This window comes from Romboutsia sp., assembly GCF_035470145.1.
Classification (GTDB): Bacteria; Bacillota; Clostridia; order Peptostreptococcales; family Peptostreptococcaceae; genus Romboutsia_D.
In genome coordinates this window covers 1-46,489 of sequence record NZ_DATIRC010000122.1, presented here as the reverse complement: position 1 = coordinate 46,489, position 46,489 = coordinate 1, and the positions used below count along the sequence as shown (strand labels likewise).

Annotated in this window: 50 protein-coding genes, 1 other RNA gene and 1 riboswitch; of the genes, 10 read left to right on the top strand and 41 right to left on the bottom strand. The window is 27.9% G+C overall.

Features of this window, described 5'->3' with window-relative positions; translation table 11 throughout:
• From VLM92_RS05020 to VLM92_RS05010, 3 genes are all read right to left on the bottom strand, one after another.
• Positions 1-532 (bottom strand): hypothetical protein (locus VLM92_RS05020; RefSeq protein WP_325275259.1); only part of this gene is annotated, 532 nt, incomplete at its 3' end.
• 478 nt (positions 533-1,010) lie between these two features.
• Positions 1,011-1,193 (bottom strand): hypothetical protein, encoded by a 183-nt coding sequence (locus tag VLM92_RS05015; RefSeq protein ID WP_325275258.1) that lies wholly within the window; start codon positions 1,191-1,193, stop codon positions 1,011-1,013.
• A 161-nt stretch (positions 1,194-1,354) separates the two neighbouring features.
• Positions 1,355-2,083: a hypothetical protein gene (locus tag VLM92_RS05010; RefSeq protein WP_325275257.1), complete on the bottom strand. Its 729-nt coding sequence runs from the start codon at positions 2,081-2,083 to the stop codon at positions 1,355-1,357.
• Positions 2,084-2,438: 355 nt separating this feature from the next.
• Between VLM92_RS05010 and VLM92_RS05005 the strand changes: the two genes are divergently transcribed.
• Entirely contained in the window at positions 2,439-3,344 is a 906-nt protein-coding gene (locus tag VLM92_RS05005) for a selenium metabolism-associated LysR family transcriptional regulator (protein ID WP_325275256.1), read from the top strand.
• A 45-nt stretch (positions 3,345-3,389) separates the two neighbouring features.
• Here the strand turns inward: VLM92_RS05005 and VLM92_RS05000 are convergent, their stop codons facing one another.
• The 3 genes from VLM92_RS05000 to VLM92_RS04990 all read right to left on the bottom strand — a co-directional run bounded on the left by VLM92_RS05000 (position 3,390) and on the right by VLM92_RS04990 (position 6,563).
• A complete protein-coding gene (locus VLM92_RS05000; RefSeq protein ID WP_325275255.1) occupies positions 3,390-4,784 on the bottom strand; it encodes an aminopeptidase in 1,395 nt (464 codons plus the stop codon).
• Positions 4,785-4,856: 72 nt separating this feature from the next.
• On the bottom strand, positions 4,857-5,075 hold the full coding sequence (locus tag VLM92_RS04995) for a DUF896 domain-containing protein (protein ID WP_325275254.1): 219 nt from the start codon (positions 5,073-5,075) through the stop codon (positions 4,857-4,859).
• Between the two features lie 66 nt (positions 5,076-5,141).
• Positions 5,142-6,563 (bottom strand): PLP-dependent aminotransferase family protein, encoded by a 1,422-nt coding sequence (locus VLM92_RS04990; RefSeq protein WP_325275253.1) that lies wholly within the window; start codon positions 6,561-6,563, stop codon positions 5,142-5,144.
• A gap of 109 nt (positions 6,564-6,672) precedes the next feature.
• Here VLM92_RS04990 and VLM92_RS04985 point away from each other — a divergent pair, with 109 nt between their 5' ends.
• The 3 genes from VLM92_RS04985 to VLM92_RS04975 are packed head-to-tail and all read left to right on the top strand — an operon-like array spanning position 6,673 to position 9,509.
• Complete coding sequence (locus VLM92_RS04985; protein WP_325275252.1) at positions 6,673-7,467, top strand: histidinol-phosphatase HisJ family protein; 795 nt, start codon at positions 6,673-6,675, stop codon at positions 7,465-7,467.
• Between the two features lie 50 nt (positions 7,468-7,517).
• The gene (locus VLM92_RS04980) at positions 7,518-8,843 is read left to right on the top strand and encodes a polysaccharide biosynthesis protein (RefSeq protein WP_325275251.1); all 1,326 of its coding nucleotides are present in this window, start codon (positions 7,518-7,520) and stop codon (positions 8,841-8,843) included.
• A 12-nt stretch (positions 8,844-8,855) separates the two neighbouring features.
• Complete coding sequence (locus VLM92_RS04975; RefSeq protein ID WP_325275250.1) at positions 8,856-9,509, top strand: hypothetical protein; 654 nt, start codon at positions 8,856-8,858, stop codon at positions 9,507-9,509.
• A 65-nt stretch (positions 9,510-9,574) separates the two neighbouring features.
• On the opposite strand, the gene VLM92_RS04970 is transcribed toward VLM92_RS04975, so the two are convergent.
• Positions 9,575-10,765, bottom strand: a complete 1,191-nt coding sequence (locus VLM92_RS04970) for a hypothetical protein (protein ID WP_325275249.1) — start codon at positions 10,763-10,765, stop codon at positions 9,575-9,577.
• A gap of 180 nt (positions 10,766-10,945) precedes the next feature.
• On the opposite strand from VLM92_RS04970, the gene VLM92_RS04965 reads away from it, so the two are divergent.
• Entirely contained in the window at positions 10,946-11,956 is a 1,011-nt protein-coding gene (locus VLM92_RS04965) for a hypothetical protein (protein WP_325275248.1), read from the top strand.
• A 43-nt stretch (positions 11,957-11,999) separates the two neighbouring features.
• On the opposite strand, the gene ssrS is transcribed toward VLM92_RS04965, so the two are convergent.
• Both ssrS and VLM92_RS04955 read right to left on the bottom strand, forming a co-directional pair.
• A non-coding RNA gene (gene ssrS / locus VLM92_RS04960) (6S RNA) lies at positions 12,000-12,186 on the bottom strand.
• A gap of 84 nt (positions 12,187-12,270) precedes the next feature.
• On the bottom strand, positions 12,271-13,053 hold the full coding sequence (locus VLM92_RS04955) for a hypothetical protein (protein WP_325275262.1): 783 nt from the start codon (positions 13,051-13,053) through the stop codon (positions 12,271-12,273).
• A gap of 236 nt (positions 13,054-13,289) precedes the next feature.
• On the opposite strand from VLM92_RS04955, the gene VLM92_RS04950 reads away from it, so the two are divergent.
• Entirely contained in the window at positions 13,290-13,751 is a 462-nt protein-coding gene (locus VLM92_RS04950; RefSeq protein ID WP_325275247.1) for a hypothetical protein, read from the top strand.
• Between the two features lie 158 nt (positions 13,752-13,909).
• On the opposite strand, the gene VLM92_RS04945 is transcribed toward VLM92_RS04950, so the two are convergent.
• The 12 genes from VLM92_RS04945 to VLM92_RS04890 form a co-directional block, all read right to left on the bottom strand.
• Entirely contained in the window at positions 13,910-14,554 is a 645-nt protein-coding gene (locus tag VLM92_RS04945) for a cyclodeaminase/cyclohydrolase family protein (protein WP_325275246.1), read from the bottom strand.
• A 26-nt stretch (positions 14,555-14,580) separates the two neighbouring features.
• On the bottom strand, positions 14,581-15,855 hold the full coding sequence (gene hutI, locus VLM92_RS04940) for an imidazolonepropionase (RefSeq protein ID WP_325275245.1): 1,275 nt from the start codon (positions 15,853-15,855) through the stop codon (positions 14,581-14,583).
• Positions 15,856-15,860: 5 nt separating this feature from the next.
• On the bottom strand, positions 15,861-16,754 hold the full coding sequence (gene ftcD, locus VLM92_RS04935; RefSeq protein ID WP_325275244.1) for a glutamate formimidoyltransferase: 894 nt from the start codon (positions 16,752-16,754) through the stop codon (positions 15,861-15,863).
• A gap of 94 nt (positions 16,755-16,848) precedes the next feature.
• Positions 16,849-18,888, bottom strand: a complete 2,040-nt coding sequence (locus VLM92_RS04930) for a urocanate hydratase (RefSeq protein WP_325275243.1) — start codon at positions 18,886-18,888, stop codon at positions 16,849-16,851.
• 21 nt (positions 18,889-18,909) lie between these two features.
• Entirely contained in the window at positions 18,910-20,478 is a 1,569-nt protein-coding gene (hutH, locus tag VLM92_RS04925; protein ID WP_325275242.1) for a histidine ammonia-lyase, read from the bottom strand.
• A gap of 240 nt (positions 20,479-20,718) precedes the next feature.
• Complete coding sequence (locus tag VLM92_RS04920) at positions 20,719-21,732, bottom strand: LacI family DNA-binding transcriptional regulator (RefSeq protein ID WP_325275241.1); 1,014 nt, start codon at positions 21,730-21,732, stop codon at positions 20,719-20,721.
• A gap of 270 nt (positions 21,733-22,002) precedes the next feature.
• Positions 22,003-22,200 carry a hypothetical protein gene (locus VLM92_RS04915; RefSeq protein WP_325275240.1) on the bottom strand — a complete coding sequence of 66 codons (198 nt, stop codon included), beginning with the start codon at positions 22,198-22,200 and terminating at the stop codon, positions 22,003-22,005.
• Between the two features lie 130 nt (positions 22,201-22,330).
• Positions 22,331-22,507 carry a hypothetical protein gene (locus VLM92_RS04910; protein WP_325275239.1) on the bottom strand — a complete coding sequence of 59 codons (177 nt, stop codon included), beginning with the start codon at positions 22,505-22,507 and terminating at the stop codon, positions 22,331-22,333.
• Between the two features lie 240 nt (positions 22,508-22,747).
• Positions 22,748-22,969 (bottom strand): hypothetical protein, encoded by a 222-nt coding sequence (locus VLM92_RS04905; protein ID WP_325275238.1) that lies wholly within the window; start codon positions 22,967-22,969, stop codon positions 22,748-22,750.
• Between the two features lie 212 nt (positions 22,970-23,181).
• Positions 23,182-23,394, bottom strand: a complete 213-nt coding sequence (locus VLM92_RS04900) for a hypothetical protein (protein ID WP_325275237.1) — start codon at positions 23,392-23,394, stop codon at positions 23,182-23,184.
• Positions 23,395-23,589: 195 nt separating this feature from the next.
• Positions 23,590-23,793, bottom strand: a complete 204-nt coding sequence (locus VLM92_RS04895; RefSeq protein WP_325275236.1) for a hypothetical protein — start codon at positions 23,791-23,793, stop codon at positions 23,590-23,592.
• Between the two features lie 66 nt (positions 23,794-23,859).
• On the bottom strand, positions 23,860-24,261 hold the full coding sequence (locus VLM92_RS04890) for a hypothetical protein (RefSeq protein ID WP_325275235.1): 402 nt from the start codon (positions 24,259-24,261) through the stop codon (positions 23,860-23,862).
• Positions 24,262-24,409: 148 nt separating this feature from the next.
• Between VLM92_RS04890 and acpP the strand changes: the two genes are divergently transcribed.
• Positions 24,410-24,637 carry an acyl carrier protein gene (gene acpP, locus VLM92_RS04885; protein ID WP_325275234.1) on the top strand — a complete coding sequence of 76 codons (228 nt, stop codon included), beginning with the start codon at positions 24,410-24,412 and terminating at the stop codon, positions 24,635-24,637.
• A 51-nt stretch (positions 24,638-24,688) separates the two neighbouring features.
• Here acpP and VLM92_RS04880 read toward each other — a convergent pair whose 3' ends face one another.
• From VLM92_RS04880 to VLM92_RS04850, 7 genes are all read right to left on the bottom strand, one after another.
• Positions 24,689-24,913, bottom strand: a complete 225-nt coding sequence (locus tag VLM92_RS04880; protein ID WP_325275233.1) for a hypothetical protein — start codon at positions 24,911-24,913, stop codon at positions 24,689-24,691.
• Between the two features lie 154 nt (positions 24,914-25,067).
• Positions 25,068-25,529, bottom strand: coding sequence for a 6,7-dimethyl-8-ribityllumazine synthase (gene ribE, locus VLM92_RS04875; protein WP_325275232.1), 462 nt, complete (start codon positions 25,527-25,529; stop codon positions 25,068-25,070).
• Positions 25,530-25,576: 47 nt separating this feature from the next.
• Positions 25,577-26,776 (bottom strand): bifunctional 3,4-dihydroxy-2-butanone-4-phosphate synthase/GTP cyclohydrolase II, encoded by a 1,200-nt coding sequence (locus VLM92_RS04870; RefSeq protein WP_325275231.1) that lies wholly within the window; start codon positions 26,774-26,776, stop codon positions 25,577-25,579.
• Positions 26,777-26,802: 26 nt separating this feature from the next.
• Positions 26,803-27,459, bottom strand: a complete 657-nt coding sequence (locus tag VLM92_RS04865; RefSeq protein ID WP_325275230.1) for a riboflavin synthase — start codon at positions 27,457-27,459, stop codon at positions 26,803-26,805.
• Positions 27,460-27,461: 2 nt separating this feature from the next.
• On the bottom strand, positions 27,462-28,556 hold the full coding sequence (gene ribD, locus VLM92_RS04860) for a bifunctional diaminohydroxyphosphoribosylaminopyrimidine deaminase/5-amino-6-(5-phosphoribosylamino)uracil reductase RibD (protein WP_325275229.1): 1,095 nt from the start codon (positions 28,554-28,556) through the stop codon (positions 27,462-27,464).
• Positions 28,557-28,757: 201 nt separating this feature from the next.
• Positions 28,758-28,873: riboswitch (FMN riboswitch) on the bottom strand.
• Positions 28,874-29,065: 192 nt separating this feature from the next.
• Positions 29,066-30,070, bottom strand: coding sequence for a nucleoid-associated protein (locus VLM92_RS04855; RefSeq protein ID WP_325275228.1), 1,005 nt, complete (start codon positions 30,068-30,070; stop codon positions 29,066-29,068).
• A gap of 19 nt (positions 30,071-30,089) precedes the next feature.
• Complete coding sequence (locus VLM92_RS04850; RefSeq protein ID WP_325275261.1) at positions 30,090-30,992, bottom strand: RluA family pseudouridine synthase; 903 nt, start codon at positions 30,990-30,992, stop codon at positions 30,090-30,092.
• Between the two features lie 209 nt (positions 30,993-31,201).
• On the opposite strand from VLM92_RS04850, the gene VLM92_RS04845 reads away from it, so the two are divergent.
• Together VLM92_RS04845 and yfcE are read left to right on the top strand one after the other, a co-directional pair.
• Entirely contained in the window at positions 31,202-32,002 is an 801-nt protein-coding gene (locus tag VLM92_RS04845; RefSeq protein WP_325275227.1) for an NAD(+)/NADH kinase, read from the top strand.
• 24 nt (positions 32,003-32,026) lie between these two features.
• Positions 32,027-32,596 carry a phosphodiesterase gene (gene yfcE, locus VLM92_RS04840; protein WP_325275226.1) on the top strand — a complete coding sequence of 190 codons (570 nt, stop codon included), beginning with the start codon at positions 32,027-32,029 and terminating at the stop codon, positions 32,594-32,596.
• Between the two features lie 228 nt (positions 32,597-32,824).
• Here the strand turns inward: yfcE and pepT are convergent, their stop codons facing one another.
• The 4 genes from pepT to VLM92_RS04820 form a co-directional block, all read right to left on the bottom strand.
• The gene (pepT, locus tag VLM92_RS04835; RefSeq protein ID WP_325275225.1) at positions 32,825-34,048 is read right to left on the bottom strand and encodes a peptidase T; all 1,224 of its coding nucleotides are present in this window, start codon (positions 34,046-34,048) and stop codon (positions 32,825-32,827) included.
• An 82-nt stretch (positions 34,049-34,130) separates the two neighbouring features.
• On the bottom strand, positions 34,131-34,448 hold the full coding sequence (locus VLM92_RS04830; RefSeq protein WP_325275260.1) for an AI-2E family transporter: 318 nt from the start codon (positions 34,446-34,448) through the stop codon (positions 34,131-34,133).
• A 17-nt stretch (positions 34,449-34,465) separates the two neighbouring features.
• Positions 34,466-34,627, bottom strand: coding sequence for a hypothetical protein (locus VLM92_RS04825; RefSeq protein ID WP_325275224.1), 162 nt, complete (start codon positions 34,625-34,627; stop codon positions 34,466-34,468).
• Positions 34,628-34,707: 80 nt separating this feature from the next.
• Entirely contained in the window at positions 34,708-35,958 is a 1,251-nt protein-coding gene (locus VLM92_RS04820) for a hemolysin family protein (RefSeq protein ID WP_325275223.1), read from the bottom strand.
• Between the two features lie 277 nt (positions 35,959-36,235).
• On the opposite strand from VLM92_RS04820, the gene VLM92_RS04815 reads away from it, so the two are divergent.
• Positions 36,236-36,907, top strand: a complete 672-nt coding sequence (locus VLM92_RS04815) for an NAD(P)/FAD-dependent oxidoreductase (protein WP_325275222.1) — start codon at positions 36,236-36,238, stop codon at positions 36,905-36,907.
• Between the two features lie 506 nt (positions 36,908-37,413).
• On the opposite strand, the gene VLM92_RS04810 is transcribed toward VLM92_RS04815, so the two are convergent.
• The 9 genes from VLM92_RS04810 to VLM92_RS04770 form a co-directional block, all read right to left on the bottom strand.
• Positions 37,414-40,941, bottom strand: coding sequence for an AAA family ATPase (locus tag VLM92_RS04810; RefSeq protein WP_325275221.1), 3,528 nt, complete (start codon positions 40,939-40,941; stop codon positions 37,414-37,416).
• A complete protein-coding gene (locus VLM92_RS04805; RefSeq protein ID WP_325275220.1) occupies positions 40,928-42,142 on the bottom strand; it encodes a metallophosphoesterase family protein in 1,215 nt (404 codons plus the stop codon). Before VLM92_RS04805 ends, VLM92_RS04810 begins: the two co-directional genes overlap by 14 nt.
• Before the next feature lie 212 nt (positions 42,143-42,354).
• On the bottom strand, positions 42,355-42,480 hold the full coding sequence (locus VLM92_RS04800; RefSeq protein WP_325275219.1) for a hypothetical protein: 126 nt from the start codon (positions 42,478-42,480) through the stop codon (positions 42,355-42,357).
• Between the two features lie 175 nt (positions 42,481-42,655).
• Complete coding sequence (locus VLM92_RS04795) at positions 42,656-42,916, bottom strand: YgjV family protein (protein WP_325275218.1); 261 nt, start codon at positions 42,914-42,916, stop codon at positions 42,656-42,658.
• A gap of 58 nt (positions 42,917-42,974) precedes the next feature.
• Positions 42,975-43,613 (bottom strand): fructose-6-phosphate aldolase, encoded by a 639-nt coding sequence (fsa, locus tag VLM92_RS04790; RefSeq protein WP_325275217.1) that lies wholly within the window; start codon positions 43,611-43,613, stop codon positions 42,975-42,977.
• 14 nt (positions 43,614-43,627) lie between these two features.
• The gene (locus VLM92_RS04785; protein ID WP_325275216.1) at positions 43,628-44,029 is read right to left on the bottom strand and encodes a cytidine deaminase; all 402 of its coding nucleotides are present in this window, start codon (positions 44,027-44,029) and stop codon (positions 43,628-43,630) included.
• A gap of 51 nt (positions 44,030-44,080) precedes the next feature.
• The gene (locus tag VLM92_RS04780) at positions 44,081-45,013 is read right to left on the bottom strand and encodes a transketolase family protein (RefSeq protein ID WP_334309494.1); all 933 of its coding nucleotides are present in this window, start codon (positions 45,011-45,013) and stop codon (positions 44,081-44,083) included.
• Positions 45,010-45,837: a transketolase gene (locus VLM92_RS04775; RefSeq protein ID WP_325275214.1), complete on the bottom strand. Its 828-nt coding sequence runs from the start codon at positions 45,835-45,837 to the stop codon at positions 45,010-45,012. Before VLM92_RS04775 ends, VLM92_RS04780 begins: the two co-directional genes overlap by 4 nt.
• Positions 45,838-45,980: 143 nt before the next feature.
• A partial coding sequence (locus VLM92_RS04770) for a nucleoside transporter C-terminal domain-containing protein (protein WP_325275213.1) occupies positions 45,981-46,489 on the bottom strand: 509 nt, incomplete at its 5' end.

Sequence of the window (46,489 nt, the reverse complement as noted above, 5' to 3'; positions counted from 1 at the left end):
AGTCTGCATCTGCATCTGAGTCTGCGTCTGCATCTGAATCTGCGTCGGCATCTGCGTCTGCGTCTGCGTCTGAGTCTGCGTCTGCGTCTGCATCTGCGTCTGCATCTGCGTCTGCGTCTGCGTCTGAGTCGGCTTCTGACTCTGCTTCTGACTCTGCTTCTGACTCTGCTTCTGCATCTGCTTCTGCTTCTGCGTTTGCTTCTGCTTCTGCGTTTGCTTCTGCTTCTTCTTCTGCTTCTGCTTCTGCGTTTGCTTCTGCTTCTGCGTTTGCTTCTGCTTCTGCTTCTGCTTGTCTTTGTTTCCTTTTCTCTTTTTCTTCTAACCTATCTGCTTTTGCTTGTTCTCGTTGTTGTTGTTGTTTTCTCTTCTCTTTTTCTTCTAACCTATCTGCTTTTGCTTTTGCTCGTTCTGCTTTTGTTTTTTCTCGTTCTGCTTTTTTATTCTCTTGATTTTCTAATCTATTCTCTTGATTTTCTGATCTATTAAATTTATTTAATTTTCTCGTTTTAATTATCGGTCTATTATTACACATTATTATTATCCTCCTATACATATTAGGTAGATGGTTATCCACCTGGTATATATATATTCTTATTGATATTAAATTGTTACATATAAATGTATAAAAACTTTTTTTAGAATAAAAAACGCCCTATAAATTCATAGGACATCTTATTTTTATCATTTTCGACGTTTTGTCACTTTTTCATTTTATAAATGCATTAATATAACTTTAATTCGTATATTATACAAATTATTATATCTATTGTAATATCCTAATAAGTAAAAAAATTATAACAATCCGTTGGTAATTTATCTATATCATATATACCAAAATTATATTTAGGAAGAAACTGTCTATTTGGTAAAAGTAAATTATCTATACTTTCGGAGAATCTATTATTTATAAAATAATATTCACCTTAAATTTTCCATGCAACTTTTAATGAAAAAAAGATGATTAACTGTATATCATTACCAGCTGATCATCTTTTTTATTAATCATCTATTTAATCTTTTTTCTTAACTTTGTGATATAATTTCTGTGTTTTAGTTTTATTAGATCCAGAATCTTTAGCTCCAACATGTAGACCATCTTCTATTCCTAGCTCTGATCCATGCTCAGAATACATGTTTCTCATTTCTGCTTTAGATTTTGGTCTGTCTTTTAGTCTGTTCTTATTATTGTTCATTGAAATTAATCCTCCTACAAATACTTTTGCATCTAAGATTAATTTATCCAAAAAAATATTAAATATAATATTTTTATATGAGTATTTACTAATTTTTATAGAGCCTACTATACACTCTGCTTTTTTCAAAAGCTATAACAATTGTTATAACTTTATATATATCAATATTTATATAAATATTTTTGTACTAAATTCATAATCTCATCTTTGTGAACTACTTTAATTTCTTCGATATTATTTTCATTCCCAAAAACAGTTAATGTTTTAGTTGAATTTTTATTTTCATCTTTTAAAAAGTATGCTTTAACATTTTGGTTTCTAGTTTTGTCATACGCTTCTATGTTAGCTACATTTTCTCCAACTATGTTGTATAATTCATCTTCACTCTTACCAATGTAATCATTAAGATCAATATTTTCTACCTTTTTTAGTAACATCCCTGATTCTTCATTATATTTATCTATGATTATATCTACGTTATTACTTACAGCTTCTATTTCAATATTATAATCAGAAAATTCATAAGTTTGAACTTCTGTAACCTTATTATTACTTAATTCTATATATAAAGCACTTCCCTCTAATTCGTTATCTGATGTATATTTAGGATATATTAATCTCATATTACTTGTTTCATCAAGTTTACCTAATGTGCCTCCATTTTCCATATCTACATAATATGTAGTGCAGTAAGGAGTACCCATATTTTTCAGAATATATTCATAATCTTTGTTCATTATTTCATTAACATCATTTTGAACTTTTGTCATAGTTTTTTGTTGAGTTGCTTCATCTGCTATAGTTGACTCTTCTCTTGTAGACTGTTTACTACAACCTGTAATAAATATACTCAATACAACAACACTAACTAATGCTCTCTTTAAATTCATTGATTAGTCCTCCTTCCGTTAATTTCAATATTTTTTACAATTATATCAAAAAACACCTTATTTTAAATAATATTTATTTATTGACCTGTAGAAATTATATACTATTTATTCAACTTTAATAATAGATAGTTTCATTTTGTAATATTTTTGTAACAGGATATATTTTCTAAGTTTAAATTGACATAAGATTAAATTTAGAAATTAAAAGTTAAATTATTTTAGTATTATATCAGATTAATGTTAAATAGGCAAAATTACATCGCATATATTAAAAGTTTATATTAAAATGGCTAAATGGTTTTAATTTTTATATATGCTATAATATATATATAATAATTAAAGGGAGCGATTAATAATGGATTTTAAGCAACTAGAGGTTTTCGTCGCAGTTTCTAAACATCAAAGTTTTTCTAAGGCTGCAAGAGAATTGTTTCTGACTCAACCTACTGTAAGTTCTCATATTCAAAATCTAGAAAGAGAATTAGATACTATACTAGTAAATAGAAATAATAAAAATATAACTTTAACTAAATCTGGTGAAATTCTTTATGACCATGCTATATATATACTGAATAATTGTAAAAAAGCAATTTATGATATAAAGGAGTATGCTGGCAAAATAGAAGGAATTATTGATATAGCTTGTAGCTCTATACCTGAAACTTATATACTTCCTGATTTTTTAAAAAGTTTTTCTAATAATTTTCCAGATGTTAGATTTAGCATTAGTCATTATGACTCTCAATATGCAATATCTGAAATTTTGAATGAAAGAATAAGTTTTGGACTAGTCGGATCAAAGGTCAATAACCCTCAAGTAGAGTATATAGATTTAATTGATGATGAATTAGTTCTTATAACTCCTTATAATTTAACTATACCTAATAAAAATAATTTTATAGATATAAATGAGTTACACAACCTAAAATTCATTATGAGAAAAGAAGGTTCTGGCACTAGAAATTTAATATTAAATACACTTAAAAAAAATAAATTTTCTATTGATAAGTTAAACATACTAGCTCATGTAGAATCTAATGAGTCTATAAAAGAAATGGTTAGACTAGGCTTCGGTGTTTCTTTTGTCTCTTATGCATCTTGTATTGATTACTTAAACTCTAATAAAATTAATTTCTATAGAATAAAGAATATTAATTTTACAAGAAAATTTTATTTTATATATTCTAAAAAGAAAATTTTCAACCCACTAGAGGACAGATTCTTAAAAAATCTATGTGATTATTTTGATGTAAAAAGATAGACCTTGTATGTAAATACAGGTCTATCTTTTTATTATATACTACGGTTATACATTTAAATTAAAAAATGCTTTATATCCTTTATACATTTCATATATATCAACTTTTGAAACTATTTCATGTGGAGCATGCATGTTTAGTACTCCTACGCCACAGTCTATAACCTCTGCTCCATAGTTAGCTAAAATATAGGCAATGGTTCCTCCACCGCCTTGATCTACTTTTCCAAGTTCAGCAGTTTGCCATACTACGCCTGCAGTATTGAATGTTCTTCTTACTTCTGCCATAAATTCAGCATTAGCATCATTACATCCACCTTTTCCTCTAACTCCAGTATATTTACTTAATACTAACCCATGTCCCATATATGCAGAATTTCTTTTTTCATAAACATCTGGGAAATTAGGATCATACCCTGCAGAAACATCAGCAGATAAAACCTTAGTGTTAGCCATTGCTCTTCTTACTTTTAATTCGCAATATTCTCCTTCTAATGCTATAAGCTCTGCTACAGTATTTTCAAAGAACTTTGAATGCATACCTGTATTTCCTTGAGAACCAACTTCTTCTTTATCAACGCATAAAGCGACTGCACAATACTCTGGCTCATTAGTTTCAATTATTGCCTTTACTGCACCATAAGAACATACTCTGTCATCATGACCATACGCTAATATCATTGACCTATCAAATCCTAAATCACGGGCACGTCCAGCTGGAATAACTTCTATTTCAGCACTTAAGAAATCTTCTTCTACCATACCATATTTATCATTTAGTATTTTTAATATATTTTGTTTTATAGCTTCTTTTTCTTCACCTTCTATGGGCATATGACCAATTAATATGTTTAGACCTTCACCAGTTATTCCATCTGCAAGTTTTTTTTGCATTTGGTCACCTGCAAGATGTACTAATAAATCAGTTATACAAAACACCGGATCTGCTTCATCTTCTCCAATACAAATATCTACTTTTTTACCATCATTTAAAATAACTACTCCATGTATAGCAAGTGGTGTTGCTGTCCATTGATATTTTTTTATACCACCATAGTAATGAGTTTTGAAAAATCCTAAATTAGCTTCTTGATATAATGGATTAGGTTTTAAATCTATTCTAGGAACATCTATATGTCCACCTATAACTTTCATTCCTCTTTCTAATGGATTTTTACCTATTACAAACAAAGCTACTGCTTTATCCTTATTTACTGCATAAATCTTATCTCCATTTACTACATTACCTTTTCTTATTGCTTCTTCTATTGATATGTATCCATTTGATTTAGCTATCTTTACTATTTCCCTAGCAGAAGTTCTTTCAGTCTTACCATTATCTAAAAAATTCATATATTCTTTAGAGTATGACATTACTTCATCTAATTTATTATTTTCTCTTTCTACTTCCCATGCATTTTTAAATTCATGTTTTAGGTCCATGGTATGCCTCCCAAATTTATATTATATTTTATATTAATTAGATTAACGTATAATTTTAGGTATGTAAAATGCTTAGTTATTATTTTTCTTATTATTTTTCATATACTCATCATATTCTTCTGGAGATACTACTTTAACATTATCTAACCTAGATCTAAAGTGAGCTCTAAAATTCTCTAAGTATTCTTTTCTTAACCCTTCTCTTTCTTTTATTTCTGCTTCAGTTAATCCCTCAGTTTTATTTTTCTTAGCTAATTCGTTTATTCTATCTAATTTCTTTTGATCAAACATTTTGTCATCATACTTAAAATATATATCTGTCTATTTTAAGTATTCTCCTTTCTTATTTTTTATAATTTAATAAAATATTTTATTACTTTTTAATGCTAATGTATTTTTATATTGCCTGAAAAATTCGTCTAAATTATCACTTATTATAGATATTCCCTTTTCTAAATCTTGTATACTTGACTTTGCTATATTTATCCTAAAAAATCTATCGTCAAGTAAGTTATCAAAGAAATAAGTTCCAGGAACAACGGATACACCCTTATCTAATAAAAAATCAGTAAAGTCTTGTGAGGAATATCCTCTTGGTAACTCTAGAAAAAAGTTAATTCCGCCATTACTATTTCTTACTTTTAGTCTATCGCTTAATTTTTCATTAATCAATTTTTTTGCTAATATATATTTTTGATTATATACCTTTTCTACCGAATCTAAATAGTTATTCCAATTAAAATACTCCATATAATAATACATTGATTTTTGAATAAGCCCTGGTGTTGATATATCTGATGAATGCTTTGCCCATAATACTTTTTTTAGTAGTTCATTAGGTATATCTACAATACCTATTCTAAGACCTGGCATTAGGATTTTCGAAAAACTTTTTATGTATATTACCCTGTTCTTATCGTCATAACTTTTTAACGGTTTATTATCCTCTGACTCAAATTTAAAATCACTTATAAAATCATCTTCTACTATATAAAAATCATATTGTTCAGCTAATTCTATTAGCTTTTTCTTCTTATACGGAGAATACGATATTCCTGTTGGATTTTGAAAATTTGGCATTGTATATATCAATTTAGGTTTTATTTTTTCAAGCTTTAGTTTTAATATTCCTATATCAATCCCATCATCCAGCATAGGTATTGATATTATTTTTGCACCTCTACTTTTAAACACTTGTATAGCACCACTATACGTTGGTTCTTCTACAAATACTACATCTGAATAGTTTATAAGACCCTTACAAACAATATCAATTCCTTGTTGTGCTCCAGATATTACTTGAACATTTTCTTTTGTAGTTCTTATTCCTTTATCTTCTAAATATCCTACTATCTTTTGTCTTAAATCATCAAATCCAAGACCCTCATCATATTCAAATATAGAACTTCCTTCTTCTGATAATGCCATATTTACTGCACTTTTAAAATCTTGTATAGGAAACATATTTGTTGACGGGTTCCCACTATCAAAATGAATAACCCCTTCTTTTTTTACCATAACTTCTTCTTTGTCTTTTTTAAGTACAGATACGAAAGTTCCACTTCCTACTGTTTTATATACGTATCGTTCATTTTCTAATAACTCATATACTTTTACAATTGTAGTATTGTTTACTCCTATATATTGAGCTAGTTTTCTTATTGGTGGTAGTTTTTCATGTTCTTTTATTTCTTTATCAACTATCATCTTTTTTATATGATTATATATTTGTAGGTATTTTGCAGTGTCTTGCTCTAATTTTATATTGTATTTTTCCATTTTATCACCACTTATATTTTTGATTAATTCCTTGATGGTTGTATTTATATTTGCTAATATGTAGTATGTATATATAATACCAAAATTTTAATAAAAAGGGGAACTTTTTATGTTTTATGATTACCACATGCACTCTAATTTCTCTAATGACAGTAAAACTGATATGGAGGATATGATAAAAAAATCTATAGATTTAGGTCTTAAGGAAATTTGTTTTACCGACCACGTTGATTATGACCTTGATACTGATTTTGATTGGGGTATTGATTACAATGAATACTTTAATAAACTTAACTTCTTCCAAGATAAATATCGTGACAAAATATCAATTAAAAAAGGAATTGAACTAGGTCTTCAAAAACAAATAACAGATAGATGTAGTGAAGATTCAAATAAATATCCATTCGATTTTATAATATGTTCTATTCATGCTATAAATAAATTAGATTTATACTTTGGTGAATTCTTCAAAGACAAAACTCAGCGTGAAGCATACGAAGCTTATTTTAATGAGCTTTATACTGTTATCAAAAAATATAAAGATTATTCTGTTTTAGGTCACTTAGACTTAATTAAACGTTATGGTGCCTATGACAAAATCTTAGAAGATAGTTTATTTTCAGATATTATAGAAACTATATTAAAACAAGTTATTTATGATGGTAAGGGTATTGAATTGAATACGTCTTGCTATAGATATAACCTTCCAGATTTAACTCCATCTAGGAATATAATTAATATATATAAAGATTTAGGAGGAGAAATAATAACTACTGGATCTGATTCTCATAATACAACTCAAATTGCCTATAAATTTGATTACATATACTCCTATCTAAAAGACTCTGGATTTAATTATGTATGTAAATTTAATCAAATGAAACCAGAATTTATAAAGATATAATTATTTTTTCACCTCCTTATGAATATATTTAAACATAAGGGGGTGATTTATTGAAGATTCCCAATCTTGTATTCTCAACTATTATTTTATTTTTATCTAATATAATAGTTAGAGTCCTTGGTTTTTTATATAAAATATTTTTATCTAAAGCTATAGGAGAAGCTGGCCTTGGAATATATCATATTCTTTTTAATTTTTTAATGATTTGTCTAGCTTTTACTACAACTGGAATACCTACTACCCTTAGTTGCCTTGTAGCAAATAAAAAGGCTTTGGGTGATAAACATAGGAGTAATGTTCTTTTTATTTCTACTTTATATGTAGCTTTTTTTATTTCTTTAGTTATATCATTATTTATTTCTTTTAATTCAAGTTATATATCGCTTAAGTTATTAAAAAATGCTAATTTAAGTTTATTTATATTATCAATATGTCCAGCTATAGTTGTCATAACTATATCTAATGTTTTAAGAGGATACTACTATGGCCTAAAAAATGTGACTGTTCCTGCTATAGGTCAAGTTTTAGAACAAATAAGTAGAATAGTATTTGTATTTTTACTTATTATGTATATAAATAATAAGGCTATGAATTGCTATATTGCCCTTTTAGGTATTTCTATTGGAGAAACTATAAATATACTATTTATAACAACCTGTTTATGTAGAAATTCTAATTTATATAATAAATATACTATACAAGTAAAAGATTTTTATAGTGCATCTATAGAAACCATAAAAATGTCTATTCCTATAACTTGTAATCGTATGTCTAATATATCACTTCATGCAATTAGCTCCATGATAGTTCCATCTAGACTCGTTCTATCAGGTATTAGCTACAGTCAAGCATTGAGTATGTATGGTGTTATAAGTGGAATGGTAATGCCATTTGTTTATCTTCCTTTTACTTTAGGTTCAGCTTTAGTAGTTAATTTAATACCTAGCATTTCTCAAGAAATGTCCTTGGGTAAATACAAAATTGTTATAAAAAAAATCAACTATGCTTTATTACTTACTATTATTGTTGGAATTATATCTTCTACATTTTTTTATATTTTTGGAAATAAGTTATGCTTAATTATATTTAATAATGCTTTAGCTGGCACTTATTTAAAAGCAATGTTTTTAGTTCCTTTATTTATGTCTTTAAATCAAACTCTATCAGGAATTTTACATTCTATAAGAAAAGAAGTGGCCTCTAGTGTAATTACCATTATTAGTATGATAATTCAATTAATAGCAATATATATACTACTTCCAGTTCCAAGTATAAATATTTACGCTTACATATATACAATGACGATAGTTTCACTTTTCACATGTTTACTACATATTATAGTTCTTATTAGAGCTTTAAAAAATCTTAAACATTAGGAGGCTAAATTTATGAATAATACAGATATAAAACCTTTTTATATATACACAGATAAAAATTCTCTATATATAAAAAATATAAATGAACAAACTGAAAAGTTAGCTAATAACATATATGCTTATTCTGCAAATATTGATGATAATAAGAATATCCATATTTGTGGATTAGATACCCGTGGTAAATTGACTCATTTTTTTACTAATAATGGTCATTGGAAAAAAAGAGTTGTTCTTAAAGTCTTTAATAGTACTAAAAATGTTAAAGATATAAGATTATACATTATTAATAACTTCTTAAATATATTTGTTGTTGAGAAGTATCCTATATCTGATAATCTATATAAAGTTTCTCATTTCAATTTTAATCCATCTAATTATAAGGTTTCTAGATATACAATAAATAATATTTATAAAGAAAATGAATATATTTATAAATTAAATATTGATGAATTATCAAATGTAACCTTTAGATATAAACGTTCAAATACTAGCAATAGAAATATAGTTGAAAATACTATAATTTTTAATAGTTTATCTAGACAATGGATAAATTCAAATTCTCTTATTAGAGGATGTGATAGTACTACTCAAACTAATCCTGAATGTGATTCTAATATAAAAAACGATATATTTGAATACTGCTATAGCATAAAATATAAACTATAAAATATAAATTATTTTATATGTAAAAAAGCTATCAAAAATCTTGATAGCTTTTTAATTTAAATTAATTATCTCTTACATCCACAATGTCCATTTTTATCTTCTAATGGATTAACTTCAGGTCCACATTTTTTAAAATCACATACTTTATTAAAAGTGTCAACTATTCTTGGTTGTATAGCATTTGGTGCTCCTAAAACTACTAATTGCTCATTAATTATTGTGCTAACTGTGCATTGTAAGCATAATATTAAATCTATATCATTTGGTATACATAAGTGATAATGACCTTCATGACAACCATCATGGTCTACATGTTTTAAGAATGCTTTGCCTATACAATCTACTGTTAGATTAGTTTGATAATCTTGTCTTAATGTAACATTTCTTCCATCTGATGGTACACATATAGGAGAAGATAGCGTGTTAAATATAAATTCAACATCTCCACATTTTCTTTTTTGCCCTCCTGCTCCTTTAACTGATGGATATGCTAATGCTATAATTTCTGTACACCCACATTTTCCTTTTAATTCTAATACTAGGTCTTCTACAATTATACTTAATCCTCTTTGTTTATACACTACATTCGTTCCTTTTCCTTGTTGACAACATGTAGCATTTCTTTCTCCACATACTGCATATTCAAATTTAGTTTCGCACGGTCTACCAGTTGTTGGCTCTAGTGGTTGTAAATCATAGTCTTCTAATGTTGTATTCCCTGTATCTATTACTATTCCACTATAGTTAATGCATATTTCTTCTATAGTTACATTTACTTGACCTACTTTTGGCACAGGCCCATTTACTTCAATTACATCATAGTCAAAATCTAATGCTTCTCCATTTGGAGCTACTGCATCTGTAAATGTTTGGAATACCATAGTATCGTATATTCTATTTGCTTCTATTGCATACGGTACACTATTTGCTGTTGAGAATTTTTGTGGTAATATAGGATTGCAACACTCAGGTCCACAATTATCATTATTGTCTATACACTCTTTTGTATCAATTTCACATGGTTCACATTCTGGTTTTGTATTGCATCCGCATGTGCATCCACAATCACAGTGATGATGATTTGTATTACATCCATGTTCATGGTGATGTTGTGGCTTTGATTTACCTCCACATGCTCTACTTAATTCTTCAGTTAATTCTTCTTCTATATATTTTTCTTCTGAATTAACTTTATTAGCCATCGGTTGCATTTGCTTGTTCATCATTTTTCTTTTATTTCTTTTAAGATCTTGCATGCCTCATTGTCCTCCCCTTAAATGAATTATTATAAGTGTCTTAGCTTTCTTAGCTTAATTAATACTATGCATTTAACTTGTTATTTGTTACTTACTTGTACTTTACTTTGTATAAAGTAGAATAAATATTTTTTTTGATAATATATATTTACTATAAACACTTTTGTAGGGAGGATATATATGAGTTTTATTAATAAGTGTTCCACAATTATTAGACGTTCAAGTAAAGATATGTTTAATTTTTATTTAGATGAAAAACTTGTCTATGACTACTTTGACAAAGAAAGTAATTTAATTTATTCTACTCCTCTAATTGATTCTTATATTGATTTTACTAATTCTTATTTTACATTAGATAAAGATGATTCTTTATATGGGATATACATAGACAATGCATTAAAACTATTTGAAATCCCTAAAAATAGCAATAACTTCACTAAAAGAGATATTCTTACTTATAATTATAAAAAGTTTAATGTTTTATTTCCTTATATAAAAAAATTTAATGATGATATTCATATTTTGTACTATGTTCATAATAATAACGCTAATAATACTTGTGCTTTATTTCATCATTATAATCATAATGGCGTATGGACAGAAAATAAGATTGATTTTATAAATCATATTGTTTTAAATGATTTCGTTGTACTATGGGTCCAACAGTCTCCCATTGTATTTTATTTTAATTTAGTTGATGGATATGAAGAAGTGTTTTTATCTAGATTTAATTATAATACTTTAACTTGGTCTAATCCTACACAAATTACTAACTCAAAGAAAAATAAAATTTATCTCTCAGTACTCAAAGATAGTATGAATTTTTATCATTTAACATTTTGTGAAAACATAGATAATGGGTATGCCGTAAAATATATAAATGGGTATTTAATGGATAATAAATTAGATGTTAATATATCAACATATATAACTAGCCCTTCTACCTGTATGTATCCTAGCTTAATAAAAAATAAATCTTACTTATATTTAATGTGGGTCAACTATGGTAAGTTAAATACTTCTTTATCTACCGACTTAGGAAAAACATGGAGTGAACATGAGGTAGATGAATTTAGCATAGAAGAAGATTTTACTAGAGCAAGATTTATATCTAATTATAAAGATGACTTATCTTATAATGTTACTTCTGTATTTACAACTTGTGATGATGTAGGTATTCTAGGATTTTAATAAAAAAAGTGTTGCTAAATTTAGCAACACTTTTTTTATTAAATAAAATCCCAAAACACCGGTGGCCTCAATAAATTCATACCCGAGATACTCCCAGGTGGGTGACCTGCTAATAACTTTTAACTTCCTATAAAAAATGTATAGGCATGTTATCTATTATTAGACTCAGTCTCCCGAACAACATTTGTCGGTTGAATTTAAATAAGCCTTGTCGTATGCTTTAGGATTTCATATTCTTATTATATAATAAAATTAAATATTTTTAAAGTGGTTTTATATAGTAATTATTACAAATATTAAGATCTTTTTCTACATTAATCCTCATCTTTATGTATGTAATCGCTAATTTCACTATTTTCTTCTTCGTGATCATATTCATATTCATAATCTTCGTATTCTTCATCATCGTTATTATTATTGTCATCTACTCTTAAGAGACTTCCCAATAGTTTTAAATTATTCATACTTCCTAAATTATTTATATTTGCTAATGAACTTAAACTAAATCCACCCTCTCCAAAATCATCTGGTAAAAATAATTCTGCAAATAAATCTATTTTCTTTTTCATGTCTATAGCTTTTTCAATTGACTCTTTTCTCTTTTCAGGAAATACTTCTAATATTTCTTTTATCATCATATTTTTTTTATCTTCTTCGTCCATGCTCCTAAAAAAATTTGTCTCATCTTCTTCTATATCATCTATATTACTAAGTTTTTTGATGCCTCTAACTAAATCTAATACGCTTTCAACTTTTACTAAAACCTTTTTTTCATCTGTAGACATATATTTTTTAGTTCTAGTTATTATTTCCATTCCACGCTCTAGATCTTCATCACTTAAATCCATAAGCTTCATTCCCTTGTTTATATCATCCATATTAAATCCAAACATATTTTCACTTCTCTTTGTCTCCTTTTTCTTTTTAACTTTCTTAGAAATTTTGGGTTTTACAGAATTTTCTTTATTTGGTGCTTGCCTTTTACTTGATAAAACGCTTGTCGTATCGTCTGCTGTCTTCTTTGATTTTGATTTATTTTTATTATCAAATAGCGATAGGTCACCTAGCGATATATTTCCGTTACTTAATGCAATCATTCCAAGTATCAACAGTATATTATTCAATCATCGTCACCCCTTAAAATATACTTCTCCCTCATATATAAAGTATGTTTTCTTTGTTATTAGTGTTACTTTTTTTAGTTTTTTTGCATATACATTACTTATAAGAAATTTTATTTATCTCAATCTATATCTTTCACAAGTTATAAATTATTTCTATATATAAATAATATGAGGTAAATTCAATATATATTATAGAAAGGAGCATTTTTATGAAAAAACTAAATACAGACGCTTTAGAAAAAATGGCTAAAGAAAAAAATATAGACAAAGATAAAATCGAAAAAATTGCTGATAATTATATGGGAAAATCAGAAAATGAACTTATGGAGGAATTAATAAAAATAGGGCAAACTTTACAAGGAAGAGATGAGGTTGTATCTAAATTTAAAACCTTTTTAGATGAAAATCAGCGCAAAAAATTAGATACAATAATGAATAAAATATCTGATGCTGAAATGCAAAATAAATTAGACAGTAAAAAATCCAAACAAAAAAAATCTAATTTAGATTCTAAACCATCTAAAGAATCAAATCCAACTAAAAAAAATAACAAAAAATCCAGTTCTAATAATAATAATTCTCAATCAAATGAAAAAGTATCCGATTCTAAACCTAGTAAAAAGACAAAGAAGGTTGTAAAAAAAATTAAAAAGCCAAGTCAAGGAGAATAATTAGTCCTTATAAATTAGGTATATAAAATAGAATGTCTCTCCTTCCAAAAAAGATGATAATTAAAGTAGTAAATATAATTATCAAAAATAGATAATCTATAATTTCTTAGTATTATAAAAAATATAGCTAGAGTTAAATTTAACTCTAGCTATATTTTTTAGTTCTCTAATTTAACATGAATGCCTTGCATTAAATTATCTTTTATAACCTTTGCATTTGATAAAATCTCTTTACAACTATTGCTATAGCTATCATGTAGTTCTTTATTATCAAGTCCCATTAAGTTTACTTTTACATTAAGTATTGCTCCTTCTAATCCTGTATATAACATTAATGTTCCTACACCTATATCTGTTATTGCATTTTGGTTTCCATATTCAACTAAGTATTCTAATAATTCTAATGCTTTAAGGGATAATTTAGCTGTTTTAAATGGTACATCTATAGAAAATAAAGTTGCATCTTGAATAGTACTGTTTCTAAATTTGATTTGCTCTTCTGTTTCCTTTGGCATTTTTATAGCTTTCATGACTTCATTGAAAGATTCTGTATCTTTATCTATAAGTTCCACTAACTCTTTTCTTATATCTGCCATCTTATTAAATCTATCAACAAACTCTAACCTTATGCTTTCATCTAAAGCTTCATATTTTTTCTTTCCAAAACTTAAATGAGCCATCATTCTGGCAAGTCCGATCCCTATATTGCTGGCTAAAGCAGCTACAGACCCTCCCCCTGGTGCTGGTGAATTAGAATCTACTTCATCTGAAAATTCAACCACACTCATATCTATTAATTTCATAGTTTGATTCTCCCTCTTTAATTGATTTATATATTATCATAAATAGCTTGTCTATTCTCTACTACTAATACCCCCGCTTTGTACACTCTATCTACATGATTTATTCCAAAATGATACATAAGATATTCTACATTAGGTGCATCAAATACTACTAAATCAGCTTTTTTTCCTATCTCTATTGATCCTATCTCATTTTGCCTATCTATAGCATAGGCTGCATTTATAGTAACTGCATTTAATACTTCATTAGGTGTCATTTTTAGTCCTAAACATCCTAATTGCATTACAAACTGTAAGTTCTCACTTGGACAACTTCCCGGATTATAATCACTAGATAATGATACTGGCACTCCTAAATCTATCATCTTTCTTGCATCTGCATATGCTTTATTTAAATTAAACGATGTTCCTGGAAGTATATTAGCTATTACATTATTTTGAGCCATCATTTTTAAACCTTCTTCACTTGCTGCCATTAAATGGTCTGATGATGTGCACTTCAGTTTTGCTGATAATTCAGCTCCTCCTAGCGATACTATCTCATCTGCATGAATTTTTAATTTATATCCCATTTCTCGTGCTTTAGATAATATATACTCTGTTTCCTCTATCGTGAATACTCCATCCTCACAGAATACATCACAAAACTCCGCCAATCCTAATTCTTTAACCTTAGGCATCATTTCATCAACTATTATATCTATAAATGGCTTATGATTTTCTTTATATTCTATCGGAATTGCATGAGCCCCTAAAAAAGTATGAACTAAATCTACGGGATGATTTTTTTCTAAATCTTTTCCTACTTTTAGTTGCTTTATTTCTGTATCTAACTCTAATCCATACCCACTTTTTGATTCTACAGTTGTAACTCCAAATTCTAACATTCTATCTAAACTTTTTTTTGCCTTACTATACAACTCTTCACAGCTTGCTTCTTTAGTGCATTTTACAGTACTTAATATCCCTCCACCTTGCTTTAGTATCTCTATATAAGGTACTCCGGATAATTTTTGAGAAAATTCATTTTCCCTAGAGCCTCCATGCACTAAATGCGTATGAGAATCTATTAAACCAGGTGTTACTAAAAGTCCTTTTGCATCTTCTATCTTTGTATAATCGTTTATTATATTTTTATAATCATTTTTACTGCCTATATCTATAATTTTACCGTCTTTTATAGCTATATATGCATCCTCAATAATATCTAATTTATTCATTTCTTGGCCTATTTTAGGTCTTCCTGAGTCCTTACCTGTAACAAGCTTTCCTATATTCTTTATAACTAAATCAACTCTCATATTATCTACTCCATTAAGCTAGTTTCTAGTACTTTATCTAAGCTAAAATTTTCTAATCCTAAGTAATATCCTGCTACATCTATAAGAGCTTCCATAGGACATAATCCTACAACTTCACTACCTGTAACATTAACTCCATATCTTTTGGCTTCCATTTTTACAGCTTCAAAAGCTCTATACATACTAGTTTTAGTATAGTCAGTTAAGTTCATAGTTACTTGAGTTATTTTTCTTTCTGGTATTTCTACTGGTCCTGCTTTTATATATCTATATCCACCACTTGAAAATCTTATAGTCTTAGCAATATTACTTGCTATACTTATATCTTGAGTATCAAGATTTATATTATAAGCTATAAGAGGTCTTCTAGCACCTATTGCTATTGCTCCTGCAGTTGGATGTTTTTTAGATTGTCCATAATCAGGTGCCCAATTAGAATCTTCAAACTTAGTATCTAGTCCTTCATATTCACCTTTTCTAACTGTAGCTAAGTTTTCTCTTTCAGGTTTACTAGCAGCTTTTTCATATAAAAATACTGGTATTTCATATTTCTCAGCTACTTCTTGTCCTAATTTGTTTGCTATATTTATAGCATCTTCCATAGTCATATCTTTTATAGGTATAAATGGGCATACATCCGTAGCACCAAATCTAGAGTGTTGTCCTTTATGAACATTCATATCTATAACGTCTTTTGCAACTCCTATTGATTCTAGTACTGCATTTTTTACTTTTTCTGGTTCCCCTATTACTGTAACTACTAATCTGTTATAGTTTTTGTCTGCTTCATAGTTAAGTAATTTGACCCCTTCTTTTCCTCTTAAAGGATTTACTATTTTCTCTATTTTTTCTAAATCTCTACCTTCACTAAAATTTGGTACACATTGTACTATAGCCATTTTTAGCCCCCCTCTATGATTTATAAATATTAGTAATAAATAGTAAATAATTAATTATTTACTATTTATTAAGTGTATAAATTTAATTTCTTTTTTATAAAATATTTTTTTCTATAACTTTATTTATTAAGTCTTCATCAACTATATATGGAAGTGTTATATGATCTTTACCTTCACACATCTTGTTATATTCAATAACAGTAGTTATAGAGTTTTCATTTCTAGCCCAAGCACGTCTCGCAACTCCATTCATAACATCCCATGGCATAGATGACCTTAATATATCATCAACTCTTTGAGATCCATCAAGAACCATTCCAAATCCACCATTGATAGATTTACCTATTCCGACTCCTCCACCATTATGCAATGCTACTAAACTCATTCCTCTTGCACAGTTTCCTGCAAAGCAATGAGTAGCCATATCAGCCATTATGTTACTTCCATCTTTTATATTAGATGTTTCTCTAAATGGAGAGTCTGTTCCAGACACGTCATGATGATCTCTACCTAACATTACTGGTCCTATTTCTCCTTTTCTTACCATATCATTAAATTTAAGTGCTATATTTGTTCTTCCCATAGCATCTTGATAAAGTATTCTTGCTTGTGTACCAACTACTAATGCATTTTTCTTTGCATCTCTTATCCAAGCCCAATTGTCTCTATCTTGATATCTTCTATTAGGATCTATTATATCCATAGCAGCTTTATCTGTTTTTTCTAAATCTTCTTCTTTACCAGTTAAACAAACCCATCTAAATGGACCATACCCATAATCAAATAATTGAGGACCTAATATATCTTCAACATATGATGGGAATATAAATCCATCTTTTTCATCTACACCATTTTTAGAAATTTCACTACATCCTGCATCATAAACAGCCTTCATAAAACTATTTCCATAATCAAAGAAATAAACTCCTCTGTCATGTAATTTTTTTATTACATTAAAATGGTTTATTAACGTTTCATCCACTAATTTCATAAATGTTTCTTTATCTTGTGCTAATAATCTAGTTCTTTCTTCAAAAGTAATTCCTTGTGGACAATAACCTCCATCATAAACAGCATGACAAGATGTTTGATCAGAAAGTAAATCTATATGTATATTATTTTCTACTGCATATTCTAGTAAGTCTACTATGTTACCATGGTATGCAATTGCACAAGGCTTTTTACCTTCAATACACTCTTGAGCCATTTCAAATGCTTCACTGCAAGTATTTGCAACTTTACTTACCCATCCTTGAGTGTACCTAGTTTCTATTCTAGAGTAATCAACTTCAGCAATTATTCCAACTCCACCTGCTATTTCTACAGCTTTACCTTGTGCTCCACTCATTCCACCTAGTCCCGAAGTTACAAATAACTTTCCTGCTAAATCAGAATGTTGATCTACTCCTAATACTAATCTACCTGCATTTAAAAGTGTAGAGTATGTTCCATGTACTATTCCTTGAGGACCTATATACATCCATCCGCCTGCAGTCATTTGTCCATAGTTGGACACTCCTATTGCAGCTGCTCTTTTCCATTCTTCTTGATTATCAAACATTCCTATCATAAGTCCGTTAGTTAATATCACTCTTGGAGAATCTGGTTTTGATTTAAATAATCCCAATGGATGCCCTGATTGAAGTACTAAAGTTTGATCCTGTGTTAAAACTTTTAAATATTCCATAACTACTACATATTGCATCCAGTTTTGAAACACTTGACCTGTTTCCCCATAAGTAACAAGTTCATAAGGATAAAGAGCTATATCAAAATCTAAATTATTATCTATCATAACTTGGAATGATTTTCCCTCAATACATTTTCCCTCATATTCATCTATAGATTTTCCTTTTAAGTTGCCTTCTGGTCTAAATCTATAACCATAAATTCTTCCCATTGTCATCAATTCATTTAAAAACTCAGGTGCTAGTTCTTCATGATATTCTTCTGGTATATATCTTAATGCATTTTTTAACGCTAACTTAATATCACTCTCTGATAACTTCGCTTCTCTTTTTGGAGCTCTTCTTATTCCTTCTATAAACATTGGCGTTTTCTCTGGAATATATTTTATCTTTATACTCATAGATTCTTCTATATCTTTATTTAAAATATTTAATATTTTTTCCATATTTATACCTCCTAAATTATACTAAACTGTACTTTTAGCTAAAGTATCTTCATCTATTAATAAACTATCTTCTAATGCATTCTCTACAGCTTCAACTAATAAATTTTTCTTAATTATTTCCTCGCTAATATTAATATCTTTATACATTACTCTATCTTTATCTACAAAAGAAGTATGTTCTCTTACTACTTTATAGGCTGCTTCTGTTCCTACACCTAAGTTTTTCTTACCTCTTAAGTCTATTGCTTGAACTGCTCCTAAAATTTCCATAGATAATACTTTTCTTGCATTTTCCATTATTTCTTTTGCTTTTCTTGCTGCTATTGTTCCCATAGATACATGGTCTTCTTGATTTGCTGATGACGGTATTGAGTCTACACTTGCTGGATGTGCTAAAACTTTATTTTCTGATACTAATGATGCCGCACTATATTGAACTATCATAAAACCTGAATTTAATCCTCCATGATTTACTAAAAATGCTGGTAATCCATGACTTATTGCTGGGTTAACTAATTTTTCTAATCTTCTTTCTGATATATTCGCAATTTCTGCTAAAGCAATTCCTAAAAAGTCAAAGCTTAATGCCATTGGTTGACCATGGAAATTGCCTCCTGATATAACTTCTTCTAATTCTGGGAATATTATTGGATTGTCTGTTACTGAGTTGATTTCTATATTTATTTTATTTTTTACATATTCTAATGCATCTTTACTTGCTCCATGAATTTGTGGAGAACATCTTAGAGAATATGCATCTTGAACTCTCATATCACCTTGTTTAGTGGTCATTTCACTATTTTTTATTATTTCTAATACATTTTTTGCTGTATTTATTTGACCTTTATGCGGTCTTACATTATGTACTTTTTCATCTAGAGAACATGTTATTCCATTTAAAGCTTCTATAGTCAGACCTAATGCTATGTCTGCTGTTTTTAATAGGTTAATTGAATCATATACTGTTAACAAACCAACCGCTGTCATTACTTGAGTTCCATTTATAAGTGCTAATCCTTCTTTTGAGGATAGATACTCTAAAACTTTTATACCTGCTTTTTCCATAGCATCTTTAGAGCTTAATCTCTCTCCCTTATATATTGCTTCTCCTTCTCCCAACATAGTTAGTACCATGTGAGACAGTGGAGCTAAATCTCCAGATGCTCCTAAAGACCCTTTTTCTGGTATTATTGGATGAACACCTTTATTTATCATTTCTACTAAAGTTTGTAATGTCTCTATTCTTATACCTGAGTGACCCTTAGAAAGTGCATTTACCCTAAGTAACATAATAGATCTTACTATATCTTCACTTAAAGGATTGCCCACTCCACAAGCATGGCTTATTATTAAGTTTCTTTGGAGTTGTTTTGCGTCTTCTTTTGATATTGCCACGTCTGAAAACTTTCCAAAACCAGTTGTTATACCATATGATATTTTCTCTTCATCAACTAGCTTATCCACTAAGTCTCTAGCTATCTTTACTTTATTTAAGGCTTCTTCAGTTAATTCAACTTCATAATTTTTTCTAGAAACATTAACTACCTCTTCTATAGTTAAACTATTTCCATCAATTAATACTTTATTCATAGTTTATCCCCCTTAGTATTATTAATCTACTTATATTAAAAGTAAGTAATTTTTAAATAAGTAGATTTATAAATGATATATTTATAATATCATCCTATAATAGTTCTCTATATATATTACAATAAATAGTTCTCTATATATTTTTACAATCCTTCTCTCTTTTTAGATATTTAATTTTATATATCAAAAAAAGCATATTATCTAATTAGATAATATGCTTCCTTTAAGGAAAAATTATATTTATTTTCTATCTATAACACTTTCTCTTTCTACTATTCTATATGGTAGTTCTATCTTTTTATTTTCTAATGCCTCTTTATTTATCATTTTTATTACCATTCTCATAGCAACTGCACCCATATCATATAATGGTTGGTTTACTGTCGTTAATTTAGGTCTATACATTTTAGCTATTTTAACATCATTAAATCCTGCTACAGATATGTCTTCTGGTACTTTATATCCAGCATCACATATCGCATTTATAGCTCCTATGGCAGCTTCATCACCTGTTACAAATGCTACATGAGGAATTATGCCTTCATCTAATAATTCTTTCATACTTTCATAACCTGTTTCATAAGTAGTTCCACCATTTTTTATTAGACTCTTATCTAATTTTATATTGTTTTCACTTAAAGCCTCTTCATATCCTGATAATCTTTCCATTTCAAGAACAGTATCATCTTTGCTTGTCATTATAAATGCTATTTTTTCATGTCCTTTGTTTATAAGATACTTAGTCATGTCATAAGTAGCTTCTTTATTACTCGTGCTTACTGTGTGTATATCATAATTTCTAGCTGTTTTACTTATATATGTTGCTGGCATTCCACAACTTTGAATATAGTTTATATGCTCTTCTTCTACTTTCCAAGAAATCATTACTATACCTTCTACTTGCTTAGCTCTTAATAAGTTTATACTCTTTAGTTCTTGTTCTTTATTAGAATAAGTATTTGCTAAAAGAATATCATAGTCATACATTTTAGCCACTTCTTCAATTCCGTTTAATATTTCATTTACAAAAGAATCCGATAACTCAGGCACTATTACTCCTATTAATTGACTTTTTTTAGTCACTAAGCTTCTTGCAAGCGGATTTGGAATATATCCTGTCTCCTTTATAACATCTAAAACTTTTTGCTTTACTTCGTCCGTTACTGGTTTTGAATCATTTATAACTCTAGATACAGTAGATATAGAAACACCTGCTTGCTTTGCTACATCTTTTATAGTTATGTTATTTTTCATGTCAAATCCCTCCTTGCCTTTATTTTTATTTATTTGAAGTTGCTTTGCTTTATCATTAAAATTCTATTTTATCATATCTTTTCAATTATATAAATAGATTCTTAAATATTATGTAAATCTTTCTTATTTTAATTATGTATTTATTTTATATTTTTATTCAAAATAATATACTTACTTATTATTTATTTATATAATTAATTATTTTTATGTTAAGTTTTTATAAAAAAACGTCGATATTAAAATACCGACGTTTTTTTATAAATTATTTTATTAGCAACAGCATCCTCCGTCCTCAAATAATCCTGCACAAGAACATGCTATTAATAATAATATTAAGAAAGGTATCCATGACATTATATCTATATCACACCAGCCTTCTCCGAATGCTAAGAATAAGAAGAATAATACTATTATCCACCAAGCGCCTCCATCAAAACATCCACCTTCTCCAAAGAATCTACTTAACATAATAAAGTCCTCCCATTAAAATATTTAACTTCTAATATACGTTTTCTGTATATTTACTTCTTAGTCAACTATATATTTTCATGCTGACTTTTTACATATTATATACTATAGAATTATTTAAGATTTGTTACTAAAAAACGTCTCCACAGCTACAAAGTATTAATAATAAAATTAAGAACGGAATCCAATCTGTTATACATATTTCATCCCATGCTTCTCCGAATGCTAAGAATAAGAAAAATAATATTATTATCCACCAAGCGCCTCCTCCAAAACATCCGCCTTCTCCAAAAAATCTATCTAACATTTTGCTACCTCCTGTTGATATTTAATTTATTGAGCTTTCACTCTTAACATATAATATGCAACACTTATAATTTGTGATAGTAATTTCCATTTAATTTTTTTATTATATATCATCATATTTTCACAATATTAGTTATATTATTTTATTTTTATAATATTGATTCTAGATTAAATAATTTGTATAACTGTCAACAAAAAAGGTGCAAATTGCACCTTTTTTTATTGATACTAGCTCAGCTCATTAACATCCACATTCAAAATCATTATCAAGACATCCCAAACCTTCTTCTGCAAGTCCTCCGCATGCACATAGAATTAATAATAATATTAAAAATGGTATCCAATCAGTTATACATATTTCACTCCAGCTCTCTTGGAAAGCCATGAATAAGAAGAACAGTACTATTATCCACCATCCTCCTCCTCCAAAACAATCAAACACTCTCGTTAATTTACTACTCACACAAATCCCCTCCTAAATATACATATACTTATTTATGCAAGTACTTAGCTGTCTTTAGGGCCTTTACCCTCTCATTAATATAGTATGTAATTATCTAGAAAGTGTTATTATTTTTATATAATTTTTTTATTTTTATTTTTAATTTTATTAATTTTGCAACATTTTAGTTTTATATAATTGAAAAGAGGCTCAAACTAGAGCCCCCTATGTTATTAACAACAACATCCACCATCAAAATCAAAATTAGTTAAAAGTAAGATTAATAATACTATCCATATCAATGACATCTCGTCACAGAATATCCATTCAAGTAAATCTTCTCCTAATAAAAGAATAACTCCTAATATTATTAATATTATTAATCCTCCCCCTTCGCAACATAAACCTTTTCCAAAGAAACGTGATAAGCCTTGCTCATTTGACATTTTTATACCCCCTTTTTGATTTATAGGTATATATTGTTAATACCTATTTAATAAATATTATGTAATAATGTGTAAAATTGTTACTTTTTATTAATTTATAGTTTATATTTTTACTTGTACAAAATTTAATCAAAAAGGTTATTTATCATTTAAACAAAAAAAAAGAAATCCAAAAGATTTCTTTAATCTAATTTATTAGCAACAACTATCATCAAAATTAAATAATAAAAGCATCACTAATATAATCCATATCCAAGCATTATCATTTTCTAAAAAATTATCTAATATATCTGTACACAATACAAGAAATACTAACACTATTATTATTAGCATTCCGTTACTAAAAAGGCCATTATTGCCCCCAAAAAAACGGGATAACGTATCTTCTAATTTTGCCATGACCTTCCCTCCTTAAACTTGAAGTGCTTTTTATTAATTATATATGCTTTTAAATAAATAAGTTACCTATATAAAACTCTTATTAATTATTAATTTATCTACTTCTTCATCGCATAACTCATTATATTTGTTTACTTCTTCTAAGTGTATTTTGTTATTTTCACATTCTGATATACTTTGCATTAAGCTATCTATTGATTTTATTTTATACTCTTTATAGTCACTTATTAAAAATGTAGTTTTTGAATTATTTATTCCTTTTTTTAATGTTATTAATCTTGATATGTACTCATCTTTCTTTTCAATTACATGTTCTTCTTTTTTAACTACATCCTCTAATATAATATTGCTTTCAACTACATAATCCCTAATCTTTTGCATATCTAGTGTTACTGAATTATAGTAAAAATTTGCTAATATTACTAAAAATACTCCTATAGATGATACTAGTAAACCCACATACTTCATAACAATTCCTCCTATGTTTAAACTTCTATACTAATTTATATTCATTACATAAAACTTTATTACTTTTTCTTAAATCTATATTGAAAAATTTTTAATATTATATTAAACTACAATTAAATTTATAAAATCGTTTTAGGAGGGTGCAATAATGTTTGAAAAAATGAAATCAATCATCGCAGATCAATTAGGAATAGATAATGTAGATAAGATAACTATGAATATATCTTTAATAGATGATTTAGAAGCAGATTCTTTAGATGCTGTTGAAATTATAATGGCTCTTGAAGATGAATTTGGTATAGAAATACCCGATGAAGAAGCTGAACATTTTAAGACAATTGGAGATATTTATAAATTTATAGAAGAAAGTAAATAATTTTTTAAAATGAAGAACCGAGCCTATTTAGCTCGGTTTTTATTGATTAAATTAACAACAACAATCATCATAACAATCGTTATTGTTATTAAACATAAATAATAAAAATACTATAAGAATTATCCAAATTAATGAATTATTTTGTTCAAAGAAGCATTCTAAACCACCATTGCTACTCATAAATAACAATACTACTGCTCCTATTATTAAAAATAACATCATTGGGTTATCATCTATAAAATCAGATCCTCTAAAAAGCCTCTGTAATGGTTCCATTTCATATCCTCCTTAATATGTAATAGACTTTAACATTCCTCTTATTTAGTTATATGATTCTATATAAATTATAGTGCATGTCTATATTATTAATAATAATATAGACATGCACTAATAAACTACACTATTTCATTAAATATCATCACATTTCTATCTAGAATTGCTTTAACAAACTAGACATTTCTATAGCTGTCATAGCTGCATCATAACCTTTATTACCTGCTTTAGTTCCAGCCCTTTCAATAGCTTGTTCTATTGTATCTGTTGTTAATACTCCAAATATAACTGGTATTTCTAAATCCATTGATACAGATGCAACTCCTTTTGAAACTTCTGCACATACATAATCAAAGTGTGGAGTTGAACCTTTGATAACTGCACCTAAACATATAACTGCATCATACTTTTGACTTTTTGCCATTTTCTTTGCTACTAATGGAATTTCAAAAGCTCCTGGTACCCAAGCTAATTCTATATTTCCTTCTTCTATTCCATGTCTTTTTAATCCATCTAATGCTCCACCTACTAATTTTGAAACTATAAATTCGTTAAATCTTCCCGCTACAATACCTATTTTTAAATCTTGTTGTACTAAATTTCCTTCTATTATTTTCATGTTTTAATCCTCCCTGTATTTTTATTTACTATATATAATTTTTTAATTTAATACTCTAATATATGCTCTAGTTTTTCTTTTTTAGTTCTTAGATAAAATTCATTTACTTCATTGTGATTCATCTGAATTGGAACCCTCTCTACAACCTCAATACCACATTCTTCTAACTCGCTTATCTTTCTTGGATTATTTGTCATTAGTCTAAGCTTATTAACATTTAAATCTTTTAATATTTCTGCAGCCACATCATATTTCCTCATATCAGCTTCAAATCCTAGTTTAAGATTAGCTTCTACTGTATCTAATCCTTGATCTTGAAGTGCATAGGCTTTTAATTTATTTATAAGACCTATTCCTCTTCCTTCTTGCCTCATATATAAAAGTATTCCTTTGCCTTCTTTTGCTATATATTTCATAGCTTCATCATATTGTTCTCCACAATCACACCTTTTAGAGCCTAATGCATCTCCTGTTAAGCACTCTGAATGAATTCTTGTTAGTACTTCATCTTCTTCATTTATATCACCCTTAACTAAAGCTAGGTGATGTTCACCATTAAATTTATTAACAAATCCATACATTTTAAAATCACCATACTTAGTTGGCATATTTATTTCTACAACTCTATCAACTACTTTTTCTTTTTGTTTTATATACTCAACTAAATCATCTATAGTTATTATTTTTAAGTTGTGTAATTTTGCAAATTCCATTAACTGAGGAGTTCTTGCCATTGTTCCATCATCATTCATTATCTCACATATAACTCCACCTGGTTTTAACCCTGCCAGTTTAGACAAATCAACTGCTGCTTCAGTATGTCCTCTTCTTACTAATACTCCACCTTCTTTAGCTACTAATGGAAATATATGTCCTGGTCTTCTAAAGTCTTGAGGATTTTGAGTATCATCTAAAACCTTTTGTATAGTTAAGGCTCTTTCATATGCTGAAATACCTGTTGTAGTGTCAATATGGTCAATTGATACTGTAAAAGCTGTTTCGTGATTATCTGTATTGTTTTTTACCATTGCATGTATATCTAATTTCTTTAATCTTTCTGCATCTACAGGCATACATATAAGTCCTCTTGCATATTTAGCCATAAAGTTTATACTTTCAGGAGTTACTTTCTCAGCTGCCATTAGTAAATCTCCTTCGTTTTCTCTATCAGCATCATCTATTACAATAATCATTTTTCCTTCTTTTAAATCTTTAATTGCATCTTCTATATTATTAAATTTAAACATTTTCTAAACCTCCATTTTAATATATATTAAAAGAATCCATTATCTTTAAGAAAATCTATACTTATAGAACTTTTATCACTTTCTTGATTTTTTTTATTAAATCCTAAAAGTTTTTCGACATACTTACCTATTAAATCACATTCAAGATTTACACTCTCTCCAATTTTTTTAAAAAGTAAAGTAGTTTCTTCTCCTGTATGTGGGATTATAGAAACCTTAAAAATTTCTTCATCAACATAAGCTACTGTCAAACTTATTCCATCTATTGTAATAGATCCTTTGTAGACAATATATTTTAATATATCAGATGGTGCTTTTATACTTACCCATACTGCATTGTCTTCTTTAACTAATGAAGTTATTTCTCCTACTCCATCAATATGACCACTTACTATATGCCCTCCTAGCCTAGTCTGAAGACTTAATGCTCTTTCTAAATTAACTTTACTTTTTGTTTTTAATTTTCCTAAATTACTTAACCTTAAAGTTTCTGCCATAACATCTGCTTCAAATGTGTCTTTATATATATTAGTAACTGTAAGACATACACCATTGGTACAAATACTATCTCCAATTTTTGTATCTTTTAAAACTTTATTAGCTTTAATAACAAGTTTTGAAGATTTCTCTCCATTTTTTATATTTTCAATAAAGCCTATTTCTTCTACTATTCCAGTAAACACCCCTAATCATCTCCTTTTATGTATCCTTCAATTAATATATCTTCTCCTATAGTTTTTGAAGTTATGTCTTTTAATTTAAAAGCATCTTTTAAATGCCTTATTCCTTCTCCACCTACAGGAGTTTTTGAATCTGTACCTCCAATTATCTTAGGTGCTATATAAACTTGTATTTTATCTACTATCTTTTCATTAAGTGCTGAAAAATTCAGTGTAGAACCTCCCTCTAACAATATACTATCTATATTTAATTTGCCTAATTTGTCTATCATATCTTTAAGGTCTACTCTACCTTCTTTTTCATTTACAATTAAAACTTCTACTCCTTTATTTTCTAAGGTTTTAACTTTATCTTTGATAGCTTTATTTGTAGTTACAACAATACTTCTAGCTTCTTTTATATTTTGTATAACATTTGAATCAATTGGAATTCTCAAATTACTATCTACTATTATTCTTATTGGATTTTTACCATTTTCCAACCTAGCAGTTAACTTAGGATTATCTTTTATAACTGTATCTACTCCAACTAAAATCCCCATAACTATATTTCTTAGTTTGTGTACTTCTTTTCTAGACTCTTCACAACTTATCCATTTTGACTCACCTGAACTTGTAGCTATTTTACCATCTAAAGACATTGCAACTTTCATAATTACAAAAGGCTTTTTGTCTACTATATATTTCATAAATACTTCATTTAACTTTTTATTTTCATCATCTAAAACTCCAGTAACAACTTCAATCCCCGCATCTATAAGTTTTTTCACTCCATTTCCAGAAACTAATGGATTTGGGTCAAGTGATGCTATTACTACTTTTGATACATTACTTTCTATAATTTTCTCCACACATGGAGGCGTTTTTCCATAATGAGAACACGGTTCTAAAGTTACGTACATAGTTGAGCCTGATATATCTTCAGTTGCACTATTTATGGCATTCACCTCTGCATGATTTTGTCCATATTCTTGATGATAACCTTTACCAATAACCTTATTATCTTTTACAATAACCGCACCCACCATAGGGTTTGGGTTGACTTTACCATTTCCAATTTTCGCTAGTTCGAGTGCTAATTTCATATATGTTTTTTCCATATTAAACCTCTCCCATTTATCATCTTCTATTGGCAAAATATACAAAAATACCCTAAGTTTTTACTCAGGGCCTTTTATATTAAAATAAATTAGATAGTCTTAATAAATTATTAATTAAAAAAGCTCTGAAATATAAAAATATTTCAGAGCACATTAACTAAATTAATATATAAAAAATTATATAATTCATTTAAACGTTTATACTATCTTCTTCCTTCCAGACTTTACTGTCGGCTTCGGAATTTCACCGAATCATGCCATTAAGGCTCGCGGGCTTTACCGCCGGTAGGGAATTTCACCCTGCCCTGAAGATTTATTTGATTTTATATGTAAATAATATGCTATATATTTTCAATTGTCAATATATTAATTTATATTTCATTAATTCTCTTCTTTACAATGAGTATTTATAAGCATAATTAAATTTAAATTAAGTTTATCATATATGCTTTTTTTAGTTTTAAGCATCAAAAATGCACAAGAAATCAATTTATTCTTGTGCATTTTTATTATTTTTCTTCGTAAAATCTTACGTTCTTAATAGTTATATCTATAGTTCCATCAGGATTTTGTTTTACACTATACTTCATAGGATCTTCAAAATCATCTAAGTTTCCTTTTACATCAAATCCGTTGTCTGTTTTTATACTTCTTTTCTTAAGCTTCTTTTCTACCCACTTTTTATCTATATTAAATCCCTCATCTAACCCCTTATCTTCCATATGCTCTTTGAAACTTTCCTTTAAATTCTCATCTTTTATAGAGCTTTCAACAAAGTCATGTATATCTATTTCATGCTTTTCTTTTAATGTATAGTTTAATATACTTCTAACATCTTCAGCTTGTTTTATATCATCACTTAATGCATTAGTTATCCAATTTTCAGCAGAGTTTTTAAATACTTTAGTTTTATATTTATCATCATCTATTTTTTGCGCATTTAAAAACTCTGTTATAAATTTAGATTCACTTTCTTCTTTTTCTGCATCTTTATCTAAAAGTCTTAAATGGAACTCATCATTTATACCACTTATTCCTACTATCGCACATTGCTTTTGTCTTCCTGTTTCTGGTATACCTATTTCATTAGCAATCATTTGTATATTGAATTTATCATCTATAAATTCAATTGAATGAGTATATAATTTTTTGTAGTCTAATTTTAGTATAGCTACATATTTTTCATCTTTAACAGTATATAAACAAATAGCTAAATCACAAGAATCTATTTCTGCATTTATTTTCATAATTTCAAATAAATATGCTGCTATTTCCTTAGAGTTTTCTAAAAAAGTACTTTCATCGTATATCATTTGTTCGCAACAATTTTTTATTGTATTCTCATTATAGTTCTTAAAAACACCTTTTCTTAAATCATCATCTTTAGCAACTCTTTTTATAATTTTTTGGAAGAATTTATCCACTTCTGGATTTATTTTACCTTCATAATCATTTAATATTGGTACATCACTATTCTTATCTAGTACATGTATTATAAACTTATGCATTATCATAAACTTCACCTCTAATTAATTATTTTAATTTTTCTATTAAATCTTGTATATCCTTTGGCAAATTAGCTTTAAATTCTAATTTTTCTTTAGTTCTAGGCTGTTCAAAGGATAAACTATATGCATGAAGAGCTTGTCTATTTATAAGATTTTCATCAACATATCCATATAACTCATCACCTATTATACCATGACCTATATAATCCATATGAACTCTTATCTGATGCGTTCTTCCTGTTTCAAGTTTTACTTCTAAAACTGTTGCATCATTTAATCGCTCTAATACCTTATAGTGAGTTACTGAAGCTTGACCTCTTTCATCAACAACTCTTTTTATACTATCTTCAGTAGGTCTGTATATCGGTTGATTTATAGTACCATAATCATCCTTAACAATTCCTTTAACTACTGTTATATATTTCTTTTCTACCTTATCTTCACTCATATCTCTCGATAAAGTATGATGAGCATAAGCATTCTTTGCTATTATGACAAGACCTGATGTATTCATATCTAATCTATTTACAAATCTAACCTTGACCTTTTCATTTTTTTTAATAATATAATCCGTTATTCCATTGGCTATTGTATTATCACTGTGACTTTTAGTTGGATGAACTACCATAAATGGAGGTTTATTTACCATTATTATATCGAAATCATCATATAATACTTCTAGATTTAAACTTTGTGGTTCAAAGTTAGCCATATCTTCTTCTATTTTAACTTCTATTAAGTCTCCATCTTTTATTTTAGTACTAGGCTTTTTAAATTCTCCATTAACTAACACACTTTGCTCTCTTTTCATCTTTGATAAAGATCTTACTGAGAAATTTAATTTATCTAATAGTATTTCTTTTAATGTTGAATCCTCATCACTTGTATATGATATAAGGTTATATTTTTGACTTTCTTTTTTAAACAAGTCTGCACCTACTTTCTTCTGCAATATTAACATTATCTATTTTATACTATTTTTTAATAATAGATAAGGATTTTTTATATTTAACTAATGATTAATCATAGTATTTACTGTTTTATCTATAAATTCTACATTTAGTGCGTTTACTTTTAATTAAATATCAATAGTTTTGCTAAATTATGCTATAATACAAAGTATAAAGGGGTGGAAAAATGAGAAGAATTATAACTATAAATTCAAACCAAGTAAGTAAGTCTATTGAGACTAAAAAACTACTAACTGAGAAACTAATAAATATGGGATTTGAAGTAAGCTATGATTTCCATCCAGATACAGAACTTGTTATATCAATAGGTGGCGATGGTTCTTTTTTAAAGACTATTCACGATTTTGATTTTCCTGAAGTACCTGTTGTTGGAATAAATACAGGACACCTTGGTTTTTTCCCAGAAATTTCTCCCGATAATATAGATAAGTTTATTGATACTTATCTAAAAAAAGATTATTTTATTCAAGATATCTCTCTTGTGCAAGCTAGTGTTTGTACTAATAAACACTGCTTTGACATGTTTGCTATAAATGAAGTAGTAATAAAAGGTGATAAATCTAGAACTATACATATTAATTTAAAGGTAAATGATAAACATATTCAAAATTTTTGTGGTGATGGCATGCTAGTATCTACACCTACAGGTTCCACAGCTTATAATTATGCAGCTGGAGGAAGTATTGTTGATCCAAGTTTAAATCTTATGCAACTTACTCCTCTTCACCCTATAAACACAAATGCTTATAGAAGTTTTACTTCTAGTATAATTTTTTCTAATGATTCAATAATAAAGATTACACCTGAATATAGATTTGAAGATTCTATATTAGTAGTTATCGATGGAGTTGAACATAGATATAGTCAAATATCTTATATTAAAATATTTGTATCTGACGTTAAAATAAAATTACTTAGAATGGCAGACCACGAATTTTGGAGTAGAGTTTCTGAAAAATTTTTATAATACATACTTAGGAGGAATTGAAATATGAAAATAGGTGTAATGAGTGATACTCATGGAAGTTTACTTTATTTTGAAAAAGCATTAAATATATTATCTGAGTGTGATGTTATTTTACATGGTGGAGATGTACTATACCATGGACCTAGAAATGATATACCTAAAGGATACAATCCAAAGGGTCTTATTTCAAAAATAAATGAAGTTCATAATATACTTATAGCTAGAGGTAATTGTGATGCTGATGTAGACCAGATGGTTATAAACCATCCAATTCAAAGTCCTTATGTTATGAGCCAGTTTGGTGAAGTTAGAATCGTTATGACTCATGGATATGCTGATTCTAAGGATGACACTGTAAGAAATGCTAAAAATATGGGTGCTGATATACTTATACTTGGTCATACTCATGTTAAAGAATTATATTGTGATGAAAATTTAGTAGTTTTAAATCCAGGAAGTACTTCTATTCCAAAGGATGGAACTCACTCTGTAGCTATTGTCAATGTAGTTCAATCTGAAGATGAACTTGACATGAACTTTGATTTAATAGATATAAATACTGGGGAAATTATATCTATTAATAGCGAAGATTAATAATACAGTTTAGTTATAATAGTTCTTTATTATTAACTATATTAAATTTTATTGCTTATAGTAAAAGCACTATGTAATTGTCTACATAGTGCTTTTTATTATTGCAAATTTTTATATATATTTTTTTAAGTATTTTAGTTGCTAATATTAATTCATATATTCCTAATTCTCAAACAGATATAAATATAGCATCTATACTAATACCATTCTTTTGTGTTATATCACAATTTATCTTTGTGCATATTTTTCTGCTATTTTAACTATAAGTTGAGTACATTTTTCCATAGCTACTACTGGTATACATTCATTTTTACTGTGGAAGTTAAGCCCTCCAGTAAATATGTTTGGACAAGGTAATCCCATAAATGATAATCTAGCTCCATCAGTCCCACCTCTTATAGGTATTATTAATGGATTTATATCTAAGTCTTTCATAGCTTCTTCAGCTATGTCAACTACAAATTTAACTGGCTCTACTTGTTCTCTCATATTGTAGTATTGATCTTTTAAATCTAAAGTTATTCTTCCATCATATTTTTCATTCATTTTAGCTATAGTAGCTTGCATAAATTCTTTTCTTTCTTCAAACTTAGCTTTATCATGGTCTCTTATTATATAAACCATACTTGCACTTTCGACATTTCCATTTATATCATTTAAATGATAGAAACCTTCATATTCTTCAGTAGTTTCAGGTCTTTCGCTAGCAGGTAACATTTCTGATACCTCTGCTGCTATATGTAGGGCATTAACTAATTTATTTTTAGCGCTACCTGGGTGTACATTTCTTCCTTGTATAGTTATAGTAGCTGCAGCTGCATTGAAGTTTTCATATTGAAGTTCACCCATTATACCGCCATCTATAGTGTATGCATATTTAGCTCCAAAATTATCAACCTTAAATAAGTCTGCTCCTCTTCCTATTTCTTCATCTGGAGTAAATCCTATTTTTATATCACCATGCTTTATTTCTGGATGATTTATTAAATATTCCATAGCTGTAACGATTTCCGCAATACCAGCTTTATCATCTGCTCCTAATAATGTAGTACCATCTGTAACTATTAAATCTTCACCTGCAAATTTTGCAAGTTCAGGATAATCTGTTACCTTAGTAACTATATTTAATTCTTCATTTAATACAATATCTTTTCCATCATAATTTTCAACTATTCTAGGCTTAACATCTTTCCCTGTAACATCTGGTGCTGTATCTAAGTGAGCTATAAATCCTATTGTTTCTACTCCCTCAGTATTTCCTTTTAATGTAGCCATAACATAGCTATTTTCATCTACATTTGCATCACTTAATCCTAGTCCTTTTAATTCTTCTACTAGATAATTAGCAAATACTCTTTGACCTTCAGTCGATGGACAATTTTCATTTTTAGGATCTGCAGTTGTATCAAATGTAACGTATTTTAAAAATCTTTCTAACACTTTTTCTCTCATGTTTTTATCCTTCTTTCTTTTGTTATATTGATTAGTAAATGATATATACATTTAAGTAATTCCATTATATTACAAAATGATACTAAAGTATATCTACCTTTTTTAATATTTGATGCATCATAACTAATCCTAGGCAAAAAATAATACCTATTATACCCTTTACCTGTATTCCAATAGATATAGCGCCTAAAGCCACTAATAGACTAAGTCCTATGTTTACCGATACTAATTTGTGCTCTAATATTTGTCTAAGTAATGATAAAAGTACAAAAACTATTCCTATTGATATAAATAAAAAATAATTTTCTACTATCCAATAGTAAATTATTGCAGGTACATATATCACAGTTATTCCTAAAAATGGAATTAAGTCTAATATTGCTGCAACAAACCCTAGAATTGTTCCATAAGGAACATCTAAAATACTAAAGCTAAAACCGCTGCTACTGCTAAAAAGCTTAAAATTAACGTTGATACACCTTTATTTATCCTAAACTTCACTTTAAGTTTTTGAGATATAAGGCTGATTATAAATGCTATCATACCACCTATAAAAAAACTTCTATCTAGTACAGACATATTATCACTCCATTTAAGTATATTTTATCATTATTACCATTTTATACAAAATAAAACACTGCTTATAGCAGTGTTTTATCTTAAGTAAAAATTCTTATTTTCTTTATTCTATTTTTATCTAAACTTTCTATACAAAATCTTATATTATTAACTTCAATGACTTCATTTTCTTCAGGTAATCTTCTTAAATGCCCTATTATAAATCCACCTATAGAATCAAATTCTTCTGATTCTAATTTAACCCCTATAAACTCATTTACATCACTAATTTTGATGCTACCCTCAACAACATATTCATCTTCTTTTATTATTATAATATCCTCTTCTTCTTCATCAAACTCATCTTCTATATCTCCAACTATTACCTCTACTAAATCCTCTATAGTTATTAAACCAGCTGTTCCCCCATACTCATCTACGACTATAGCCATTTGACTTTTTTCAATTTTCATTTCTTCAAGAAGTTGGGTAATTTTCTTAAATTCATATGTGAAGAATGGATCTCTTATATAATTTTTAATGTCAAATTTAGAAATTTCTTCATTATTTAAAAATATTATATCTTTTATATTAAGTATACCTATAATATCATCTATCGAATCATTATATACTGGCATTCTACTCAATTTCTCATTTTTAAACATTTCTATAATTTGTTCATAGCAATCTTCTGAATTTATAGCTATCATATCTAATCTTTGTACCATAGCTTCTTTGGCTTGCATATCTCCAAATTGGAATACATTATTTATTATTTGTCTTTCTTCTATTTCAAGTACCCCTTCTTCATGACTTACATTAACCATAGTTTTTAATTCTTCTTCAGTTATATATGGTTGAACTCCTTTACTTTGGATTCCAAACAGTTTAAATATTACATTTGTAACTATATTGAATATCCATACTATAGGTGCTACTATAAATATAATCAATTTAATTGGTTTAGATACTAAAATAGCTATTTTTTCTGAATTATTAGCTGCTATAGTTTTTGGAGTTATTTCTCCAAATATTAATACTAACACAGTCATGACAGCTGTTGCAATAGGTACTCCTTGTGCTCCCATTAAAGTTATGAATAATGATGTAGATATAGATGTTGCTGCTATATTTACAACGTTATTCCCAACTAATATTGAGCTTAATAGTTTATTGGGATCTTCTATTAAATTACTTACCAGTTTAGCTCCCTTTATTCCTTCTTCTTTCATGTACCTTATTCTTATCTTACTTAGTGACATTAATGCTGTCTCAGATGCTGAGAAAAACCCTGAACCTATAAGCAATATCACTAAAATTATAATTTGAATCAAACTACTGGCCGATTCCAACCTTTACCACACTCCTAGTTTTATGTTTTTTATGTTAATATATTATAGCACATTTAAGTATAATTAGGAAATAATACAAATCACTGATAAGTTAAGATTCTTAAAATATTATTCCCTAATAACTATGATAAATATTTACTTCTTTACATGTCATATATAGGATAAATTACTTAGCTTATATATACATATATGTATATATATTTATGATTATTATTTAGTTAATAAAAATTTTAATATATCCATATACTAATACAAAATGTAAATGGAGGTATTTTTTATGAATGATTTACTAGATAAAGGAGCTGTTCTTCAAAGAGATAAAGAAACTTATGCTATAGCACCACATATTCCTGCTGGGTTAATAACATCAGACCAGCTCAGAAAACTTGCCGATGTTGCTGATAAATATAAAGTAGCAGCAATAAAAATTACAGCAGCACAACGTATCGCATTGGTAGGTTTAAAGGAAGATGACATAGATAAGGCTTGGGGTGATTTAGGAATGTCTCCTGGTGCTGCAATAGGTTTATGTGTCAGAAGTATAAAAACTTGTCCAGGTACAGCATTTTGTAAAAGAGGTTTTAGAGACTCTGTATCTATAGGGCTAAAACTTGATGATAGATATCATGGCATGAACCTTCCTAATAAGTTAAAAATTGGTGTAAGTGGGTGTGTTAATAGCTGTTCTGATAATCATACTCGTGATATAGGATTGATGGGTATGCCTAAAGGATGGGCTGTATTTGTAGGTGGAAAAGGTGGAACAATGCCTAGACTCGGAGATAAATTAATTATAAATGTTCCCGATGATAAGGTTTTAGATTTAGTTGATGAAATAGTAACTTTATATTCAAAAAATGCAACTGGAAAAGAACGTTTAGGTTCTTACATAGATAGAATTGGGTTTGATGAATTTAAATCTAGGATAAATTTAGACAAATATAACTAATAAGTATCAATAAAATATTTTTTTATAAACTTTAAAATATTTTTTATTATAATGTGTCACTTTTTGCAGTTAATGCATATGTTATATTAAGAGAAGCTTAAAAAGTAATCAGTAGTTTCTCTTAAAAAATAATATGAATATCAAAACTCCTGTTAGTATTTTAATTAATGATCGGATATAAAAAATTTCTTTCCCCCCAAAAAAATATTCTTAGCCACCTATTCTTCCCCCCCCTTGTTTAGGTGGCTTTTTTTATGAAAATAATAAATTTTTATTAACTAAAATTTATGTTACATGTATATAAAACAAATTTTAGTTAATAATTATAAATGAGAGCGGAAATTATATATCTCTCCCCCTAATAAGTATATATATGACGTCTACGAACTCCCCCTCGTAGACGTCACTTTTTTTGTATAATAAAAAAGCTTTATATCTGCTTATTTTCGGCAAACATAAAGCTTTAAAACTAATTTTATAATTTGTTTAAAAATACCAAATTATCCTTAACTATACTCTATTTTGATCTTAGATCCTGTTCCAGCTTCACTTGGCGATACCACTAACTTAATAGGAACCCTATTTTTAAGATCTTCAACATGACTTATTATTCCTACACTTAGCTTATCACTGTGTAATCTTTCTAGCGATTGCATAACAACTTCTAATAGTTCGTTATCAAGTGATCCAAATCCTTCATCTAAGAAAAAGAATTCTAATGGTGCACTTCCTTTTAATTGTATTTGAGATGATAATGCTAAGGCTAAAGATAATGAAGTTAAGAAAGTCTCTCCTCCAGATAAGGTATCTACACTTCTTCTTTGTCCTCCATTAAAATTATCTCTCATTACAAAGTTTAATGTAGAGTCTATTTCTAAAGCATATCTTCCTTTAGTTATGTCTTCTAATCGTTTTGATGCTTCTAATGCTATATATTTTAGTTGATTCGTTGCAACATATTCTACAAATCTATTTCCTTGAACTATCTTGTCTAAATCTTCTAATAAATCTACTTGATGTTGAACCAACTTAAATTCTTTATTTAACTCTTTGACCTTAGCTAATGATTCTTGTAGTGTGTTTAATATATTTTGTTTAGCCCCGATATCTTTTGCTATACGACCTACCTCTACTCTTAAATTGTATATACTATTCTTTAATTCTTCAAAGTCTTCTGGTTTAATCTTTCTTCCAAATAAATTTTCCTTTAATTCCTCAATTTTTAGTGTTAATATTTTTTGTTCTTCTTCATACTCAATTATTTCATCATGAAGTCTTCTAGTATGATCTAGCTCTAATAATGCTCTTTTTACAGAATATATATTATCAAATTTATAATCTATAAGTAATTGGTTTAATGTTTCTGATTGAATTTTGTATTGTTCTTTAGCAATTTTTAATCTACCATCAACATTTGATTTTTCAGCACTATATTTATCACATTCTATTCTTTGTTCTTCTAGATTTTTCTTACTTGTTTCTTCTTGAGTTATTAACTTATTTATAGTTATTTCTAAATTTTCTAAAAGTACTTTTGATAGTTCTCCTTTTGTTATTGCTATAATATCACTGTATTTTTCTTCTCTTACCTTTCTTTTTTCACTATATACTTCTCTTGCTATATTTAAATCTACTTCAGTTTTATGTAGATTATTTTGGTAATTTTTAATTTCTTCTTCTATTTTTTCTTTACTTTGAGCTACCTTTAAATGCTCATCATTTAATTCTTCTATAAGCTTTTCATTTTTATTTATTTCATATACTTTGCTACTTAAGTCTTGTATTTTTACTATAGTTTTAAGACCTACATATTCATCTTTTACTTTTTTAAATTTACTTTCTATTACCTCTAATTCTTCTTTAATTTCTTTAGATGATTTCTTGTATGTATTTATACTTTCTTGTAATTTTAATTCTTCTTTTTCTATTAAATTTTTTTCTTCTCTTAATTTATTAAGTTTTAATTCTGTTTCTTCTTTATCTTGTTGCCATCTTTGTACACTATTTTTTAATGCTTCTAATTTTCTACTTTCATCATCTAGCTTTTTAGATAACTCACTTGAGTTAATCTCTCCTATCTTAGATTTTAATTCTTGCATTTCCTTCATTTTTATCTTTTCTGCAGAAGTATATTCACTATTATACCCACTTAGTTCATCTATCTTATTTTTTATAGAGGATTCTTCTTGCTTTAATTTTTCTAACTTAGATTTAGTAAATGCTATTTTTTCATCATTATTTCCTTCTTCTAAGTTTTCATGGTGCCTAGACCCACAAACTGGGCAAGGCATGTTTTCTCTTAGTTCTTTTCTAAGTTCTGATGCTAGATTTAAATATCTTAACTTATCTACTTCTTTTTCTAAGTCTCCTATATTTCTTCTAGTGCTTTCTAATTTATCATTTAATACATTTATTTCTCTTTCAATATGATGTTTATTCTCTAAAATACCATTTAATTCTACTTGTAATTTGTTCTTTTTATCTTCATTTTCCTTTACAATATCTAATTTTAATCTTAATCCAGTTATATGCTCAGTTTTGCTTACTATATCATCATTTTCTCCAGGAGATTTTTTTAGTAAACCATCTTGATGTATTTCTATTTCATTTAGCTTGCTATCTATTACACTTTTATCTCTTTGTATATATTTTATTTTTAAGTTTACTTCTTCTAGGTTTTTAGATAACTCATTTAATCTATCACCTTTTACAGTTTTCTCTTCTAACAGTTTGTTGTATTCTTTTTCATATTCGTAGGCCAAGAATATCTTTTGTTTTAAATCAGCTCCAATTTTTAGTTTATTTATATTATTTTCTAAATCTTTTATTGATTTTAAAATTATTTCTCTCTTAGATTCTAAATCATTTTTAGTTTTTTCTAAAACTTCTTTTTCTTTTCCTAAATTAATACCATTTTCTTTAATTTCTTTTAATTCTTTATCTATAGATATTAATTCTTCTTCTAATTGTGATGCTCTTTGAAGCTTTGTTTTTTCCTCACTTAATTTTGGCATCTTCTCATTTTTTAATAAATATAATTCTTCATATTTATTTTTAGTTATTAAGAATTCTTTATTTAAAATATCTAATTTTTTCTCTAAAGTCTCACTATTAGAAGTATCTTCATTTATTTTCTTTTCAAGGTTTTGAACTCCTAATATATGAGGATTTATTTTTTCTGCATTATTAGCATTTTCTAATTGTGCACCTTTATCTCTTATTTCTTGACTTTTTAAGTCTAATTCTTTTTTTCTTTTTTCATAAGTTTCTTTCTTTATTTGTTTTTCATAAATCTCTTTACTTTCCGTATATGTTTTTTGGGCTAATTCAAAATCTTTATTTGTTTGTATTTCTAATTTTTTTAATTCTTCTAGCTCTTTCTCTACATCTTTATAAACGTCTTCATTTACTCCATTGTACTGACTAAGTTTTGCATTTATATCTCTTAGATTTTGTAATTGAGTGTTTTTTCTTTTTCTTACTTTATCAATTAATCCCCTTCCATATTTTTCAAGGTTAAATATTCTCTCTAGCATATCTCGTCTTTCTGAGCCTGTTAATTTCAAGAAATCATTAAACTTCCCTTGTGGAAGTACCACTGACCTTGTAAAGTCATTTGCTGTTAATCCAACAATTTGTGCTACTTTTGTATTTACATCCCCTACTTTATCAGCAAGTACAGATTCTGTACCATCATTATTTATTTCCACTAATCTTGCATATGAAGTCTTAGTACCTGTATTAGTTCTAACTATAGTTCTATCAACTTTATATTTTCTTTTAGTGTTTTTACTTCCTATTTCAAATTCATATGAAATGATAGCTTTATCACAACTACTATTTATAAATTCCTTTGTATTTCTTGATATATTTCCATACATAGCAATAGTAATAGCATCAAGTATAGTAGATTTACCACTTCCTGTATTTCCAAATATACCAAACAATCCTCTATCAGTTAATTTTTCAAAGTCTACACTTGCTTTGTCTATATAACTATTTAATCCACTTAATTCTAATTTAATTGGTCTCATCTTCAGTCTCACCTTCTTCATTTATTATATCTAAAAATAAGTCCATAAGCTCTCCCTTAGGTTCCAATCCTCTACTAAATGAATAAAATTCTTTAAACATTTCTGCCATGGATTTATCCTTCATATCTATATGGTCATGTTCATATTGTGATGTTATTATAGGCTTTATTTCTATAATATCTTTTAAAATATCTTTCATCTTCTTTATATTTGATTGAGATATTACTTCCTCTGTTTTTATTTCGAAATAAGACCATATATCACGTTCTTTATTTTCTTCACATATTTGTAGTGCTTCTTCTATTCCATTACATTTAAATACTTCTATTGGTTTATAATTATTAAAATAAATTTCTTCTATCTTAGCTTTTTTATCTGCTTTGACATCTACTATATACGCACCTTTTGTATATGCTCTTTCATCTTTACTATATTGTAGCGGTGAGCCTGAATAATAAGCATTTAATCTTTGAGATGCTTTTTGTGGTTTATGTAAATGACCAAGTGCTATGTATTGAGCTTTACTTGGTAAGTGTTTCTTTTCTACTAATAAACTTCCACCTAATTCTATTGGTCTTTCTGAATCTGTACTTTCTCCACCTGTTACAAAAAGATGAGATACTGCTATATTTATAGAATCCTTTTCAAAGTTTGATTCTAGTTCAGTAAATATTTCTCCTATTTTTTGTGAGTATGTTTGCTGTCTTTCTTTATCCTCATTATTTTGTAGTATTACTTCATTAAGTCTTTTTTCACTTGGATATGGTAAAGTTATTACTACTATTTTTTCATCATTTATTTTTAACTTCACACAACCTTCTTTAGCTTCTATTATTTCAAATCCATTATACTTCGCTACTTCTGATTTACTTAATGGATTTCCAAGTATTATTATTCCTTGTTCATGTGCTAGTGGGGTTGCTGCTGATAACCGCTCAGGATTATCGTGGTTACCACTAATTATAAGAATACATCTTTGTCCATTATTTGCAAGTTTTGAAACTGTTTTATAAAATAATTTTTCAGCTACTGCTGGTGGGTTTGATGTATCGTATATATCTCCAGCAATTATTACCATATCTATATTATTTTCATTTACTATATTTATAAAGTCTTCACAAAACTTTATTTGCTCTTCTATTCTAGATTGACCTTCGAGAGTTTTTCCTAGATGCCAATCTGATGTATGAATAAATCTCATTGCTACCTCCATATTTTACAATCTTATTTATACACTAAACTTTATTTATTATAAGTTCTAAAAAATAATCTACATTGCTTTGATAAATCCTCCTTATCTTTATGATGGAAGAATTTTGTATAAATTTAACATATTATTGATAACTTGATTATATCACAAAAGGAAGATGTCTAAACATCTTCCTTTGATTCTAATACTATCGGTGTATTATACTATTTTATTCGATATTTTACCTTTACACATACATCAGCCATTTCTGTTATTTCATTGTTATGTGTTATCATTATTAAGTTTATAACTTTTTCTGTAGAATTAAATATTAATATACTCGTAATCATATTGATAGCTTTATACAATATAATCACTATAGAATATATCGTATAAAATTCATATAAAAAATGGGTTGATGTACTTATAGGTTATAATCAGTATTTACAAAAATAAAAGAGTGTAGACTTTATCTACACCCTCAGAAAACTAATCATTATAGTTTTTATTTATTTTAGGATAATCTTATTTTGAGACAACCCCTTTTGATAGTTTACATTTATTGCTACTTTGAAGTTTATATAGATTATATATATTAATTAAAACAATTATACCGTTAGCTAAAGCCACTGGATAAGCTCCTAAATATAATCCATATATAACAAATAATAAACATCCTATAGAGTTGATTATTCTAAGTCTTACAATATTTGTCATTGTTAGTGATATTGCAACAGAAATAGATGCTGCATATCCTACCCATTCAATTGGTGCTACATTAAACATGATACAATTTCTCCTTTTTTATATTTGTCGTTTAATATTTTATTATATCATTAAAATTTTATTTTGCATTATAATCTGCTAAAAATTTCTCTATTCCTATATCAGTAAGAGGGTGTTTAGCCATTTGTTTTAATACTCCAAATGGTATTGTTGCTATATCTGATCCAGCTAATGCACATTCAGATACATGTATAGGATTTCTTATACTTGCTGATATTATTTCTGTTGATATATTATGCATTTTAAATATATTAGATATCTCATTTATTAATTCTATTCCTCTAGTACCTATATCATCAACTCTTCCTACAAAAGGACTAACATATGTAGCCCCAGCTTTTGCTGCTAATAATGCTTGTTGAGATGAGAATATTAAAGTTACATTAGTTTTTATCCCTTTATCAGATAATACCTTAACTGCCTTTAATCCTTCTATACACATAGGTATTTTTATAACTATATTTTTATGCAATTTAACTAATTCCATAGCTTCTTCAACCATTTTATCAGCTTCTAAGCTTATTACCTCTGCACTTATTGGTCCATCTACTACCCCACATATTTCATTTATAACTTCTTGTAAATCTCTACCTTCTTTAGCTATAAGTGATGGATTTGTAGTTACTCCATCTATTATTCCCCAGCTATTAGCTTCTACTATTTCACTTACATTTGCTGTATCTATAAATATTTTCATATATTTTCTTCTCCCTATATTAAGTCTGCACTCGTAAATGAATACGGTAATAAATCTTTTATTTTAAATTCTTTTATATCTCCTTTAGAGTAACCTAGTATTACTTTTATATCTAATCCAAATTCAGCTATTACCTGTCTGCATATACCGCAAGGAGCTGTTATTTCATTTTTTTCTGAATTGTCGCTAGCTATAGCTATTGCATATATATCCTTATCACCTTCAGATACAGCTTTAAATATAGCTGTTCTTTCTGCACAATTAGTTCCTCCAAAAGATGCACATTCTACATTGCACCCAGTATAGATTTTCCCTGATTTAGTAATTACTGCTGCGCCAACATGAAAATTAGAATATGGAACATATGCATTTTCTCTAGCTTTTTCCGCTAATTCTAATAACTCTTTATTATTCATAAATATATCTCCTCTTCTTTGTATAATGTGCATCTTACAGTATTTAAACTTTTATTTTTCTAGGTTTCTTTTTATAAGGTTAACTATATTTTCGCTTGTTAATCCATGCTTTTCTAATAATTCTTGTGGAGTTGCAGATTCACCAAACACATCATTTACTCCTAACTTAACAACTTTTGTAGGAACAGTTTCAGATGTAACACCTGCAACTATTTGACCTAGTCCTCCTATAACAGAGTGTTCTTCACAAGTTAGTATGAATTTTGTTTCCTCTGCTGCTTTTTGTATTATTTCTCTATCTATAGGCTTTATAGTAGGCATGTGTATAAGTCTTACATCAATTCCCTCTTCTTTTAGAGTTTCGCAAGCTTGTTTTGCCATGGCTGTCATAAGTCCTGTAGATATTATAGTACAATCCTTACCTTCTTTTATGCATACACCTTTTCCATATTCAAACTTATAATCATCACCAAATATATCTTCGCTATTTAGTCTTCCAAGTCTTATATATACAGGTCCTATATGTTTAGCTGCATACTTTATTATCTCATTAGTTTCTTTAGCATCTGCGGGTACTAATACGCTCATATTAGGAAGAGAGTTCATTATAGCTATATCTTCTATAGATTGGTGAGATCCACCATCTTCTCCTACTGTTATACCTGCATGAGTTGCTGCTATTTTTACATTTGCCTTTGGATAACATATTGAGTTTCTTATTATTTCAAAAGCTCTTCCTGATGCAAAAACTGCAAAAGTACTAGCAAATGGTATTTTACCATATCTGGAAAGTCCTGCACTCATACCTAAAAGATTTTGTTCTGCTATACCAGCATTTATAAATCTGTTTGGATAAGCTTTCGCAAAATCTGCTGTTTTCGTAGATTTTGAAAGGTCAGCATCTAATACTACTATATCTTCATTTAATGCTCCTAATTCTACTAATGCTTTTCCATATGCCTCACGTGTAGCTAATCCCATTATAAGTACCCCTTTCTCATCTCTTCTAACTCATTTATTGCTAAATCTCTTTGCTCGCTATTTGGTGCAGTTCCATGCCATCCTGCATTATTTTCCATAAAAGATACACCTTTACCTTTTACAGTTTCTGCTATTATAACTGTTGGTTTTTTATGTTCATTTTTTGCACTTTGTAATGCTTCTTCTATTTGTTTGAAGTCATGTCCATCTATACTTACTACATTCCATCCAAAACTTTCAAATTTTTTATTTAAAGGTTTTATTCCCATTACATCTTCATTATTTCCGTCTATTTGTAACTTATTATAATCTATAAATGCTACTAAGTTACTCAATTTATAGTGAGCTGCACTCATAACAGCTTCCCAAACTAACCCCTCTTGTAGCTCTCCATCTCCTAAAAGTGTATATACTCTAGAATCAGAGTTATCTATTTTAGCACCTAATGCTAGTCCTACTGCATTTGATATACCTTGTCCTAAAGACCCCGTAGATATATCTACTGATTTTATTTTTTTACTATCAGGATGTCCTTGTAACTTAGAACCTAATGTCCTTAAAGTCATAAGTTCTTCTTGAGGTATAAATCCTTTTTCACTTAATGTTGCATATAAAACTGGTGCTGCATGACCTTTACTAAGTACAAAATAGTCCCTTTCTTTGCTATCTAAATTACTTTCATTTATATTCATTTCTTTAAAATACAAATACGTAAGTATTTCAACAGCTGATAAAGATCCACCTGGATGACCTGATTTTGACTTTGTTATCATTTCTACTATATTTTTTCTTATATTTATAGCATGATTTTTTAATTGATTATGCATATAATTTATCCTTTCCTGATTTAAAATTTGCTTTTTTATTATAACTCCATATAAATAACTTTACTCACATATTTCTTAGATATCCTAATCCACATGTGAGCAAAATCATTTTAAATTTAATTACTATTTAGGATAAGTGTTAATTATATAGCCATTATTAATCCTACTATTAAAGCACTTAATAAACTTACACAGAATCCACCCATCATTCCTCTGAATGCTAGTTTTGATAACACACCTTTTTTTTCTGGGCAGAATACTGATATACCTGATATACATATACCCATACTAGCTATGTTTGCAAATCCTGCTAAAGATATTGACATCATTAGTCCTGTTCTATAATCTAAAGTATTTAATATTTGACCTAATTGACCGAAAGCAACAAATTCATTTAATATTAACTTACTTCCAAGTAATTGACCTGCAGTAAATACATCTTCCTTTGCTAGACCCATTAAGAATCCTATAGGTGCAAATACATATGATAAAATTTGTTCTAACGATAGTCCAACTACTCCTAATACACCATTAACTAAAGCAACTAAAGATATTATAGCAATTAGCGATGCTCCTATACCTAAAGCCATTTGAAGACCATCATTAGCTCCTTGAGATATTGCAGATATAAGGTTTGCATTATCACCTTTAT

Bases quoted from the DNA above. Each gene is read 5' to 3' on its own strand.
- VLM92_RS04800 (WP_325275219.1), bottom strand. From the start codon at position 42,480: ATGATTACGAGTATATTAATATTTAATTCTACAGAAAAAGTTATAAAC.
- VLM92_RS05015 (WP_325275258.1), bottom strand. From the start codon at position 1,193: ATGAACAATAATAAGAACAGACTAAAAGACAGACCAAAATCTAAAGCA.
- VLM92_RS05005 (WP_325275256.1), top strand. From the start codon at position 2,439: ATGGATTTTAAGCAACTAGAGGTTTTCGTCGCAGTTTCTAAACATCAA.
- VLM92_RS04945 (WP_325275246.1), bottom strand. From the start codon at position 14,554: ATGAAATTAATAGATATGAGTGTGGTTGAATTTTCAGATGAAGTAGAT.
- VLM92_RS04990 (WP_325275253.1), bottom strand. From the start codon at position 6,563: ATGGAAAAATACAATATAAAATTAGAGCAAGACACTGCAAAATACCTA.
- VLM92_RS04880 (WP_325275233.1), bottom strand. From the start codon at position 24,913: ATGGAACCATTACAGAGGCTTTTTAGAGGATCTGATTTTATAGATGAT.
- VLM92_RS04970 (WP_325275249.1), bottom strand. From the start codon at position 10,765: ATGCAAGATCTTAAAAGAAATAAAAGAAAAATGATGAACAAGCAAATG.
- VLM92_RS04805 (WP_325275220.1), bottom strand. From the start codon at position 42,142: ATGAGATTTATTCATACATCAGATTGGCATCTAGGAAAAACTCTCGAA.
- VLM92_RS04930 (WP_325275243.1), bottom strand. From the start codon at position 18,888: ATGGAAAAAATATTAAATATTTTAAATAAAGATATAGAAGAATCTATG.
- pepT (WP_325275225.1), bottom strand. From the start codon at position 34,048: ATGAGAGAAAAAGTGTTAGAAAGATTTTTAAAATACGTTACATTTGAT.
- VLM92_RS04890 (WP_325275235.1), bottom strand. From the start codon at position 24,261: ATGAAGTATGTGGGTTTACTAGTATCATCTATAGGAGTATTTTTAGTA.
- VLM92_RS04815 (WP_325275222.1), top strand. From the start codon at position 36,236: ATGAATGATTTACTAGATAAAGGAGCTGTTCTTCAAAGAGATAAAGAA.
- VLM92_RS05010 (WP_325275257.1), bottom strand. From the start codon at position 2,083: ATGAATTTAAAGAGAGCATTAGTTAGTGTTGTTGTATTGAGTATATTT.
- VLM92_RS04855 (WP_325275228.1), bottom strand. From the start codon at position 30,070: ATGATAATGCATAAGTTTATAATACATGTACTAGATAAGAATAGTGAT.
- VLM92_RS05000 (WP_325275255.1), bottom strand. From the start codon at position 4,784: ATGGACCTAAAACATGAATTTAAAAATGCATGGGAAGTAGAAAGAGAA.
- VLM92_RS04825 (WP_325275224.1), bottom strand. From the start codon at position 34,627: ATGTCTGTACTAGATAGAAGTTTTTTTATAGGTGGTATGATAGCATTT.
- VLM92_RS04900 (WP_325275237.1), bottom strand. From the start codon at position 23,394: ATGTCAAATGAGCAAGGCTTATCACGTTTCTTTGGAAAAGGTTTATGT.
- VLM92_RS04915 (WP_325275240.1), bottom strand. From the start codon at position 22,200: ATGTTAAGTAGATTCTTTGGAGAAGGTGGATGTTTTGATGGAGGCGCT.
- hutI (WP_325275245.1), bottom strand. From the start codon at position 15,855: ATGAGAGTTGATTTAGTTATAAAGAATATAGGAAAGCTTGTTACAGGT.
- hutH (WP_325275242.1), bottom strand. From the start codon at position 20,478: ATGAATAAAGTATTAATTGATGGAAATAGTTTAACTATAGAAGAGGTA.
- VLM92_RS04810 (WP_325275221.1), bottom strand. From the start codon at position 40,941: ATGAGACCAATTAAATTAGAATTAAGTGGATTAAATAGTTATATAGAC.
- acpP (WP_325275234.1), top strand. From the start codon at position 24,410: ATGTTTGAAAAAATGAAATCAATCATCGCAGATCAATTAGGAATAGAT.
- ribE (WP_325275232.1), bottom strand. From the start codon at position 25,529: ATGAAAATAATAGAAGGAAATTTAGTACAACAAGATTTAAAAATAGGT.
- VLM92_RS04995 (WP_325275254.1), bottom strand. From the start codon at position 5,075: ATGTTTGATCAAAAGAAATTAGATAGAATAAACGAATTAGCTAAGAAA.
- VLM92_RS04965 (WP_325275248.1), top strand. From the start codon at position 10,946: ATGAGTTTTATTAATAAGTGTTCCACAATTATTAGACGTTCAAGTAAA.
- VLM92_RS04895 (WP_325275236.1), bottom strand. From the start codon at position 23,793: ATGGCAAAATTAGAAGATACGTTATCCCGTTTTTTTGGGGGCAATAAT.
- fsa (WP_325275217.1), bottom strand. From the start codon at position 43,613: ATGAAAATATTTATAGATACAGCAAATGTAAGTGAAATAGTAGAAGCT.
- VLM92_RS04795 (WP_325275218.1), bottom strand. From the start codon at position 42,916: ATGTTTAATGTAGCACCAATTGAATGGGTAGGATATGCAGCATCTATT.
- VLM92_RS04975 (WP_325275250.1), top strand. From the start codon at position 8,856: ATGAATAATACAGATATAAAACCTTTTTATATATACACAGATAAAAAT.
- VLM92_RS04985 (WP_325275252.1), top strand. From the start codon at position 6,673: ATGTTTTATGATTACCACATGCACTCTAATTTCTCTAATGACAGTAAA.
- VLM92_RS04920 (WP_325275241.1), bottom strand. From the start codon at position 21,732: ATGAAAAATAACATAACTATAAAAGATGTAGCAAAGCAAGCAGGTGTT.
- ftcD (WP_325275244.1), bottom strand. From the start codon at position 16,754: ATGGCTATAGTACAATGTGTACCAAATTTTAGTGAAGGTAGAGATTTA.
- VLM92_RS04785 (WP_325275216.1), bottom strand. From the start codon at position 44,029: ATGAATAATAAAGAGTTATTAGAATTAGCGGAAAAAGCTAGAGAAAAT.
- VLM92_RS04845 (WP_325275227.1), top strand. From the start codon at position 31,202: ATGAGAAGAATTATAACTATAAATTCAAACCAAGTAAGTAAGTCTATT.
- VLM92_RS04910 (WP_325275239.1), bottom strand. From the start codon at position 22,507: ATGTTAGATAGATTTTTTGGAGAAGGCGGATGTTTTGGAGGAGGCGCT.
- yfcE (WP_325275226.1), top strand. From the start codon at position 32,027: ATGAAAATAGGTGTAATGAGTGATACTCATGGAAGTTTACTTTATTTT.
- VLM92_RS04870 (WP_325275231.1), bottom strand. From the start codon at position 26,776: ATGTTTAAATTTAATAATATAGAAGATGCAATTAAAGATTTAAAAGAA.
- VLM92_RS04955 (WP_325275262.1), bottom strand. From the start codon at position 13,053: ATGATTGCATTAAGTAACGGAAATATATCGCTAGGTGACCTATCGCTA.
- ribD (WP_325275229.1), bottom strand. From the start codon at position 28,556: ATGGAAAAAACATATATGAAATTAGCACTCGAACTAGCGAAAATTGGA.
- VLM92_RS04775 (WP_325275214.1), bottom strand. From the start codon at position 45,837: ATGCATAATCAATTAAAAAATCATGCTATAAATATAAGAAAAAATATA.
- VLM92_RS04950 (WP_325275247.1), top strand. From the start codon at position 13,290: ATGAAAAAACTAAATACAGACGCTTTAGAAAAAATGGCTAAAGAAAAA.